Raw genomic sequence first — 54,032 nt, forward strand, 5'->3', positions numbered from 1 at the left:
GGCCGTCGACCAGCGGATAGCGCAGGGAGAAATCCTGCGCCACCCGCACCATGGCGTCATAGACGCTGGAGTCGCCGTGCGGGTGGTACTTGCCGATCACGTCGCCGACCACGCGCGCCGACTTCACGTGCTTGGAGGTGGACGACAGGCGCATCTCGTTCATCGCGTACAGGATGCGGCGCTGCACCGGCTTGAGGCCGTCCTCGACCTGCGGCAGCGCGCGCGACTTCACCACGCTCATCGCGTAGGCAAGGTAGGCGCGCTCGGCGTAGCGGTCGAGCGCCAGGGTGCCGTCGTCCTCGGGTTCGGGCTCGGGGGCGGTGGGCGGCGCGGGGGGCGGGGGCAGGTTCGCGCCGGTGGCCGTCGGTGAGTCGTTGGCGCCCGTGTCCTGCGCCGTACCTGAGGTGTTCTTCACTGCAGTGGGCGTCGAGGTCGCGAGTGTTACGGATTCGGATGCGTCAGGCGCATCGAAGAGATCGGGAGTGTCTGTACTCATGTATTCGAACTGCAGGCTGCGAGCAGTAGCGGGTGTGCGACATGCTCGAAAGGATTGATGACGGTGACGCCGCGCCAGGTGAAGCCGTGCTGCAGGTCCTCGCTCAGCAGCAGGCGGCAACGGTTTTCCGCAGCGACCGAGAGGATCAGGCCATCCCAAACCTGCATGCGGTGATCGCAGGCCAGGTCGATGGCCGCCTGAAAGCTCGGCCAGGTCGAATCGGCCACCTCGTAGGCATCGGACCAGTCGAGCAGGGCTGTGCGAACCGCTTCGGCGTCGCGCTTGAGCTTTCCGGTCAGGACCCGATACAACTCACCCAGCGTCTGGGCGGGAATCATCACCTCGCTCGCCGAGAGCGTTCCGAGCAGCACCCGGGCCGCAGCGCAACGTGCGTTGTCGCCGGCGCCTTCTGCATAGGCGAGGATGTTGGTGTCGAGGGCGATCTTCATTGGCCGCGGTCGTACAACTCGGCGCGGGTCCAGTTGCGGTTGTCCGCAACGGGCTCCCCGTCTAGCCGGGCAAGTAGGCGAGCGCGCGCCTTGGTTCGATCGTGGTCGAGTTCCGTCCCGACGACAGCGGGGCTGATGGTTGCAACAGGGCGACCGTGGGACAGGACCGTAACGGTTTCACCCTGGCTCACTTGGCGCAGCAGGCTGGAGAACTGTCGGTTTGCTTCGGCAGCGGAGACGGTATGCATATCGGGTCCTTGGCTAGGAACTAAAGTAGTGAATGTCACTACTTTAGTTCCAGTGGTCTGATCGGGCAATGTCGATGTACCCGCAGGCGCTTAGATATCCGCCTCCACGCTGTCGCCCTTCTCCTCCATCCACGCCCTTCTCCCCGAGGCCTCGCCCTTGCCCATCAGCAGGGTGAACATCCTCAGCGTGTCCTTGAGTGCGCCGCTGCGCACCTTCACCGGCAGCACGCGGCGGGTGGCGGGGTCCATGGTGGTCTCGCGCAGCTGGTCGGGGTTCATCTCGCCCAGGCCCTTGAAGCGGCCGATCTCGATCGCGTCGGGCCTGAAGCCTTCCTTCTCGAGGCGGTCGCGGATCGCGGTGAGTTCGCCCTCGTCGAGCGCGTAGAGCCGGCGCGGCGGGCGCTTCTTGCCCTGGGCCGGTACGTCGACGCGGTACAGCGGCGGTTGCGCCACGTACACATGGCCACGCTCGATCAGCTTTGGGAAGTGGCGGAAGAACAGTGTGAGCAGCAGGGTCTGGATGTGGGCACCGTCCACGTCGGCGTCAGACATGATGACGACCTTGCCGTAGCGCAGGCCGGAGAGGTCAACGTCGCTGTCGGCCTTGTGCGCATCCACGCCCAAGGCCACCGCGATGTCGTGGATTTCGGCGTTGGCGAACAGACGATCCGGGTCGATCTCCCAGGCGTTCTGCACCTTGCCGCGCAGCGGCAGGATGGCCTGGGTCTCCTTGTTGCGCGCCATCTTGGCCGAGCCGCCGGCGGAGTCGCCTTCGACCAGGAAGAGTTCATTGTCGGCGAGATCTTCGGACTCGCAGTCCGACAGCTTGCCGGGCAGCACGGCGACCCCCGAGGTTTTCTTCTTCTCGACCTTCTGCGCGCTCTTCTGGCGCGCTAGCGCCTGCTTGATCGAGAGTTCGGCGATGGCCTTGCCGGCCTCGACGTGGTTGTTGAGCCAGATCTCGAAGGGGTCGCGCAACTGGCTGGAGACGAGCTTGACCGCCTCGCGTGAGTTGAGCTTTTCCTTTACCTGGCCCTGGAACTGTGGGTCGAGCAGGCGCGCCGAGAGGACGAAGCTCATGCGCCCGCACACGTCCTCCTGCTGCAGCTTGACGCCGCGCGGCAGCAGGGTGTGGTGGTCGATGAAGGACTTCATGGCCTCGAACACGCCGGCGCGCAGGCCCGACTCATGGGTGCCACCATTCACCGTGGGGATCAGGTTGACGTAGGACTCGCTGGGCACGGCCGACTCGAACCAGGCCAGCGCCCAGGCTGCGCCTTCGCCGGGGGCGAAGCTGGCGTCGTCCTTGCCCGCGTACTTCTCGGCGGTGAAGATCGGCGCCACCGCCTCGATGTCGCCAGCGAGCTCCCTGAGGTAGCCGGCCAGGCCCTCGGGGTAGGACCAGGTCTTGGTCAGCACCGGGCCGCCGGCCTGCTCGATGTCGAGCCGCACCGCGACCCCCGACAGCAGCACGGCCTTGGAGCGCAGCAGGCGCTCGAGTTCGTTCATCGGCACGCGCGGCGACTCGAAATACTTGCCGTCCGGCCACACCCGCACCCGGGTGCCGGTCTGGCGGCCGCATTCGCCCTCGATGCGTACCGGGCTGATCGTCTCGCCGCCGTCGGCAAAGTCGATGCGGTGGATCTTGCCGTCGCGCTTCACCTCGACTTCGATGCGGGTCGACAGCGCATTGGTCACCGACACGCCGACGCCGTGCAGGCCGCCCGAGAAGGCGTAGGCCGAGTTGCCCTCGCGCTTGTCGAACTTGCCGCCAGCGTGCAGCCGGGTGTAGGCCAGCACCACTACCGGCACCCCTTCTTCGGGATGAAGGCCGACCGGAATGCCGCGGCCGTCATCGGCGACGGTGATGGAGCCGTCGAGGTGCAGGGTGACCTGGATCTTTTTCGCAAAGCCGGCGAGCGCCTCGTCGGCGGCGTTGTCGATCACTTCCTGGATGATGTGCGCCGGGCTGTCGGTACGGGTGTACATGCCGGGGCGTTCGCGCACCGGCTCCAGCCCCTTCAGGACTCGGAAGGACGATTCGTCGTACTGCTTTGGAGTGTCTTGCTTGCCAGCCATGCTGCGCGCCCGTTCGGTGTCACGAAGGGCGCAAGGATAGCAGAGAGCGCGTGGCTGATGAGACTGCAGGACTGGATAAATATTCAGGCACTACCGAGCATGCGGCCGCCGCCGGTAGGCTTGGAGAGGCCGTCGGCGTCGTACAGTTGCGGGTGGTTGGCGGCTGACAGCAGGATGGACAGGGCGGCCTGGTTGCCGGCCATGCGTTCGAGGATCAGCTTGCCGTTGAGCGCGTTGCGGTCGCGGGCCTGGCGGGCTGCGCTGACCAGTTCGTCCCAGCGCACCAGCACGCGCGGCAGGTTGCCGAAAAGCGTGCGCATGGCCGCGTCGGCGCTGGTGAGCGCGGCACGCCCCAGAAGGCGGCTGCGTTCATCGGTGAGCCGCTGCAGCTGTCGATAGCGCTCGTTCTTCTCGTTGGCGATGGCCAGCAGGGCGTCGGTGTCGCCTTTGATCAGCACGGCCTCCTCGCGGTCGAGCAGGGCGAGGAACTCACCCAGCTGGAGCAGTTCGGCCTCGACCAGGAGGGCGATGCGCTGGAGTTCTGCTGGCGGTTGGGCGGTAGTCTGCATGGGGTCGGGCCGGCGTGGGCAGGAAGTTCGCGTGCGCGAATCTTAACGCTCCTGGCTTAGCCGCGCGAACCCAGCATTTCCCTGACGCTGTCGAGGAGCCCGTCGGCAATCCGGCTGGCGTCGACCTTGAAGCGGCCCTCGGAGATGGCCTGGCGGATCTCGTCGACGCGCTGCATGTTGACCTCGGGCGTACCGGAGATCGTGCTTTCGGCCTTGCGCATGAGCGAGGCCATCGGCGAGATCTGGACGCTTTCGGCGCTGCTCTGTGCTTCGGTCTTCGCACGCGCAGTTGGCGCGCGGTTGTCCTGTGCGGGCGTGGGGACGTAGGCCTTGCCCGAGCTTTCGATCTTCATGATGGTTTCCAGGAACACTATGAGTCGAAAGGGTCTACGGCACCCCTTCGCTAAACTTTAGCGAATTATCCGCTATGTCGAAGCGTGTGCCCTCGCCGTATCAAAAACCCAGCATGACACCGCCGTCGGCACGCGCCACGCCGTGGACGATCTGTCCGCCAGGCAGGCGTACGCGGACGCGTTCTCCGGGCGCTGCGTCGTTGAGTGCCTGTCCTTCGCCGGAGACGGTGAAGCCTTCGCCCTGAGTGTACACCTGTACGGGGCGGCCGCGGCTGACCGCGTTGGCTTGCCGGAGCACGCTTGCGCGCAGCGGCATGCCTTCGGCTACCGCGAAGCGGGTGATGTGACCCACGGCCTGCTCCGGCGCCGAAAGGACGTTGTCCGGAAGGGCGCTCAGTTCACCCTCGCGGACTTCGACATCGACGGCGTCGAGGCGCTCCGATGAGCGCAAGGCCCGTGCAGCGACGAGGTAAGGGCCGAACACCTGCACCCGTGCCTGAACGTAGGCGGTCCACGGCATCGGCGCGTCGCAGCGGATACCCACGCTGATCGCACCCCACGGGCGCACCCCTGGCGGCAGGAAGGGGGCGATGCTGGCGCAGGCCGGCAGCCGGTTTGTCGGGTCGAAGCGGTTTACGCCGATACGGATGTCGCCGGGCATGCCCTGGACCTCGTGCTCCAGAAACGCCTGCACCGCGTGCTCGATCGGCTCCGAGGGCTGGTGGGCGGAGGCGGCCGTCGCCACGATCGTACTGGCGAGCAGGGCGCCGATGCAGCGGCCTGGGCCGCGTCCCGGCGTGCCCGGGCGGGCGCGAGGGAAAGAGGTCGCGGACGTGTTCATGGGTGGGATTGCAGCACGCTCAGAGGAACAGGGCAAGGCGGCAGCTTTTGCCGCGATGCGCGGGCAAGCGGCAAAGAAGGGCTGCTTTCCGCGGTCTTATCGCGAGAGTGGAGGCCCGCCATGCCTCGTAACATGGCTGGCATGAAAGCTGCGACCACGGGTTCATGGAAGCCCGCCATGCCGCATTCCCCCGTGCCGCGATGGTGCAGCCCGTTCCCGAGGCCATGCGATGAAGACCCTAGTCGACAACCAGTTCCGTTTCCACCAGACCGCGCTGAACCTGCAGGCGTACCGGCAGGAGTTGCTCGCCTCCAATATCGCCAACGCTGATACGCCGCACTTCAAGGCGCGCGACATCGACTTCAAGAGCGCCCTGCAAGGGGCGATGACAGCCGCGCGCAGCGGTGTCGCGCTCCAGACCACGCATGCCGGACACATCACGGGTGGTGCCTCCGCGAGCGCGGAGAACTACGCCAAGTACCGTACCGAGCTGCAGTCCTCGGTCGATGGCAACACGGTGAACATGGACATCGAGCGTGCCGCGTTTGCCGAGAATGCGCTGCGCTACGAGGCGAGCGTGACCTTCATCAACGGCATGCTGCGTTCGCTCAACACCGCGCTCACCGGTCAGTAAGGAGTCCAGCCATGAGCATGCTCAACGTCTTCCAGATCGCAGGTTCTGCGCTCAACGCGCAGTCGATGCGCCTCAACACCACGGCGTCCAACCTCGCCAACGCCGACAGCGTCACGACCGAGACCGGCGAACCCTATCGCGCCAAGCAGGTGGTGTTCGCCGCCCGTCCGGTCGCCGGACCCGGCGCGATCGGCGTCCAGGTCACGCAGATCGTCGACAGTGCAGCGCCGATGCGGCTCGTGTACGAGCCCAACAACCCGGCGGCAAACGCGGAGGGCTACGTCGAGATGCCCAACGTCAACGTCGCCGAGGAAATGGTGAACATGATTTCCGCGTCACGCTCGTACCAGAACAACGCCGAGATCATGAACACGGCACGGACCTTGCTCCAGAGGACACTGCAGATCGGACAGTAAGCCCGTCCGGCAAACGATGCCGCTAGCAGGAGCACACCATGACCACCGTCTCGAACAACCAGACTGCAAACAGCGTGCTGGCCAGCCTGGCCCGCAGCGAGCCCGTCCAGAAGCCCCAGGAAGACCAGCAGGGCCGTTTCCTCAAGCTGTTGACGACGCAGCTGAGGAACCAGGATCCGATGAACCCGATGGAGAACGCGGAGATGACCTCCCAGCTCGCGCAGATGAGCACGGTCGATGGCATCGAGCGGCTGAACAAGCTGGTGCAGTCCTTCTTCGATTCCCGGGCGTCGTCGGAGGGGCTCAATGCGGCGGCGCTGCTTGGTCGCGGGGTGCTGGTCGAAGGCCGCAGCCTGGCCCTCACCGAGGCCGGGGCCGTGGGCGGCTTCGAGATCGACGGCCCGGCCGACCGCGTCACGCTGACGGTGCGCGACAGCGCCGGGCTCGCGGTGAAGCAGATGGATTTCGACGCGGTTGCCGCTGGCAGTCACAATTTCGTCTGGGATGGCTCGGCCGATGACGGTTCGCGCGCTGCCGACGGCATCTACACCCTGTCGCTGTCGGCGACGCTGGGCAACGAGGCGGTCGGCGGGCGCACGCTGCAGTTCGGTCCGGTCACCAGCATCGTGCGCGGCAACAGCGGCACGGACCTCCAGGTAGGTGACCTTGGCGTGTTCAAGGTTGCGGACATCAAGCAGATCCTCTGATCCGGAGCAGCGACCATGGCATTTCAGCAGGGCCTCAGTGGCCTGAACTCCTCCTCCAAAGCGCTTGACGTCATCTCCAACAACGTCGCCAACGCCAGCACGGTGGGCTTCAAGAACTCCGGTACGGTGTTTGCCGACGCCTATGCGTCCTCGCTCACCGGTGCGGTGTCCAAGGTGCAGATCGGCATCGGCAGTGCGGTACAGGCGGTGCGGCAGACCTTCAATCAGGGCAACATCACCACCACCAGCAATCCGCTGGACATGGCGATCAACGGCAACGGCTTCTTCGAGGTCGAACTGCAGAACGGCGGCTATGCGCTGACGCGCAACGGCCAGTTCAACATCGACAAGCAGGGTTACATCATCACGGCGCTCGGTGACCGGCTGATGGGCTACCAGGTCGTGGACCCCATCTCGGGTGACGTGCGTGCTCCCGCCTCGGTCACCGCGGATTCGTTCCGCACGATGGTGATCCCGTCGACCGGCGTCGGTGCGGCTGCCACCTCAGAGGTGGGCCTGAGCCTGAACCTGAGTGCGGATGCGCCGACGATCCCCGACCCCGCCCCGCCGGCCCTGCCAGGGAGTGTTCCGCCGAACCCGAACGACGACAGCACCTACACCTATTCGACCGCGCTCAAGATCTTCGACTCGCTCGGCAAGGAGCACTCGCTATCGTTCTACTTCGTGCGCCGCACCGATGTCGTCGATGCCGCGACCGTGCCGCCGACCTACAGCGAGTGGGACCTGTACACCGTTGCCGACAACGACACGGCCTCGCTCACCTACAACTCGCGCCTTGGCTTCGATGGCCTTGGCCGCATCGCCAGCGTGACGCCCCAGGTGACGGCTCCTGGGGTCACGCCGCCCCTGAACGGCTCGGTGTTCAGCGCCACGCTCGGCAGCGATGCGATCGCGCCGAGCGTGATCGAACTGGCGATGAACTCGATCACCCAGTTCGGCGGCAAGTCGACCCCGCGTGAGCTTACCCAGAACGGCTCGGCTCCGGGCGAGATCGCCGGCCTGGCGATCAGCCGCAACGGCGTCATACAGGCGCGCTACACCAACGGCATCACCAAGGACATCGCGATCGTCAACCTGACGACCGTGCGCAACAACAACGGCTTGTCGCCCATCGGCAACAACTACTGGGTCGAAACCCCGGAGTCCGGCGGCTTTGCCCGCGGCGAGCCGGGCAACGGGCTCAATGGCGTGATCTCGGCTGGTCAGGTCGAGGAATCCAACGTCGATCTGACCCAGGAACTGGTGCAGATGATCATCCAGCAACGTAACTACCAGGCCAACGCGCAATCGATCCGCACCCAGGACCAGATCCTGCAGACGCTGGTGAATCTGCGCTGATGCCTGATCTGGCTGCCGGCCGACAGAACGAAGGGAGTCGAACATGGATCGCCTGATCTACACCGCGATGACCGGTGCCAAGGGCACGATGGACCAGCAGGCGGCGGTGTCCAACAACATCGCCAACGCGGCATCGACCGGTTTCCGCTCGCAGCTGCACAAGCTGAGAGCGGTCGAGATCCAGACCGAGGCCTTCCGCACGCGCTCGTTCGCGGTCGACGCCAGCATCGCCAACGACTTCGCTCCGGGGCCGATCCAATATACCGGACGGCCCTACGACGTTGCGCTCGAGGGCAAGGGCTGGCTGGCCGTTCAGCAGCCGGACGGCAGCGAGGCCTATACCCGCAATGGCAGTCTGGCGCTCAGCCCGGCAGGGGTGTTGCAGACGCGCGATGGCTTGCCCGTGATTGGCGACGGTGGCCCGGTGACGTTGCCGCCCGATACCGAGATCGTCATCGGCCGTGACGGCTCGATTTCGTCCATCAACCCCGACGACGGGGTCGTGAACCTCGTCGGCCAGCTCAAGCTGGTCAATCCGCCCGAAGCCGATCTCGTGCGCGGGGACGATGGCCTGTTCCGCCTCGCCGACGGTGCCGCCGCGCCGGTCGACCCCAATGTCCAGGTCGCAGGCGGCTACCTCGAGGGCAGCAATGTCAACGTGGCTGACCAGATGGTGCAGATGATCTCGCTGGCGCGTCAGTTCGAGATGCAGGTGCGCATGCTGCAGAACGCCGAGGCCAATGACCGTGCCGCCAGCCAGGTGCTGTCCTGGCGTTGATGTCCTGCCCGCGGGGCGCGGCGATTAGCACGGTTTTTGCGTTGCTTATCGTGCAATCGCCTGGCCCGTCCGAGGGCTAGACTGATCCCGTGAAATTGCGGCAAACGCCGCCACCCTGCGGCAGCCTTTGCCGCAGCGGCAAGGCAGAACAGAGGACTTCATCATGATCCGCTCGTTGTGGACCGCCCGTACCGGGCTGGATGCCCAGCAAACCTCGCTGGATGTGATCTCGAACAACCTGGCGAACGTGTCGACGAACGGCTACAAGCGCCAGCGCGCGGTGTTCGAGGACCTGTTGTACCAGACCATCCGCCAGCCCGGCGCGCAGACAACGCAGCAGACCCAGGTCTCGAGCGGGCTGCAGATCGGTACCGGCGTACGCCCGGTCGCCACCGAGCGCATCTTCACCCAGGGCAGCCTGCAACAGACCGGGGGGGCGCTCGATCTCGCCATCCAGGGCAACGGCTTCCTGCAGATCTCGATGCCCGACGGCTCCACCGCCTATACCCGCGACGGGGCGCTGCAACTGGACAACCAGGGCAACGTCGTCACCGCCAGCGGCTATCCGCTGCTCGACGCCATCCAGATCCCGGCCAATGCCCGCTCGATCACTGTCGGCAAGGACGGCACGGTCACCGTTACCGTGCCGGACCAGGTCGAGCCGCAGCCGGTGGGGCAGATCCAGGTGGCCACCTTCATCAACCCCGGTGGCTTGCAGAGCGCGGGGGAGAACCTGTTCTACGAGACCGCATCGAGCGGCGAGGCGACGCCGACCGAACCCGGGACCAATGGCGCCGGGGTGATCAACCAGGGTTACGTCGAGACCTCCAACGTCAACGTCGCCGAGGAGCTCGTCAGCATGATCGTGACCCAGCGCGCGTACGAGCTCAATTCGCGTGCGATCTCGACATCCGACCAGATGCTCGGTCGGCTGACCCAGCTTTGAGGGCGCGGCCATGTCCGTCATCCGCAGCTTCGCACTCCTGGCCCTTGCACTGCTGTCGGGGTGCGCATCCATCGACAGCGTCCCGCCCACGGCAGTGCATCAGCCGATGAGCGTGCGCCCCGGCGAGCGCATGGCCCAGCCACCGGCCAACGGTGCCATCTACCAGGCTGCGGCGGCGAGGCCCCTGTTCGAGGACAGGCGTGCCCGCCATGTCGGCGACATCATCACGATCAACCTGGTCGAGCGCAACACGGCCACCAAGAGCGCGAACGCCAGCGCAAGCCGTGGCTCCGAGATGTCGGGTGGCATCACCGCGACCTCACGCCTGCCCTTGGGCGGGCTCAACGGCCTGGGCGTCGAGGCCGGTGTGGATTCCGACTTCAGCGGCAGCGGCAGCGCGCGCGCCAACAACGCCTTCAACGGCACGGTCACGGTCACCGTGATCGACGTCTTCCCCAACGGTAACCTGCTGGTGTCAGGCGAGAAGATGCTGGCGATCAACCAGGGCAGCGAGTTCATCCGCTTCTCCGGTGTGGTCGATCCCAACACCGTGACCTCCAGCAACACCGTCCAGTCCACCCAGGTGGCCGATGCGCGCATCGAGTATCGCGGCAGCGGTTTCATCGACCAGTCCAATACCATGGGCTGGCTGCAGCGCTTCTTCCTTGCCGTGCTGCCCTTCTGATCGAGGCTCGCCATGCTCCGGATCCAGACCTTGCTGATGCGTGCCGTGGCGGTTGCCGTGGCCGCTGGCATCTTTCTCTCCTCTGCCGCCGAGGCTGCCCCCGAGCGCATCAAGGATCTCGCCTCGATCGCCGGCGTGCGTGACAACCAGCTCGTCGGCTACGGCCTCGTCGTCGGCCTCGATGGTAGCGGCGACCAGACCACGCAGACGCCCTTCACCAAGCAGAGCATCGTCAACATGCTCAGCAACATGGGTGTGACCGTGCCCCAGGGCACCAACATGCAGCTCAAGAACGTGGCCGCCGTGATGGTCACCGCGAACCTGCCCGCATTTGCACGGCCCGGCCAGGCGATCGACGTCACGGTGTCGTCGATCGGCAACGCCAAGAGCCTGCGCGGCGGCACGCTGATCATGACCCCGCTCAAGGGCGCCGACGGGCAGGTGTATGCAGTGGCGCAGGGCAACCTCGTCGTCGGTGGTGCCGGCGCCCAGGCCGGCGGTGCGGCGCAGACGGTCAATCACCTCGCTGCAGGGCGTATCCCCGCGGGGGCGACGGTCGAGCGTGCGGTCGCATCCTCGGTGGGGCAGGGCGACTATGTGATGCTCGAGCTCAATCAGACCGACTTCGGTACGGCACGCCGCGTCGTCGATGCGATCAATGCGGTGTCGCCCGGATCGGCGCGCGCGCTGGACGGCCGCAGCGTCGAGGTACGGGCACCGACCGACGTGTCGTATCGGGTCGCGTTCCTCGCCCAGATCGAGAACCTGCGGGTGACGCCCGAGCAGCAGGTGGCCAAGGTGATCGTCAACTCGCGCACCGGCTCGGTGGTGATGAACCAGCGCGTGACGCTGCAGAACGTGGCGGTGTCGCACGGCAATCTCACCGTCACCGTCAACAGCGAGACGCAGGTCAGCCAGCCCAATCCGCTGTCGCAGGGCCAGACGGTGACTGCGCAGAACCAGGGCCAGGTCGACATCCAGCAGGACAGTGGCAGCATCCACAACGTGCGCGCCGGCGGCAACCTCGCCGATGTGGTCAAGGCGCTCAATGCACTGGGTGCCAAGCCCATGGATCTGGTCAGCATCCTGCAGGCGATGAAGGCTGCGGGTGCCTTGCGCGCCGAACTCGAGATCATCTGAGGCTCGGGCCATGAACGCCGGCGTCCAGCTCAACGCCTTCGACCCCAACTCCTTGCGCGACCTGCAGCGCCTGGCGCGCACCGACGGCCAGTCGAACGAGACGCTGCGCGCGGCTGCGCGCCAGTTCGAGGCGCTGTTTCTGCAGATGGCGCTCAAGTCGATGCGCGAGGCCACGCCCTCGAGCAGCATGTTCGACAGCGAGCAGACGCGCATGTACCAGAGCCTGCTCGACCAGCAGCTTGCGCTCAATGCATCGCAGTCTCGCGGCACCGGCTTGTCCGAGGTGATCTTCCGCCAGCTCGGCGGCCGGCCCGACAGCGCGAGCGCGATCGATGCGCTGGTGCCGTCGGCTGGCGTCGCCGGCGGCTTCGATCTTGCCGGCGTGGCGCGCCGGCCGGCAATTTCTGCCGTGATGCAGCGTGCCGGCCTTGCCGCCGGCACGTCGTCCACCGGTACCGACCCGCTTGCCGGCGGGGATGCGCTTGCCGCGGCCCAGTCTGCGCTCACGCAGTCGCGCTTCGCCGATGCGATCCGCCAGGCGCGCGATGCGGCTGGCGATGTCGTGGCCAAGGTGCGCGATTTCGTCGCCGATGTCTGGCCGCATGCGCTGGAGGCCAGCAAGCAGACCGGCATCCCGGCCGCCTTCATGGTGGCGCAGGCTGCCCTGGAGACGGGCTGGGGGGAAAAGCAGCTGCGTCATGCCGATGGGCGGCCCAGCCACAACCTGTTCAACATCAAGGCCGGGTCCAACTGGCAGGGCGAGACGGTCGACCGTACCGTTACCGAATATGCGGGCGGGCAGGCGTATGCCGAACCCTCGCGTTTCCGCGCCTATTCGTCCTATGCCGAGTCCTTCGCAGACTACGCCCGGCTGATGACGCGCAGTCCGCGCTATGGCGCGGTGCTGGGCTCGACCAGCGCAGCCGGATTCGCTCGTGCGCTGCAGGACGCCGGCTATGCCACCGATCCGCACTATGCCGACAAGCTCACCCGCATCATCGGCGGCGCTACCCTGCGCAACGCGCTGGCAGGCATGGGCTGATATTGCCGCCCGCGGGCTGGCAAGGTATTTGCTGAGTACCTGCAAGGAATCACTGGAACAGGACTCGGATCATGGCTGGCATGCTCAACATCGGTGTCTCGGGCCTCAATGCAGCGCAGGCCCAGCTCAACACCACCAGTCACAACATCACCAATGCGGGGACGACCGGCTATCACCGTCAGACGGTCAGCCAGGGCGCGCGCGAGCCCCTGTTTACCGGCGCAGGCTTCTTTGGCCAGGGCACCAACGTCACCGGCATCACGCGCTCCTACAACCAGTTCCTGGAGGCGCAGGTCACGCAGGCCGACAACCGTCGTGCGCAGTATGCGGCCTACGGTAGCCAGATCGGCCAGATCAACAACCTGCTCGCCGACAGCACCACCGGCCTGTCGCCGGCCCTGGCGAACTTCTTTGCCGGCGTGCAGGAGGTGGCGTCCAACCCGACCAGCGTGGCCGCTCGCCAGTCGCTGATCTCCAACGGCCAGGCGCTGGCCTCGCGCTTCCAGGCGCTCAACACCCGCCTTGAGGAGATCCGCCAGGGCGTCGAGGGCAATCTGGTCCAGACCGTCGAGTCGATCAACACCTACGCCAAGGCCATTGCCGAGATGAACCAGCGCATCGTGGTCGCGCAGGCCGGTGGAGCGGGCACGCCCGCCAACGACCTGCTCGACCAGCGCGACCAGCTTCTGGCAGAACTCAACAAGCTGGTGCAGATCTCGGTGGTGGCCGAGACCGATGGCACCAAGGCGAATGGCGGGGTGTCGGTCTTCATCGGCTCGGGCCAGCCTCTCGTCCTGCGCGGGACCGTGTCGGAGTTCGAGGTCATCCCGAGCCAGGTCGATCCGAAGCGGGGCGCGATCTCCATGAAGGTGCCTGGCGGCAACACCATCGAGATCGCGGAGTCGCTGCTCGGCGGCGGCGAACTCGGGGGGCTGCTCGAGTTCCGCAGGAGCTCGCTTGACCGCGTCCAGAACGAGCTCGGCTTGATTGCCCTGGGCATGGCCAAGGCCTTCAATGACCAGCATGCGTTGGGGGTGACGCTGGAGGGCAGGCTGGGGGACGGCTTCTTCCAGATGCCTCCGATCGGCGTCGTGCCGCAGGGAACCGGCGTGACGGTGGCGCTCACCGATGCGGCGCGCTTGCAGGCGAGCGATTACCAGGTCGTGGGGGAGGGGGCAGGCGGTTTCAGGGTGCGGCGGCTGTCGGACGGCCAGCTCTTTCCGCCGTCGACCAACCCCGCCGCGACCGGCACCTTCCAGGTTGATGGGCTTGCGTTTGCGGGGGGCACCCTGGGCGCAGGCCAGACGGCGCTGGTCCAGGCGACGCGCAATGCCGCGCGCGACATCGCGGTGGCGATCGCGGATCCGCGCTCGGTCGCGGCCGGCAGCCCGGTGATGGCGAACCTGCCGCTCAGCAACCAGGGCACGGCCAAGGCCTCTGGCATCGAGATGCTGAGTGTGGGCGATCTACCCGGTACTGCGCCTGCATTCTCGTCGTTCGCGCTGAGCTTCGACGGCGCCAACCTGAATCTGCCGACCACGGGCGGGTACACGATCCAGCGCCTGCAGTTCCAGCCCAGCAGCGGCGATTGGGTGCCGGTGGGCGGGCCTGCGACCGCGAGTGCCGCCTTCAACCCGACCACCGATGCGTCCGGCGTCCGCTTCCGTATCGCCGAGCCGGGCGGCTACAGCTTCGATGTCGACATCAACGGTGCGCCGCAAAGCGGGGACCGCTTTGACTTTGCGCCCGCTGCCGCGGGGGTGTCGGACAGCCGCAACGCGGTTGCTCTGGGGGCACTGCAGACCAGGAAGGTACTGCTGGCAGACGCCAACGGCCGGCCGACGGCGACCTTCCAGTCCAGCTATGCGCAGACCGTCAGCACGGTCGGCAACAAGACACGCGAGGTGCAGGTCAATGAGGCTGCCCAGGATGCCTTGCTGGCCCAGGCGACCACGGCGCGCGACAGCATGTCCGGGGTCAATCTCGACGAGGAGGCTGCCAACCTCGTCCGCTTCCAGCTCGCCTACCAGGCTTCCGCGCGTGTCATGACCGTCGCGCAGCGCCTGTTCGACGAACTCATCAGCATCGGCCGCTGAGCCGGCATCAAGGAGAGCTCATCATGCGTGTTTCGACCAGCATGATCTACGACAAGGGCGTCGGCTCGATCCAGCAGCAGTGGAAGAACATCCTGCAGACCCAGCAACAGGTGTCGACCGGCCGCCGGGTGCTCACTCCGGCGGACGACCCGATTGCCTCGGCCCGGGCGCTCGAATTGGGGCAGACAAAGGCGGTCAACAGCCAGTTCTCGGTCAACATCGGCTATGCCGACGATGCCATGAAGCTGCTCGAGTCCCGCCTGCAGAGTGCCGGCAGTGTGCTGCAGTACGCGCGCGAGCGCGCGGTGCAGGCCGGCAACGGCACCCTCGCGTCGGAAGACCTTCGCTACATGGCAGCCGACATGAAGGCGCAGTTCGAGGCCATGCTGGCGCTGGCGAACAGCCAGGATGGCACGGGCGACTACATCTTCGGGGGCTACCGTTCGCAGCAGCAGCCCTACAGCGGCGGCTTGTCCGGGGTCGCCTACAACGGCGACCAGGGCGAGCGTAGCATCCAGGTCTCGGCGTCGCGCTACATGGCGGTCAGCCTGCCGGGCTCGGACGTCTTCGATCGCACGCTGGCGCTGAGCCCGGCGTCGATCAAGGTGTACTCGAGCGCGGGCGCTGCGGGTGCGGATGGTCCGGCCGTCACCGCGGTCGACGCGAGTGCCGTGCGCGAGGGCACGCGCTACCAGTTCGAATACGACGCCCTCGCGGCAAGCTACTCGGTCACCCGCATTGGCCAGGACGGCCAGCCCGTGGCACCGAGCCCGGGGAGCTTCGCGATCGGCAGCACCCCCACGATCGACGGCATCACCTTCGACCTCTCCGCGACGCCGGCCGCAAGCCCCGCTGCGTATGAGGTCTTCGTGCCCTCGACCAATCTGCTCAACAATATGGCGATGTTTGCCGCAGCCCTGGAAAAGCCGGGTGTGTCGGGCATGACCGGCGCAGTTGCGTTCGCGCTCGAGACCTTCGATGCCGGCCAGGAAAGCCTGCTCAGGACGCGCGCCCAGATCGGTTCGCAGCTCACCGAGACCGAGGCGCTGGCCAATCTCGGCAGTGATCTCGATCTCCAGTATGCGACCACGCTGTCGGGCCTGCAGGATGTCGATTACGCCGAGGCGATCTCGCGGCTGACGCAGCAGCAGACCTACCTGCAGGCGGCGCAGCAGTCGTTCATGCGGGTGTCGGGCTTGTCCTTGTTCAACTATCTCAACTGAGGCCGATCATGCGTACCGTTCTCGCCCTGAGCGTAGCGGCTTGCCTGACGGCCTGCGCGTCCGGCCAGGAGGCTCAGGTCCGCGACACCGGGCCTGCGCCCGCGCAGGTCGCCATCGAGCAGGCAGGCCCGGCTGCGGCGGTCGTGGGCGGCGCGATGATGTTGAGCGAGCTCAAGATGCTCAAGCCCGAGTACATCGCAGGCGCACTGGTCGCCTTCGCGATCTACGACCCGCTAGCGCCGACGTGGCGGATCGAGGTGCGCGAGGCCGGGCGTGACCGGGTGCGCATGACGCTGCGTATGAAGGCGCTCAATACCGGTGGTGACGGCGAGGCGCGGCAGGTCGTTGCGCGCAATGCGCGCGATATCGTAGAGGCCGGCGGCTTCGCAGGCTACGAAGTGGTTCATTACGAGGAGGGCGTGGAATCGACCCGGCCTTTTGCCCGCCGCTACGCAAATGCCGAGATCCGATTCGTGCGCTCGCACATGTTCCCGACGCTCTGAAGCGCACTGACGCGCCAGCGGTTCAGCGCGTCGGTGCGGGAAGGGGGGCGAGGGCGTCGAGCAGCATCGATATGCTGTCGAAGCCGCGTTCGAACAGGCTTTGCAGTACCGGTGCGAAGTTGGTCATGAGCCACAGCAGGCCGACGAAGCCGGCGGTGAGCGTGACCGGGAAACCGACCGCGAACAGGTTCAGCTGCGGTGCCGCGCGTGTGAGCACGCCGAGCGAGATGTTGGCCACGAGCAGCATGCCGATGATCGGCATGGCCAGCAGCAGGCCGGCAGTGAATACCGTGACGCCGGTGCGCGCGATGAAGGCCCAGCCGTCCGCACGGATCAGCTCGACGCTCACCGGCAGCCATTCGAAGCTGCGCACCATGATCTCCAGCAGCACCAGGTGGCCGTTGGCGGCGAGGAAGAGCAGGGTGGCGAGCAGGTTGAGGAAGTCGGACAGCACCGCCGTCTGGCCGCCGGCATCGGGGTCGAAGAAGATCGCGAACGACAGCCCCATCTGCATGCCGATGAGCGCGCCTGCCATGTCCACCGCTGCAAACACGATGCGCATCATGAAGCCCATGGCGATGCCGATGAAGACCTGCTGACCGAAGATCACCAGCCCCAGGCCGGAATTGGGCGGCACCTCCGGCATCGGCGGCATGACCGGCAGCACGGCGAGCGCTACGGCGATCCCGGTGGCAAGGCGGATGCGCATTGGCACGCCGCGGTTGGCGAAGATCGGCGCGGACGTGAACAGACCCAGCAGGCGCCCGAGCGGGAACATCAGCGCCGCGAGCCAGGCGTCGAGCTGGGCAGCTGTTACGCTGAGCATCGGGGGACTGCAGTGCGGGGGCGGTCGGCGCGGCGCGCGGGCGCTAGCCGATCATCACCGGGATCGAGCTGATCAGCCGGCGCATGAAGTCGGTCAGCAGGGTGATCATCCACGGGCCGGCAAGCACGAGGGTGACGAAGATCGCAACCAGCTTGGGCACGAAGGAGAGCGTCATCTCGTTGATCTGGGTCGCTGCCTGGAAGATGCTGATGATCAGACCGGTTGCAAGCGCGGCGATGAACAGCGGCGCCGACACCATGAGGGTGACTTCGACGGCCTGGCGCCCGAGTTCGATGACGGCGGTGGGGGTCATGGTGATTCTCCTGAGGGCAGCCGTCAGACGGCAAAGCTCTGTACCAGAGAGCCAATGAGCAATGTCCAGCCGTCGACGAGCACGAACAGCATGATCTTGAACGGCAGCGAAACGATCACCGGCGACATCATCATCATGCCCATGGACATCAGCACCGAGGCGACCACCATGTCGATGATGATGAAGGGGATGAAGATGATGAAGCCGATCTGAAAGGCGGTCTTGAGCTCGGAGGTCACGAAGGCCGGGATCACCACGCGCATCGGCAGGTCCTCCGCCTTGTCCACCGCCGGAACTTCGGCAAGCCTGGCGAACAGGTCGAGATCCGGCTCGCGCACCTGCTTGAGCATGAAGGCCTTGACCGGTACGGAGGCGCGCTCGAGTGCCTCGTCAAACTGGATGACCCCCTCCGACATGGGCAGGTAGGCATCGGTGTAGACGCGCTCGGCAACCGGGGACATGATGAAGAAGGTCAGGAACAGCGCCAGCCCGAGCAGCACCTGGTTTGGCGGCGCGGTCTGCGTGCCCATGGCCTGACGCAGCAGCGAGAACACGATGATGATGCGGGTGAAGCTGGTCATCATCAGCACCATTGCCGGGATGAAGCTCAGCAGCGTCATCAGCAACAGCGTCTGGATGGTGAGGCTGTAGGTGGTGCCGCCGCCAGGGGCGTCGGTGGTTGTCAGCGCGGGCAAGGCCTGGGCGGCGGCCAGCAGCGGCAGCCCTGCGAGCAGGCAGCCCAGGACCAGCTGGCGGCCGACCGCCGGGCAAGGCTTGCGGCCCGGTTCAGCTCGCATTGCGGTGCTCCGATGCCTGCTTGAGCCAGCTGGCGAAGCTGCGCCCGGGCGGTGTTGCCTGTCCGGACGCATCGTGTCCCTGCGGCAGTTCGCTGCGCTTGAGTTCATGAAGCTTGGTCACCGAGCCGGGCGCGACGCCGAGGACCAGCACCTGCTCGCCGAGTTCGACCAGGACCACGCGCTCGCGCGGGCCGACGGCAGCGGCGCCCAGCACCTTCATCGCGGCGGCGCTGCCACGCGGTGCGCCCAGGCGGCGGATCGCCCACAGGCTGGCGAGCAGCACGGCGATCACGGCAGCCAGGCCAAGTGCCATCTGCACCAGGCTGGCGCCCAGTTCGGGCACGGGTGCGCCCTGCGCGAGCGTCGCGCCCGGGCTCGCAGCGAGCAGGGCCATCACAGCATGTCGAGCGCGCAAGGTGGGGTGTCGGGCAGGCATCGGGTGCTCAGTTGCGGATCTTCCGCATGCGTTCGGCAGGCGTGATGATGTCGGTCAGGCGAATACCGAACTTGTCGTTTACGACGACGACTTCACCCTGCGCGATCAGGGTGCCGTTGACGAGGACGTCCATCGGCTCGCCGGCCAGGCCGTCGAGCTCGACCACCGAGCCGTGGGCCAGTTGCAGCAGGTTGCGGATCGACAGCTTCGTGCGTCCCAGCTCCACGGTGATCTGCACCGGGATGTCCAGGATCATGTCGAAGTCGTTGAGCGAGTTCTGCTTGTCGCCGCTGCCACCGAACTCCTCGAACAGCTGGCTTGCCGGCTTGGCCTGGTAGGGCGAGCTGTCCATCGCCGCCGCCGCGAGTTCGGCCGCGACACGCTCTGCCTCGCCGTCTCCGCCCGATTCGGCGGACGCCTGTTCCATCATTGCTGCCGCCCAGTCGTCCTCGCTGATCGGCGTGTCATTCGAATTGTCATCAGCCATCTTGTTCTCCGGGTTGGCTGGGGATGTCGCCTTCGTCTGCACGGACAAACTGCGTGAGCTTGACCGCGTAGCGTCCGTTCTTGGTGCCGTGGTGGCACTTGAAGACGGGCACGCCGTCCACTTCGGTGACCAGCTCGGCAGGGACGTTGAGCGGGATGACATCGCCGACCCGCATCTCGACGATGTCGCGCAGCCTCAGGCCGGCGGTACCGAAATTGCAGGTCAGGGCCACGTCGACGGTCTGCAGCTGACGTGTCAGCAGCTTGATCCATCGGCGGTCCGACGTCAGCTGGTCGCTCTGCATGGTCGAGTAGAGCAGATCGCGAATCGGCTCGAGCATGGAGTAGGGGAAGCAGATGTGCATTTCTGCTGGTGAGCCGCCGAGCTCGATCGTGAAACTGGTCGCGACCACCACCTCCGATGGGGTGGCGATGTTGGCGAACTGCGAGTTCATCTCCGAGCGCACGTATTCCAGATTGAACTTGAATACCGGCGCCCAGGCGCGGGCATATTCGGTGAACACCACATTGAGCATGCCCTGGATGATGCGCTGCTCGGTCGGGGTGAAGTCGCGCCCCTCGACGCGGGTGTGGAAGCGCCCGTCGCCGCCGAACATGTTGTCCACCACCAGGAAGACAAGGTTCGGGTCGAAGATCATCAAGCCCGTGCCGCGCAGTGGGCGGGCCGTCACCAGGTTGAGGTTGGTGGGGACGACCAGGTTGCGGATGAACTCGGCGTACTTCTGTACCTTGATCGGGCCGACCGAAACCTCGACGTTGCGGTGCATGTAGTTGAACAGGCCGATGCGCAGATAGCGTGCGAAGCGCTCGTTGATGAGCTCGAGCGTGGGCATGCGCCCACGCACGATGCGCTCCTGCGTCGCCATGTTGTAGGGCCGGGTGCCCTTGGTGTCGCTCTCGTCCTGAGGCTGCTCGTCCGACTCCCCGGTGACGCCCCGCAGCAGGGCATCAACTTCTTCCTGGGAGAGAAAGTCCGAGGACATGGTTCAGCGTCCTACTGGATGATGAAGGAGGTGAAGAGCACCGCCTGGACGGGGCCATTGGGGATGGGGCGTCCGCTGGCGTCGCGTACCGGCTGGAAACCCAGCGCCTCGTTGACCTGCTGGGTGATCTCCAGCGACAGCGATTCACGCCCTTCGACGGTGGCGACCTCCGAAGGCAGCTTGGAAGACAGCAGCAGGTTGATGCGGTGGCGGATCTCCGGCATGAAGGCCTTGAGCGTGGCCTCCATGGTGGCATCGGCAATGCGCATCACGGCCACGACCTGGAGGTAGTGATCGCCCTCGTCCCGGCGCAGGTTGACGGTGAAGGCGTCGAGCGGGACGAAGGTCGGCGGCTTGGTAAGGTCGACCGTGCCCGCAGTCTGCAACTGCGCCTGCGCTTGCGGGGCGGCAGTCGGAGCCGCTGCGGCCTCGTCTGCGCCCTTGTCCTTGCCGCCCTTGAGCAGCACCAAGGCACCGACGCCGAGCGCGATGAGGATGAGTACCACGAGCAGCAAGATGACGATGATCAGCCCGAGTTTGCCCTTCTTCTTGGGGACCTCATCGCCATCGTCCGTCTTTGCCGGTGCCTTCGCCATGCCTTTCTCCTTGTATACGAATCAAATTATCAGGGAGGGGCACGCAAGCCAAAGCGCCGATAAGTGGGGCAGAGCAGCCCCAATTCGCGCGCTTCAGGCGAAGGTGTCCACCATCCCCGTCTGCTCTTTCACCCAGGCGCTGCCGCCGCCTGGCGTTGTGCCCGCGGCGAGGCCTTCGCCCTCGCCAGCCTCACGACCCTGTTCGCGGCCCGCGGTCTCGCCGTCTCCGCCCTGCTGGCCGGAGGTGCTGACGTCCGCATTGCCCAGCATGATGCCAGCCTGCTCGAGGATTTCGCGCAGTTGCGGCATGGCACGCTCGAGTGCGTCGCGTGCTGCCTGGCTCGAGGCGACAAACTGCGCAGTCGTCAGGTCGCCGTTGAGGCTGATCGACACCTCGAGCTTGCCCAGGTTCGGCGGTGTCAGCACGAGTTCCGCCTTGCTCTCGGCGCGGCCGAGCATCCAGCGCACCTGGTTGCCGACGTCCTCGGCCCAGGCCTGCTGGCCCACCGGGGTGGGGACGTGCAGCTGCGTGGCAGCCTGCATGCCCTGGGTTGGACGCAGCACCTGCGTTGATGCGTGCAGGTGCATGGCGCTGCCCTGCAGCTGGGTGTGGGCATCGGCGCCGTCCCTGGCCAGGGCCGGATTTGCGTCCGCCGTGCGCAGCGCGGCCATGGTCGCCGACACGGCATTGGTCACGACTGCCTTGGCCTGGAGCTCGGGGGTGGTCTGTGCCTCGGCGGCATTCTTGCCCAGCCCTGCCAGCGCGGACGCATTATGCGGTGATTTCTTGCCGCCGTTGGCGTTCGCGAGCAGGCTGTCCGTGCCGTCTTCCACGACCTTGTTGTCCCGCTGTCCGGCGAGCAGGGCGGCAATGGCTGCCGGCAATCCGGCAAGCGAGGCCGGTACGGACGTATCGGCGTTGCTGCCGGACTCGGCCTGCTGAGTTTCGGTCTGCGAGCCCGTCTGCTCACGTGCCGCTTCGGTACTGCCGGCACTGTCTGCTGACTGCGTTGCAGGCCGCGCATCTGCCGGCTGGGTTGAGTCAGCCTGGCGCTCTCCGGTGGAGGAGGCTGGGCGCTCGCCCGCGGCGGCCTCCCGGCTGGGGCTTGTGGCCTTGCGTTCCGGGCCGGGGCTGTCGGGCGTGCGCGGGCCATCGTTGCGGGGACGCTCGGGCATGCGGCTTTGCAGGGTCTGGGAGAAGACGTCTGCGCGGACACCGCCACGGTTGTCGTTGCGCGCGCTGCGGGCAGAGGTCGAGGCGGTTTCGGACTGGCCGGTGAGCAGGCTCACGGCCGAGGCCTGGGTGCGCGCGGGGGCGTATGCGGAAGGCAGTGCAGACATATCATGGTCCCTTACTGGCAGGCGGTGATCGAAGGATCCGCTGAACAGCCTGAAGCAAGGCTCATGCCATCAAGGGTGAGCGGCTTCACGCCAGCTCGTCATCGTCGTTGCCGTCGCTGTGGTACCGGCGCGCAGCATGCTCGTCGGCCTGCTTTTGCTCTCGCCTGGCCTCGGCCCGGTTCAGTGCGGACTGATGCCGTTGCGAGAGCGTGTCGAAGGCCTTCAGACGCGAATGCTGGGCGATCCAGCTCTGCTGGCCCTGTGCCGTGCGCACCTGCGATTGCTCGACGAGCTTGCGCTGGGCCGTGATGGCCTCGTCGAGCTTGCCCATGAAGGCACTGAAGTTGCGCCAGGCGTCGGGGCTCATGCCGTCGCGCGCGGCCTGCATGAAACGCTCGTTGTATTCCGCACGGTAGGCCTCGAGCATCTCGAGCTTCTGGGCCTGGTCGCGTTCTGCGGCGACGAGTTCGCCCAGCTTGCGGGCGGCTTCGTCTGTCCGGGTGGCGGCAAGGTCAAGCAAGGGCTGGAGATGGAAACGCGAAGTCATCGGTTGCCGGTCGGTGGGCTGCGGTCGGGAATCCCGATTGTATATCGTCATTGCCCGGTTACCGAACCGGCGCTGTCGCGTATCGTCGGGTGTGGCGCGGCCGGCCGGCCTCAGCCGAATACTCCGGCCAGTTTCTGGAGCGCGCCGTCATGTGTCTCGCGCTCGTTGATGCCCTGCTGCAGGAAGGCTTCTAGCTTGGGGTACAGGCGCACTGCGGCGTCGAGCACCGCGTCCCCGCCGGCCTGGTAGGCACCTACGGCAATGAGGTCGCGTGAGCGCTGGTAGCGCGAGAACAGCTGCTTGAACTGACGTACCACGGCGAAGTGATCGTCGCCAACAAGGTTGTGCATCGCGCGTGAGATCGACTGCTCGATGTCGATGGCAGGGTAATGGCCTTGGTCGGCGAGGTTGCGCGAGAGCACGAAGTGCCCGTCGAGGATTGCCCTGGCCGAGTCGGCGATCGGGTCTTGCTGGTCGTCACCCTCGGCAAGTACGGTGTAGAACGCGGTGATCGAACCGCCGCCTTCGGGGCCGTTGCCCGCGCGCTCGACCAGCGCGGGCAGCTTGGCGAACACACTGGGAGGATAGCCGCGCGTCACCGGGGGCTCGCCGATCGCCAGCGCGATCTCGCGCTGGGCCATCGCGTAGCGGGTCAGCGAGTCCATGATCAGCAGCACCTGCTTGCCACGGTCGCGAAAGTGCTCGGCCACGGTCGTTGCATAGGCGGCGCCCTGCAGACGCATCAGCGGGCTGGTGTCGGCTGGTGCCGCAACCACTACGGAGCGTGCGAGGCCTTCGGCGCCAAGGCTCTGGTCAATGAACTCCTTCACTTCGCGGCCCCGTTCGCCGATCAGGCCAACGACGATCACGTCCGCTTCGGTGTAGCGCGCCATCATCCCGATCAGGACCGATTTGCCGACGCCGGAGCCGGCGAACAGGCCCAGGCGTTGTCCGCGCCCGACGGTCAGCAGCGCATTGATGGCGCGGATGCCGACGTCGAGCGGCTGGGTGATCGGTGCCCGCGACAGCGGGTTGATGGCGCGGCCTTGCAGCGAGCGCGTCTCCTGGGTGCCGAGTGGGCCGCGGCCGTCGAGCGGGCGGCCGGCGCCGTCCACTACCCGGCCGAGCAACGCGTCGCCGACTGGCAGGTGCTTGGCGCGGTCGGCGGCGCGCCGGCGCGGCCCGATGCGCCGCCCGGGCACGAGGCGCGGTACGCCGACCTCGATCGGCAGTACCCTCGCCCCCGGAGCGAGACCGAAGACGTCGTCGGTCGGCATCATGTACAACTTGTCGCCGTTGAACCCCACGACCTCTGCGTCGACCGAACCGCCTCCCGGTACCAGGATGCGGCAACCGGCGCCCAGCGGCAGCTTGATGCCGGCGGCCTCCATGACCAGGCCGTTGATGCGCGTGAGGCGGCCGGATGTCTCGAGCGGGCTGCAGTCTTCCACCAGGCGACGACCGTCGGCGAGGAAGCTGCGCCACAGGGCTGTGTGCGGGTTCATGCGCCGGGTGACTCCGTGCCAGTTGCGCGCGGTCGTTGCACCCCGTCGTCGTCATCCGGCGGGGGAAGGGCGGTCGAGTTGCCGTCGTCGGGCTCGGGCTGAAGGGGGGGCTGCGGTGCCCCGTCCGCGTCGTCTGCTGCCAGCCCGGCGGTGTCTGTCGTTGCCCACGCCGCTTTCTCGTGGCCTATCGACTCGAGCACACGCCGCCAGCGTGTCTGCAGGGTCGCGTCCACCAGCGTGCCCTGGCCTTCGACACGACATTCTCCGCGCTGAAGGCGCAGGTCCTCGTGCAGGCGGTGTCCGCCGTGCGCGAACTGGTCGCCTGCATTCCTGCGCACGAGATCCAGGTCCTCGGGGTGGAGATGGATCTGCGCATGTCCCTGGGGCAGTTGGAGCAAGGCTTCGCGGACGGTGTCGAGTATGCTTTCGGGGTGGTGTTCGAGGGTGACCCGGACGATACGCCGCGCCATTTCGATGGCGAGCGCCATGACCTCTTCGGCGACCTCGGCATCGAGCGTCTGCATGGCGTCCTCGAGCCCGGCCACCAGCTGTGCGACCCGGGCCGCTTCCGCCGCTGCCAGTGCGTGGCCTTCCTCGTAGCCCTGCCTGCGTCCGGCCTCCAGGCCTTCGGCCAAACCTTCTCGCCGGCCCTCCTCGAAGCCGGCCCGGCGTACTTCCTCGTGCATGCGCTCGATCTCCTCCGCCGTGGGCAGGCGGAAGTCCGGCGGCAGTTGCGGCACTTCTGGTGCGGCGGCCGGCGACGGGGGAGGCGGCGGGGGCGCAGGGGCGTCGAGTGCGTTGGCGGCCTGCGCCTCGGCGTCATCGCCCCTGGCGCCATCGGCCTTGGCGTCGAAGTCGGCGGGCGTCCAGCGCCTGTAGGCGCCAACGGCCTGGTGGCGGGAGATGCTCATGCCGCTTCCCGGGGCTCAGCGCTCGTGCGCGGATCAGACGAAGCCATCGTCTCCGCCCTTGCCGCCGAGCATGATCTGGCCTTCCTCGGCCAGGCGGCGGACGATCTTGAGGATCTCCTTCTGCTCGGCCTCGACCTCGGACAAGCGCACCGGGCCGCGGGTTTCGAGGTCTTCGCGCAGCATCTCGGCCGCTCGGCTCGACATGTTCTTGAAGACCTTTTCGCGCAGGTCAGGCTGTGCCCCCTTGAGCGCGATGATGAGCGAGTCGGACTGGACTTCGCGCAGCAGGGTCTGGATGCCGCGGTCGTCGATGTCGAGCAGGTTCTCGAATACGAACATCTCGTCGAGAATCTTCTGTGCCAGGTCCGGGTCGTATTCGCGGACGTTGTCGATGACCGCCGTCTCGTGCGTCGATCCGACGAAGTTGAGGATCTCGGCCGCATGGCGTATGCCGCCCATTGCCGCCTTCTTGACGCTGGACGCGCCCGAAAGCATTCGCGTCAGCGCATCGTTGAGCTCCTTGAGCGCCGAGGGTTGCACACCGTCGAGGGTGGCGATGCGCAGCACAACGTCGTTGCGCAGGCGGTCGTTGAAGTGCTTGAGGATCTCACCCGCCTGGTCGTACTCCAGGTGAACGAGGATGGTGGCGATGATCTGCGGGTGCTCGTTCTTGATCAGGTCGGCGGCTGTCGCTGCGTCCATCCATTTCAGGCTTTCGATGCCCGCCGTGTCCGAGCCGCTCATCATGCGTGCGAGGAGATGTCCGGCGCGTTCGTCGCCGAGCGCCTTGGTAAGCATCTCGCGCAACTGGGCTTCGTCGGGCTGGATCATCGCGCCCTTGCCGAAGTGCGCGTCGACCTCGTCGAGCAGGGGGAGCACGCGTTCGCGCGTGTGGCCGGGCATTTCGGCCATCTTCAGGCTGAGCTTCTGCACCTCGCGCGGGCCGAGCTGGCGCAGCACTTCTGCGGCTGCATCAGGGCCGAGGGTGAGCAGCAGCATGGCGGCCTTCTCTAGGCCTTCTTCAGGCGTGGTCACTTGCGCGCCTCCTCATTCGTGCCCATCCAGCTCTTGAGCAGATTGGCCATGGTCTTCGGGTCGTCGCGGGCGAGCTGGCGGATGCGCTCGAGACGCTCCTCGAAGGTCTCTTCGGCTTCGCCCGACAGCGTGACCCGCACGCCTTCCTCGTCCTCGCCGAGGGCCGCCTCTCCTTCCTCGCCTGCGGCGGACTCGGGTGCGGGCGGTGGCGGCAGCACGGTGCGCAGCAGGGGGCGGATCACGCCGAAGTAGGCGAGCAGCACCACCAGCAGCACGAGCAGCCAGTTCAGGCCTTCCTTGCCGAGCTCGATGATCTCCGGATCCTTCCACAGCGGCAAGGCGGGCTCGGCCCCATCGTCGGCAAAGGGGCTGTTGGCCACGTTGATGCTGTCGCCGCGATCGGCGTTGTAGCCGACCGCCTCGCGCACCAGGTTGGTGATGCGGGCGATCTCTTCATCGGTGAGCGGGACGCTCGTCGGCGTACCGTCTGTGCCCGGGACGTTGCGGTTGTTGACGACGACGGCCACCGACAGGCGTTTGACCTGTCCTACCGCCTGCCTGATGTGCTGGATGTTGCGGTCGAGTTCGTAGTTGAGCACCGCGCTGCGGTTGCTGCTGACGTTTGCCGCGCCGATGCCGCCCGGGCCACCCGCGACCGGCGGGGCGGTGAGGGGCGCCGTGGCCGGCACCGGGGGCTGGTTGGTGAGCGCGCCGGGCACGCCTTGCGGCCCCTGCAGCGGGTTGATCGACTCGCTCGTCTGCTGGCTGCGGATGGCCTGGTCGGGGGAGGGGTTGGGCTTGAAGGTCTCTGCAGTCTGTTCGACCTGGTTGAAGTCGACGTCGGCGGCGACCTGGGCGCGGAAGTTGTCCTTGCCCACCATGGGAATCAGGATGTTCTCGATGCGCTCGATGAAGGCCTTCTCCATCGCCCGCACGTATTCGAGCTGGCGCGCATTGAGCCCGGCATTCATGAGCGGATCGGCCTGCTCGGTGAGCAGGCTGCCATTCTGGTCGATGATCTTGACGCCATCGGCGGTCATGCGCGGCACGCTCGACGACACCAGATGCACGATGCCGGCGACCTGGTTCTGGCTCAGAACCCGGCCCGGACGCATGTTGACCATCACCGAGGCGGTCGGGCGCTGTTCGTCGCGCAGGAAGGAGGTCTGCTTGGGCATTGCCAGGTGGACCCGGGCACCCGCGACCGCATCGATCGACTGCACGGTGCGCGACAACTCGCCTTCGAGCGCGCGCTGGAAATTGACCTGCTCATTGAACTGCGAGATGCCCAGCTTCTGGCCGTCCATCAGTTCGAAGCCTGCCAGCCCGCCCTTGGGCAAGCCTTCGGCTGCCAGGCGCAGCCGTGTCTCGTGAACCTGCGCCTGCGGAACGAGGATCGCGCTGCCGTTGGCCGACATGCGGTAGGGCACGTTCTGCTGCTGCAGGGCGGTGATGATCTGGCCGCCGTCGCGCTCATCGAGGTTGGAGAAAAGTACGGCGTAGTCGGGCGCCCGGTTCCATAGCAGCACGCCCACCACGAGCGCGATTGCAAGCGCGATCGCAGCGGCGGCGGCCAGCTTCTGCCGTTGCGACAGCGCGTTGATGTTCTGCATTGCCTGCTGCAGCCGGGAATCCGCTGCTGCGGGTGCGGTGCCTGGTGGGAGCTCTGCGGTATTGTCTGCTGCGGCCATGGTGGCTGTCCTGTCGCGTGCGCTTCTTCCGATGGCGGCATTGTCCGCCTGCCGCTGCAAGTCCCGTGATTCGATAAGCGGCATTTTTTGCCGCCTGTTTGCCGGCTAAGATAGCGCTCTTCCCCGCTACAGTGCATCTCGTGAAAACGGATTCCGCGCACACTCCCGCCCAGATCGCACCATCCGATGCCGCAGCAAGTACTGCGCCGGCAGGCGGCATGGCGGCGCCTGCACCTGCACTCGACGCCGCCCAGCTTGCCGAAGCCTTCGCGCTCTTCAGTCGCGCATCGGAGGAGCTGTCCTCGGCCTATGCGGCGCTGCAGGAGCAGGTGGGGCAGCTCACGGAGCGCCTCTCCGTATTGATGGGGGCGCTGCCAGCGGGCGTTCTCGTGCTCGATCGGATGGGGCGCATCGTTCAGGCCAACCGTGCGGCTGGTGAGCTGTTTGGTCGTGATCTTGCCGGTAGCGGGCGGGATGAGGCCTTGCGAGCGCTGGAGGAAACCGAGACGCCCGGCGAGTACCTGCTGCGCGGGGCGCGCATCGACCCCGGAGCCGAAGCGCGCCGCGTCGCGATGACCGAGGCCGAGCTCGAGTCGGGCGAGGAGCGCATCGTGTTGCTACATGACATCACCGATACCTTCCGCATGCGCCTGACCGCCGAGCGTAACGAACGTCTCGCGGCGATGGGCGAGATGGTCGCCGGCCTGGCGCACCAACTGCGCACACCGCTGGCCGCCGCCTTGCTCTACACGGGTAATCTGCGCCAGACCGAGCTCGATCCGGTGCAGCGCATCAATGTGGCGGATCGCGCGCTCGAGCGACTGCGTTACCTTGAGCGCCTGATTCGCGACATGCTGCTGTTCGCCCGTGGCGACAGCACGGGGCGCCACCGCTTCGAAGTGTGCGAACTGGTGACCGAGCTCACGCATACGCTCGAACCACTGGCGCGCGCACGCCAGCTTCGCTTCGAAAGCGCGTGTGCCTGCCCTCAGGCCCGTGTGCTGGGCGACCGCAAGGCCTTGGGTGGGGCGCTCACCAATCTGCTGGAGAATGGCATCCAGGCTTGCCCGCAGGGGGGGCAGCTTGCTTTCGCTGCGGTCGAGGTCGATGCGGCAGAGTCCGGCATCGGCTGCGCCGCAGTGCGCTTCACCGTACGCGACGGCGGCGCAGGCGTCGCACCCGAGCTCCAGGAGCGTCTCTTCGAGCCCTTCTTCACGACACGCGCCGAGGGCACGGGCCTTGGGCTGGCGATCGCGCGCGGTGTTGCGCGCGCCCATGGCGGCGACATCACGCTGCGGTCCAGCCCTGGGCAGGGCGCCGAATTCACGCTGACCGTGCCACTGGTCACGGCCTCCGCTTCGAATGGGGACGAACCCACATGATCGACACCCTGAACATCCTTGTCGTCGAGGACGACGCTGCGCTGCGCGATGCGGTCTGTTTCACCCTGGAGATGGCCCACCACGGCGTCGTCGGCGCCGACGGTGGGCCCGCTGCTCTGGCCGCACTGGAAGAGGGGCATTTCAACCTCGTGGTCACCGATCTGCGCATGCAGCCCATGGACGGCCTGCAGCTCCTGCACGAGATCCGCGCGCGCTGGCCGCAACTGCCAGTGCTGCTGATGACCGCCTACGGCGACGTGGACAAAGCGGTGGCTGCGATGCGCGGCGGCGCCTGCGATTTCCTCATGAAGCCTTTCGAGCCCGAGGTGCTGCTCGAGAACGTGCGCCGCTATGCCGCCGTGCAGCCGGATGCGGAGGATACCGTCGCCGAGGATCCGCACACGCGCAACCTGCTCGCGCTCGCCGCGCGTGTCGCCGAGACCGACGCTACGGTCATGCTCTCGGGCGAATCGGGGACCGGCAAGGAGGTGTTTGCGCGCTACATCCATGAGCATTCGCCGCGCGCCGGCAAGGCCTTCATCGCCATCAACTGCGCGGCCATTCCCGAGAACCTGCTGGAGGCGACGCTGTTCGGCTACGAGAAGGGCGCGTTCACCGGTGCGCAGTCCGCCCAGCCGGGCAAGTTCGAGCAGGCACAGGGTGGCACCATCCTGCTCGATGAGATCTCCGAGATGCCACTGGGCTTGCAGGCCAAGCTGTTGCGCGTGCTGCAGGAGCGCGAGGTCGAGCGCGTGGGCGGCAAGAAACCGGTGGAACTCGACATCCGCGTGCTGGCCACCAGCAACCGCAACATGCCTGCGGAGGTCGCTGCCGGGCGTTTCCGCGAAGACCTCTATTACCGTCTCAACGTATTCCCGATTGCGATTCCTGCGCTGCGCGAGCGCCCGGGCGACATCGTTCCGCTCGCACGCCACTTCCTTGCACGCCATGCGGCCCGTCTGAAGCGCCTGGTGCGGTTCTCGCCCGAGGCCGAGGCCTTGCTGCCGCGATACGGCTGGCCCGGTAATGTCCGCGAGCTCGAGAATACGATGCACCGCGTGCTCATCCTCACCACAGGGGATGAGGTGAGCGCGGAAACGGTGAGGCTATGCCTGCCGCACTGGAACCCGGGGGCGGCAGATGTTGCCGCTGTGTCGGCAATATCTGCCGCTTCGATGTCGGCAATTGCGCCCATCTTCCCGACGCCGCCGGCCCAGGCGCCCTTGCAGGCCGCGCCGGCAGCTGCAGATGCTGGCCTGCTTCCTGCATCTGCAGCTGCCGGGGCCGGGCCCCAGCGTCCTGCCAACATGAAGGATCTGGAGCGCGAACATATCCTCTCGACCTTGCGCGAATTGGGTGGCTCGCGCAAGAAAACCGTTGAAAAACTTGGCATTTCGGAGCGCACCCTGCGCTACAAGCTGCAGCAGTACCGTACCGAAGGGTATGACTGCTGAGCCTGATTGTCGGGTGTCGGCAGGATGACCAAGGGGCTTGCAGGGCCTGAAGCGAGCCGAGGCGACTCCGTGGCCGCTGCCATCGTAGCCGGTGGCATGCCGTTTGCTCTGCTACACTGACGTCACCGAACACCCTGAGGCTGGGGAACGCACATGGATACCCGTGGAATCGACCAGATGCTGAGCGAACTGCGCTCGGTGTCGCAGGCTGCACAAGGCAAGGCCGTATCGCCCGCCGATGCGCCGGCCGGTGGCGTGAACTTTGCCGACGTGCTGGGAAACGCGCTCAAGGACGTCAGTGCGGCCCAGGGCGAGGCCAGGGCAATGGCGCAGAACTTTTCAGCCGGCGACCCGAACGTCAATCTCCAGGACGTCATGGTCAACCTGCAGAAGGCGAGTCTGTCCTTCCAGCAGATGGTGCAGGTGCGCAACCGCTTGGTCACGGCTTACCAGGACATCATGAACATGCCGGTGTGAGATCTGCTCCGCCGCATACGTTCAGTGGACTCAAAGAAGTCTGAGGCCTCGCGCTCGGCACCAGCCTGAACAAGCTTCGAACCCGGTTCGTGCGCTCACCCCGCGCGCAGCGCGGGTGAAAAATGTCTTCTGCTCGTGTGGGAAAGGCGCAGGGTGTCCGTCGGAGTCAGCGCTGAGCCTTGGGTATCGCACTTGGGCGTTCGACGAGAAGACATGGCTTGCCGGTGCGCCGGCAATGGTCGCGCACACGCCAGTAGGCGTTCTGGCTGATGCAGCCAGCCTGGCAGATCACCAGGTCGGCCGCACGCACGCTGTGCTCGATGCGTGCAATGTCATCCGCATCGCCAGCCGGATCATGGGTGAAGTGTCCGCCGGCCATCTCGACCAGCCGCATCATGAACCGCGCCGCTGCTTCGTCCTGGCCGAGGCACAGGACCGAGCGGTTATCCAGGCGGCTCAACACGGTGGCCTTCTCCAGGTTCAGTGGGCGGCCCTCCTCGGGGTGACCGTGGCGGGCGTAGCGATCACGCATCAGCTCCTGGATGCGCTCCATCAGCACGCGGACCTTCCTCGTGAGCGTGAGCCGGGTAGGCAGGCCGGGGATGGTCTGCTCGATCTCGGCACGCTCGTCACGAAGAAGCGCGATCTGCGTGTCACGGCGGATCACTTCCGCCCGCAAGCGCATGATCTCGGCCTGCAGTGCCTGGATCTCGACGGACTGACGGGCGATGAGGTCGGTGCAGCGCGCCTGGGCTCGGCCGTGGGTCGTTATGAGCGCACGGTGCTCGCCGGCGAGTTGGTCGAAAGCCTGTTCGTTCATGGTCAAGCCTCCATCCGGTCCCTTGGGCTTATCTGATTGACGAGGGGACGGTTCGAGATGTTCTAGAAACTGGTGCAGCATGGCCGGTGTTTCGTCCCGGCACGCGTCACTTCTGCCGGGACGGTCAATTGCCAGGCGGGCACGCTCAGTGGCGCATCGACGGGTGGGCGTGTGCCGCCGGCAGTGGTGCGCTGCCGGCGTTGTGCTCGACCATGCCGCACCACTGGGCACGGGCTTGCGCCATGACTTGCGCGAAATGCGACGGGAGTTCGGGGTGATGCTGGAGGAACAGAAGGTTGGCTGCGATCTTCTTCGCCAGAAGTGGATGCACGTCACACGGACCTGAGGCGGTTTGTCCGGGGGCGGGGTCGGCGTAGCGCGTCATCAGCGCAACAGTGGCCGCGATGAGCCCCAGCGGGCAGGGGGTCTGGCGCTCCTCGGCATCGAATTCCATCATCGGGCTCCTGAGTCAGGGACGATTGAAGCGCCTGCACTTCAACCTTATGTGCCATGTTATAGTTAATGAGAAGTATTCGCAATAGCATGTTAATACATGGCAGAGCCCAACGGCGTTGGCTGGGCACTGGGCATGGGATTTGGCCGCCATCTGCTGGCAGCACATGTTCGGCCTGCCGTGCGGCATCTCACCGTTGATAGCGCCCGGCTCTGCGGAGCAGGGCGAGGATAAGCTCGCCGAATTTCCCCCGCTTTTACCCCCGCTTGCGCGCGGTAGACGATGGCTCCGCGCTGCTCGTGAGCCGGCAGTCAAATCGGATCGGTGCCATGGTTGAGACCGCCAGACACCGACTTCGGCGTGCGCCCGAAATACCGCGCAAATGCCGCGCTGAAACTGGCGGGGTGCTCGTAACCGACCGCGTAGGCAGCCTGTGCCACTCGCGATCCGGACTCCAGTAGCGTCCACGCACGTCGCATGCGCAACTCCAGCAGGAATCGATGGGGTGGGGCGCCGAACAGTTCGCGAAAGCCCTGTTTGAACTTGCACTCGTTCATGCCCACGGTGGTGCTGAGATACGCGATCGTCAATGCACGGTCCATGTGGCTTCGCATCAGGTCGCGGGCGCGCTGGAGCTTGTCGATGTCGTCGGCGCCGAGATGCGTGGATGACGGCGCGGCGGACGCGCCGGTCGGCATGAGCGGGCGCAGATACTCGGCCGCGAGGGTCAGCGCGGCGATGTGCCGATCCAGCGGCGTCGCTTCGGAGGCGAGCAGGGGGCGCAGCATGGCGCGACACCAGGGCGGGCTTTCCGGCGTGGTTTTCGATTTCCCCGAAGCCGTGGCTGTCGCGGCTGAGAACATCGCCGCCGCAGGCCTCGCAGACCGGCTCTCCGTGCTCGGCGGAGATGTGGCGGTCGACGCGATCGGCAGTGTGGGCGGTAGCGACTACGACCTCGTCTGGTGTTCCTCGGTGCTGCACTTCGTGCCGGATACCGAGGCGGTCCTGCGCAAGATCCTGGCCGCGCTGCGGCCGGGCGGCGCATTGATCTGCGCGCACGCAGAGATCGGCGACACGCCGGCCGCTGCCGTCGAGGTGTTGCAGTACTACCTGCCGATGCTGATGCAGGGGCGCCACGTCGGGCGCCGGGGCGACATGGCTGGGGCGCTGCGGCGCATCGGTTTCTGCCGCATCGAGACCTTTGTCTCGTGCCTGTTTCCGATGGCGCCGCTGCAGGTCGTCGCTGCGAGGAAGGCGGCATGAGCGCGACCCTTTCCCACGTGCGCGTGCGCCACGTGCTGTTCGGCTGGATCAACTTCGCGCTGACGGCGCCGGCCATCTATCTCTGGCTGGGGTTGCCGCTCGTCATGCGGCAGCAAGGCTGGTCGGGCGCGGAGATCGGGCTCTTCCAACTGGCCGGCCTGCCGGCCGTGTTCAAGCTGTTCCTGGCCTTGCCAATCGAACGTTGGCGGGCGGGACGCCGTCCCTACCGGCGCTGGGCGTGGCTCACCGGCGGCGGCTACCTCCTGGCCCTGCTGTCCCTGGCCGCGCTGGGGGCGGATGCCCACAAAGGCATCCTCTTCGCGCTGACGCTGTTGGCCGCCCTGTGCGCCACCTGGGTGGACATCCCGGTCAATGCGCTGGCGATCAAGCTGTTTCCCGCCGAGGAGCGCCCCCGCGCCGGCGGGGTGCGCTCGGCCGCCACGTTCGCGGGCGCGGTCGTCGGCGGTGGCGCGATGCTGCTGTTGCAGCAGGCGCTTGGCTGGGCGGCGCCCTTCCTGCTGCTGGGGGGCTGCCTGCTCGTGGCCTTGTGGTTGCTTGGATGTATCGAGGACGATGGCAGTGGTTCCGGCATCCACCGCTCGACGCCGCTCGCCGTGTGGCGCGGCTTCTTCCGACAGGCCGGGGCGGGGATCTGGACGGTCGTGCTGCTCGGCTACTTTCCCTTCGTTGCCGCCGCATGGGTCTATCTCAAGCCGCTGCTGCTCGATCGTGGCTTTCCGGCCAGCGAGGTCGCCTGGATTGCCGGTGTCGGCGGCGGCGCCCTCGGGGCGCTGGCGAGCTTCGCTGCCGGACTTGTGCCGCGCGTGCTCATCCTCCGGGCACTGCCGCTCTACGCTGGCGCCAATGTCCTTGCGCTTGCACTGATGGCCGCCGCTGCCGGGTACGGGACGCAAGCCGGGCTGGTCGCCGCCGCCGCAGTCCTCGCGGTCGCCATGGGCGTGGCTTCCGCACTCGCCTTCGCGCTGATGATGGAATTCGCGCGCGATGACTGGCGGGCCGCCGACTACGGCCTGCAGGCCAGCCTGTTTACGTTCGGCCGGATCGCTGTCGCGCCGCCAGCCGGGCTGTTGCTCGACCGCCTCGGCTACCCCGGCATGCTGGCGGCGCTTGCCGTTGCGGCGCTGGCGGTTGCGTTGCTGATATCCGCCAACAGGCAATTTGAATAGCATATAATCCGGCGGTCATGGGATGCATCGGTGCGCCATAAATTGAGAGTTTCGGGGAACATGCGAATTACCTTGTTGCGCCATGGCAAGCCCGCTTATGAACTCAAGGATACAAGGGCGCGCGCGAGGCGAGCGGCGACGGGGGACTCGCCATTACGTTGCTTGGCGCTCCGTGGAGGAGGTCGAGGCGTTCCGTGAGCGCATTCGGAGACGTCTTGCGAAGTGATCGTGAATGGATCTGTTTGTCGAGACTACGGACGAACCTAGCCTCCGGATATCGACTGGAACGTGCGCAATGGCCGCGCCCGTACAGTGCACCGCAGCATTCTCCCCTTGAACCTTGCCTGCCATGACCATCGACCGCATTCCACAACTTCTCGAAGACATCCGCCTGCTTGATCAGGAGCGCTTCGAACTCGTGCAGGTACTGCGTGAGATCATTCTCGCCTTGGGGCCGTCAGTGTCCGAAGAGGTGAAGTACGGCGGCATCCTATTCTCCGTCGGCAAGCCGTTCTGCGGGATCTTCTCTTACGCAAAGCACGTCTCGCTTGAATTCGGCGCGGGTGCGTCGCTTGAAGACTCGTTCGGGGTGCTTGAGGGCACGGGCAAGCTGCGGCGCCACATCAAGCTGTCGTCGGCTCGGGATATCGTGGCAAAGCATGTGCGCGACTATCTCCTGCTGGCGTTCAGCGCAGCCTCGGAACCGTGAGACGCCAAGTCGTGATCCAGATTGTGCCGGGGGCGACCGGCAGGTGGAGGAGGAGGTGCACAGTCTGGTCAGCCCTGTCCGCAAGTCATGACCACGACGCTGCCTTGCTTGTGTCCGGTATCGACTCGTGCATGCGCTTCGGGCAACGCTTCGAAGGCGAAAACGCTGTCGAGTAGCGGGGCGAACTGCCCACCGGCCCCGCCGCACCGATCACGAGGATGTGTTCGTCCGCGGACAGCCTGGCCCGGCAGCGGAAGCTGCGTGCTGCCGTGCCGCCGAAGCTGAGCGCAGCGGCGGTCTCGATCGGCATGGGCGCAGGTCGAACCGCGATCGCAGCCCGCTCGGGAATGACCACATACTCGGCATGCCCGCCCATGCGCAGGCCGCTCAGTGCGATGACCGGGTCACCGATCTTGAAGCGTGTCGTTCGGCTGCCCAGCGCGACTACGATGCCGGTCAACTCCGCTCCCAGCACCGGGCGCCGTGGGCGGCTAAGCCCGAACGCGAGGCGACCGGCCAGCCGCAAACCGGAAGGAAAGTCCATCGCCCGGATCCGCCGGTCCACGGAGGAGACGGTAGTCGCCTGCACCCGGATCAGCACCTCGTTTGCGCCGGGCGTCGGCACCGGTACGCCTTTCATAGTGAGCACATCTGTACCACCACAGGCCTTTAGCGAGCGTCTGTCGTGTGCGCCGAGGGTGAGCTCGGCCCTCATTCGCTTACCTGCACGGGAAGGCGGTGCCAGGTGGTGCCGGCTGCGCCGTCCTCGATGCCCACGCCGAGCGCGATCAATTCATGGCGCAGGGCGTCGGCCCGCGTGAAGTCGCGCGCTGCCCGGGCTTCGCTTCGGGTGGCAATCAGGGCTTCGATGCGCTCCACGCTGGGCGCATCGTCCGTTTCTACAGAGTGCTGTCGCCATTGGCCAGGGGGCTGCTGGAGCAGGCCGAGCAGGTCCGCACCATCGCGCAGCGTCTCCAGCAGCTGGTCCTGTTCCGCGAGGTCGGTGCATTTGCGCAGGGCCGCAGCCGTTTCGTGCAGGCGGGCAAGTGCGAGCGGGGTGTTGAGGTCATCGGCCAGTGCAGCCTCGATGTCCTGGGCGTCCGCGCCGCGGGCTCGTCGCGGCCGATCACCGTAAGGCAACAGGCTGCCATAGAGGCGGTCGAGCGCAGCGCGGGCCTGGTCCAGCGCGCCCAGGGAGAAGTCGAGCGGCTTGCGGTAGTGCCCTGCCAGCAGGGCGTAGCGGATGACTTCGCCCGGATAGTGCTGCAGCAGGTCGCGCACGGTGCGGAAGTTGCCCAAGGACTTCGACATCTTCTCGCCGTCGACGGTGACGTAGCCGTTGTGGACCCAGTAGCGGCAGTACTCGCCGCCATAGGCGCCTTCGCCCTGCGCGATCTCGTTCTCGTGATGCGGGAAGATCAGATCCTGGCCGCCGCCGTGGATGTCGATCGAGCGCCCGAGGTGGGTGTGGATCATCGCGGTGCATTCGATATGCCAGCCGGGACGACCAAACCCCCAGGGGCTGTCCCAACCCGGTTGCGAGTCCGTCGAAGGCTTCCACAGGACGAAGTCCGCCGGGTCGCGCTTGTAGGGTGCGACTTCCACGCGGGCCCCGGCAATCATCTCGTCGCGCCGGCGGCCGGAGAGCTTGCCGTAGCCGGCAAGCGATGGCACATGGAAGAGCACATGCCCATCGGCCACATACGCATGACCGCGCTCGATCAGTTGCTGCGCCAGCATGATCATCTGCGGCACGTGATCCGTGGCCCAGGGCTCGACGCCGGGCGGCAGCGCATTGAGGCCGGCCATGTCCTCGCGATAGGCGGCGGCAAAGCGCTCGGCCAGCACGCGGATCGGCTCGCCCGCGGCCTGCGCAGCAGCGTTGATCTTGTCGTCGATATCGGTGATGTTGCGGGCGTATACGACCTGCGGGTAATGCCGCGAGAGCAAGCGGTAGAGCACGTCGAACACCACCACCGGCCGGGCATTGCCGATGTGGACGAAGTTGTAGACCGTGGGGCCGCACACGTACATCGTGACGCGTTGCGGATCGTGCGGCGCGAAGATTTCCTTCTGTCCGCGCAAGGTGTTGTGCAGACGAATCGTCGCCGGCCGGTTCCGGCCAGATCCCGGTGCCGCTGCGGTCTGCGAGCCGATGCTTGCACTGTGCGTGCTGTCCTCGGGATTCCCGGTCATTGGACGCCTCCGTCTCGATGGGGCGGAGCGCTCAGGACGACGAGGCGCTCGTTGTCGATCCGGTGGTAGAAGCAACTGCGGCGGCCGGTATGACAGGCTCCGTCAAGCTGGTCGACTAGAAGCAGGACGGCGTCGCCGTCGCAGTCCAGGCGGACCTCCTTGACTGTCTGCGAGCACCCCGAGGTTTCGCCCTTTCTCCACAGCGCCTTGCGCGAGCGCGACCAGTAACAGGCGCGTCCCGTCGCCAGGGTCTCTTCCAGTGCTGCGCGATTCATCCAGGCCAGCATCAACACGTCGCCGGTGTCGAACTGCTGCGTGACGGCGGCAATGAGACCGTCCCGATCGAATGGCAGGGTGGCAAGCGCGGCATCGGTGGCGACTGTCGTCCCGGCCGGCGCGGATTCTAGGTTCTTGAACATATGCCAAAGAGGGAATGTACAAATGCAATGTTATAACATTGCATTTGTACATTCCAGCCCGCCCCCCTAGAATTGCGCGCATGAACATCATGTGTCACGGCGCAGCCAACAAGAGCGAGGATCCTCTGGACCGCGCCGCAGCCCACTGCGCGGCGCGCGGCGCGCGGTTGACACCGATACGGCGCGACGTCCTGGATCTACTCCTGCGGCACGAGAATGGCCTGAAGGCCTATGACCTGCTCGCCCAGATCAAGCAGCTGCGCAGCAACGCAACCCCGCCGACGGTTTATCGGGCACTGGATTTTCTGATCGAACAGGGGTTGGTCCACAAGATCGGACGTATCAACCAGTTCGTGGCCTGCCGTCACGAATCGCATGATCTACCCGGTCTGTTTCTGGTCTGCCCGCACTGCGGGAAAGTGAGCGAGCTTCACGATTCGGCCCTCATGCAATCCTTGCTGCTCAGCATTGCCCGAGCCGGACACGCGCTCGACTGCCAGGAGGTCGAGGTTTCCTCGACCTGCCCGGATTGCCGTGCCACTGGTCCAAGTACCCAGGGCAGTGATTTCAATGTGAAGTGAAGGTGCGAATGTTTGGAGGCTCGTGGCTGAGGACGAGCGATGGCAGCTGTGCGCATACCGATTGGCGCGATCCAGCAGCGCCTACCGATAGACGGGATGGCGACGACACAAGGCTACCACCTGCTCCCGAATCCTCCCTGCCACCTGCTCGCTGCTGCCAGCCTCCAGCGCATCGAGCACGTCGCACAGCCAGCCGGCCAGGTCCTCGCATTCCGCCGCACCGAATCCGCGCGTGGTCACGGCGGGTGTGCCGATGCGCAGCCCTGAGGTCACGAAGGGCGAGCGCGGGTCGTTGGGGACCGAGTTCTTGTTGGCGGTGACGTACGCGGCGCTGAGTGCGGCGTCCGCTTCCTTGCCGGTATAGGGTTTGTCTGAGAGGTCGATCAGCATCAGATGGTTGTCGGTGCCGCCGGACACGATGCGGTAGCCGCGGCGCTGGAGTACGGCGGCCATGGCGCGGGCATTGACGACCACCTGCTGCTGGTAGGACTTGAACGCCGGAGACAGGGCTTCCTTGAAGGCGACCGCCTTGGCGGCGATCACGTGCATCAGCGGGCCGCCCTGGATGCCGGGGAACACGGCGGTGTCGAGCTTCCTGTAAAAACCATCATCCTGGCCCTTGGCCAGGATGATGCCGCCGCGCGGACCGCGCAGCGTCTTGTGGGTCGTGCTGGTGACCACGTGGGCATGTGGCAGCGGATTCGGGTATTCGCCGGCGGCCACCAGACCGGCCACGTGCGCCATGTCCACCCAGAAGATGGCGCCCACCTTGTCGGCGATGGCGCGCATGCGCGCCCAGTCCTTGTAACGGGAGTAGGCGGAGAAGCCGCCGATGAGCATCCTGGGCCGGGTTTCCAGTGCAATGCGCTCCATCTCGTCGTAGTCGATCAGCCCCGTTTCCGGATCGAGGCCATAGGGCACGATCCTGTAGTGCCGGCCGGAGAAATTGGACGGATTGCCGTGGGTCAGGTGGCCACCCTGGGCCAGGTTCATGCCCATCACGGTGTCGCCGGGATGGGTCAGCGCCAGGAAGACCGCGGCATTGGCCTGCGCGCCGGCATGAGGCTGGACGTTGGCGTAGTCGCAGTCGAACAGCGCCTTGGCCCGCTCGATGGCCAGGCGCTCGGCCACATCCACGTGCTCGCAACCGCTGTAGTAGCGCTTGCCCGGATAGCCCTCGGCATACTTGTTGGTGAACACCGTGTTCTGGATGGCCATCACCAGCGGACTGGCGTAGTTCTCGGAGGCGATCAGCTCAGCGTGGTCTTCCTGCCGGCGTGCCTCGCGCAGCACGGCTGCGGCCAACTCGGGATCAAAATCGGCGAGCGTCAGGGATGGGTCATACATGGGTGGGTCGTCCTGTGGTCTGAATTGTTCGGATCCGGAACTCGATGCGGTCGGGGGCGTTGATGCCCAGCTTCATGCCGCTGCTTCCTGCGGCGTCGTTTCGACGGGCGCTGCAGGGCCGTCCGATGCGGTCGGCGACAGCAGGTGGGCGAGGCGCGCCACGATGTCGTCGATCTGCGCTTCGTCGCAGACCAGCGGGGGCAGCAGCCGGATGGTGTTGCCGCGGGTCACCGTGATGAGCAAGCGCTGTTCGGCCAGGGCGCGCCCGACCAGCTCAGTGCAGGGCCTGTTCAGTTCGATCCCCGCCATCAGGCCCTGGCCACGGATGGCGACCACGTCGGGGTGGCTGCCCAGTGCCCGCTGCAGGCCGTCGAGCAGGCGCACACCGAGCAGGGCGGCCCGCTCAGGAAGATTCTCGCGCGTCATGATGTCGAGCACCGAGCACGCGACCCGGCAAGCGAGCGGGTTGCCGCCAAATGTCGAGCCGTGCTGCCCGGGTGAGAACAGGTCGGCGGCTTGCCCCCGCGCCAGGCAGGCGCCGATCGGAAAACCGTTGCCCAGCGCCTTCGCCAGCGTGACGACATCGGGCGTGATGCCCGCATGCTGGTGGCCGAACCAGGCGCCGGTCCGGCCCATGCCGGCCTGGATTTCGTCGACCATCAGCAGCCAGTCGTGTTGGTCGCACAGGGCACGCAGTCCGCGCAGGTAATCGGCTGTGGCAACCCGGATTCCCCCTTCGCCCTGCACCGGCTCGACGAGCACCGCCACGATGTCGTGCCACTGCGCGGCAGCCTGGCGCACCGCGTCGAGATCGTTGTAGGGCACGCGCAGGAAGCCCGGCATCAGTGGCTCGAAGCCGCGTTGTTTCGCGGGGTTGCCGGTTGCCGAGAGCGTTGCGAGGGTGCGACCGTGAAAGCCGTTCTCCATCACGAGGATCTGGGGCTGCGCCACCTGCTTGCGATGTCCATGCAGGCGCGCCAGCTTGAGCGCCGCTTCGTTGGCTTCTGCCCCCGAGTTGCAGAAGAAAGCCTTCTGCATGCCGGTCAATGCGCACAGGCGCGCGCCCAGCCGCTCCTGCCCGTCGATGCGAAAGACGTTGGAGGTGTGCAGCAGCAGCCCGGCCTGCTCGCTGATGGCGGCGGCGATCTCGGGGTGGGCGTGGCCCAGGCTGGTGACCGCGATGCCGGCAATGGCATCCAGGTACTCGACGCCTTGTGCATCCCACAGGCGTGCGCCGGAGCCGCGGACGAAGGAAACGGGTTGACGGGCATAGGCCCGCATCAGGTGCGACGCGTGGTATTGCATGATTGCTGCCTCAGGTAGGTGTCTTGGGAAACGTGGGATGGGCTGGAGCAAGTCGAACCGAAGTGGCACGGAGAGCGTTTCGCCGTCATGGCTGGCTGCAGGGCGGTTCCGATTCGACGCCGTCGAGCCAGCGGGAGAACGCCGCCCGCGCAGCCTGCGGTAGCCGTGTGTGCAGGGCGCATGCCTGGGTGCGCAGTGCGCGCGGGTCGATTCCCGCCTGGGCCAGTTCGCAGGCGTGTCCGACCAGCCAGCGTTCGATCTGGCGCGGGTCTGCCTCCAGGTGGCATTGCAGCCCGAGCACATGGCGCCCGACCGAGAAGGCCTGGTTGGGGCACATATCCGTCCCTGCCAGTCGCAGCGCGCCGGGTGGAATGTCGAACTGATCGCCATGCCAGTGCAGGACCGGCACGTTGCCCAGCGCGACCAGCGGCGAGGCTTGACCTTCCTTTGTCAGCGTCAGCGGCGCAAAGCCGATCTCCTTGACACCCATGGGGGCCACCCTGGCGCCAAGCGCGCGCGCGATGAGTTGCGCGCCCAGGCAGATCCCCAGCAGTGGGCGATGGCCGTCCAGCCGCCGACGCACCAAGGCCAACTCATCCACGATGAATGGATAGGCCTCGTCGTCAAAGGCGCCGATGGGGCCACCGAGCACCACCAGCAGGTCAGCAGCATCGACAGCGCGGGTGTTCAACGCATCTCGAGTCGCATCGACATACTCGATCGTGTAGCCGCGCGCTTGCAGCAGGGGTTCCAGCGTTCCCAGGTCTTCGAAATCCAGATGGCGAATGGCGATGGCGGTCTTCATGATCGGGGTTCCTTTGTTTGGGGGTCCGTCGGCCAATAGTGGCTGTCGGGCAAGGGGCGGGCGCCGAAGAGGGCCTGGCCGACACGCACCACGGTGGCACCTTCCTCGATGGCGATCTCGAAGTCGCCGGACATGCCCATGGACAGCTCATCCAGGCCAATACCTGCGGCGGCGCTCTGGCGCAGTCGGTCCCGCAGGGTGCGAAGCAGGATGAAGCACTGCCGTACCCGTTCGGCCTCACTGGAGAACAGCGCGAGCGTCATCAGGCCGCGCACGCGAAGGGCAGAGAAGGCCGGCAGGGCGCGCACGAAGCCTGGGACATCCTCGGGTGCCAGGCCATACTTGCTGGCCTCGCCCGAGGTGTTGACCTGCACGAACACGTCCAGTGAGCGTCCCTCGACCTGCAGGCGGCGTTCCAGTGCCTCGGCCACGCGCAGGCTGTCCAGCGCCTGGAACTCGTCGGCGAAGCGCGCCACCATCCGCGCCTTGTTGGTCTGCAGGTGGCCGATGATCGACCAGTGCAGCCCGCCGAGATCCTGCGTGGCTTCCCATTTGCGATGGGCCTCCTGCACCTTGTTCTCGCCCAGCATCCGGCAACCGGCCGCGTAGGCCATGCGAATACTGGCTGCGGGCTTGGTCTTGCTCACCGGGAGCAGGCGCACGTCCGCCGGATCGCGACCCGCGCGACGGCAGGCGGCGTCGATGCGTGCCCGCACGGCGGCCAGCTTGTGGCGGAAGTCCTCCACGGTGAGGGCCTCGGGATAGCGTCCATGCGGGTCGTGGTGAAGCACGGCATCGACAGAGGGGCGCATCAGCTCACCCCCTTGTTCGCGGGGGCGGGCGCCATCACCTGCCTTGGCGCTCGTTGGGGCAGGCGGCCGTTGAGCACCGCATGCGCCACCAGCCCGATCACCAGGCCCCAGAACGCACCGCCGATGCCCAGCAAGCTGATGTTGGCGGCTGCGGCCAGAAAGGTGATCAGCGAGGCCTCGCGCGCCTGTGCGTCGGCCATGGCGCCGGCCAGGCTGCCGCCGATGGCGCCCAGCAGCGCCAGGCCGGCCAGCGTGGTGATGAAGGTCGTCGGGAAGGCCATGAAGAGGGCGGCCAAGGTCACGCCGAACACCCCGACGAGGATGTAGAAGACCCCCGCGGCGATGCCGGCGATCCAGCGTCTGGACGGGTCTTCGTGCGCTTCCCGGCCGGTGCAGATCGCGGCCGTGATGGCGGCGATGTTGAACGCATGGGAACCGAACGGTGCCATGAGCAGCGAACCGAGCCCGGTGACGGTCACAATCGGGTTCGCACTTGTCTTGAAGCCGTCGTTGCGCAGCACCAGCATGCCTGGCATGTATTGGCCGGTCAGCGTGATCAGGAACAGCGGCAGTGCCACGCTCAAGGTGGCGTTGAGCGAGAACGCCGGCATCGTGAAAACCGGCGCGGCGAGTTGCAATGCCAGCCCCGACAGATCGACGCGATCCTCGATGAGCAGGAAGGCCAGCCCCAGAACCAGGATGCCCACCACGGCATAGCGTGCGGTGAAGCGCTTGAGTACCAGATACGCCGTGATCAACAAGCCCGCGAGAACGGGGTCGATGCTCATGCCACCGAAGGCACCGATGCCGAACTGCAGCAGGATGCCGGCCAGCAATCCGGCGGCAATGCCCGGTGGGATCAGCCGGATGGCTTTCTCGAAGTACCCGGACAACCCCAATGCCACGAAGGCCGCCGCCGAGAGCAGGTAGGCACCGATCGCTTCGGCATAGGGCGTGGTCGCAAGTGCGGTGATGAGGAACGCGGCGGCCGGCGTGGACCACGCGGTAATGATCGGCTCGCGTGCCGTCCAGCTCAGGACTATCCCGGTGACGCCCACGCCGATCGAGATCGACCACACCCAGGAGGCTGTCAGCTCCGGGCTGAGGCCGGCCACTTTCGCGGCCTGGAAGACGAGGATGAAGGTGCCACCGTAGTTGACGATGACCGAGACCAGCCCGGCCACCAGGGGATGGGCGAGATCGCTCGGACAGATGGGTGAAGGCGAGGTGGATGACGACATGGCGGGCTTGGGGCTCCAGGAGAGTGGGGGATCGATCTGCTCCGAAAGCAGCTTTTTAAGCCTAAAATGGCCCGTTGTTCCCCACCACTTTCGTTAAGCGATACCAGCCAATTGTTCAAGCACGCCCAACTCGAATCGGTCAAAGCCTGGATTGGAGACCCCGCCCACGGCGCCTTGCCGCTGCATGCCCGCATTCAGCGTGCGCTCCGGCAGTTGATCCTCGACGGCGCACTCGACGTCGGCAAACCGCTGCCAGCGTCGCGGGCACTGGCCCGGTCGCTCGGCGTCTCGCGCGATACGGTCGAGTCGGCATACAGCCAGCTGCATGCGGAAGGCTTCATCGAACGGCGCGTGGGGAGCGGCAGCTTCGTGTCCGAGCGGGCGCAGGCCTCGTCAAGGCGTGGCACCGCGCCGCGCACCGGGCCCCAGCGCGAGTCGGTGCGTCTGAGTCAGCGTGGTACGTCGATACTCCAGGGCGGCGGCGTGCGCGACTTTGTTGCGCCAAGGCCGTTCGCCCCCGGGGTGCCGGAGACGCGCAGCTTTCCGCTGCGAACCTGGGAGCGCCTGGAACGACAGGTGTTGAAGGACTATGGCACCCAGGCCTTGCGGCATAGCCCACCCCAGGGCGTGGAGCCGTTGCGCCGCGCCATCGCGGACTACGTCAATCTTGAGCGGGGCGCGCGCGCCACGCCCGAGCGTGTGCTGGTACTGACCAGCTCGCAACAGGCGTTGGCCCTGTGCGCAACCGTACTGCTCGACGCGGGCGACCGGATCTTCATCGAAGACCCCGTCTACCACGGTGCCCGCAAGGCGTTCGATGCCGCCGGGCTAGCGTGTGTCCCCGTGCCGCTCGACGACCAGGGCATGCAGGTGGCGCGCCTGCACGATGCGGCGAGCCCGGCCAGGGCGGTCTTCCTGACGCCCTCGCATCAGTTCCCGACCGGTGCGACACTGGCGCTGGATCGGCGGCTCGCGGTGATCGAATGGGCGCGGCAGAACCAGGCCTGGATCATCGAGGACGACTATGACAGCGAGTTCCACTACGCGGGCAAGCCCACGGCCTGCGTGCAGGGGCTCGACCCGTACGATCGGACGATCTACATCGGCACCTTCACCAAGTCGCTGTTTCCTGGCCTGCGCATCGGTTACGTGGTCTTGCCGCCCCAGCTCGTGGCGCCCATGACGGTGGCGCGGACCTTGCTGGACGGGCACAGCGCATCCATCCCCCAGCTGACGCTGGCACGCTTCATCGAAGGGGGGCATTTCGGCGCCTATGTGCGCGCGATGCGTGGCGTCTATGCCGACCGGCTCGACGTGCTGGCAGGGCTCGTACGCGCGCATCTGGCCGACTTCGTCGAACCGAGGGTGCCGGCAGGCGGAATGCAGATGCCCTGTGTCTTCACCCGCGACATCTCCGAGCGCGCGGTCATCGATGGCGCGGCGCGGGTGGGAATCGATCTCCTGGGGCTGACGGCGCTGCATGCTTCGACCACGCACAAGGCCGGTTTCCTGATGGGGTTCGCGGCTTACACGCCGGACGAGATGGACATCGCCGTCAATGCACTTGCCGGGGTGCTCCGCGCGTTGGCGTGCCGATAGCGGCATTTGTCGTCGCATTGCGCGCGTCGTTCTGCCGGCGGTGATCCCTGCTCAGCCGATCATTCTGGTCGGGTCGACCCAACGGTCGAAGTCGTCCGCGGAGAGGTAGCCCAGCGCCAGCGCCGCTTCGCGCAGGCTGCTGCCCTCCTTGTGGGCTTTCTTGGCGATCTGGGCGGCCTTGTCGTAGCCGATGTGGGGATTGAGTGCGGTGACCAGCATCAGCGAGCGCTCCACCAGTTCGGTGATGCGCGCACGGTTCGCTTCGATGCCGACGGCGCAGTGGTCATTGAAGCTGTTCATGCCGTCGGCGAGCAGGCGCACGCTTTGCAGAAAGTTGTGGATGACCATCGGACGGAAGACATTCAACTCGAAGTTGCCCGAGGCGCCGCCGATGTTGATGGCGACGTCGTTGCCCATGACTTGCGCAGCGAGCATCGTGACGGCTTCGCTCTGCGTCGGGTTGACCTTGCCTGGCATGATCGACGAGCCGGGCTCGTTCTCTGGGATGGCGATCTCGCCAAGGCCGCTGCGCGGGCCGCTGGCCAACCAGCGCACATCGTTGGCGATCTTCATGAGGCTGGCGGCGAGGGTCTTGAGGGCGCCGTGGGCGTGCACCAGCGCATCGCAGCTTGCCAGAGCCTCGAACTTGCTGGGTGCGGTGACGAAGGCATGGCCGGACAGGCGGGTGATTTCTCTGGCAACGGCCTCGGCGTAGCCTTTCGGCGCGTTCAGCCCGGTTCCCACCGCAGTCCCGCCCAGGGCGAGTTCGCTCAGGTGCGGAAGCGCTGCGCGCAGGTGGCGTTCTCCATGCGCCAGTTGAGCGGCCCAGCCGGAGATCTCCTGGCCAAGGGTGAGTGGGGTGGCGTCCTGGAGATGGGTGCGACCGATCTTGACGACGTCGGCGAAGGCACGGGACTTCGCCTCCAGTGTGGTGTGCAGCCTGGACAACGCGGGCAGCAGCTTCAGGCTGATGGCAAGGGTAGCGGCGACGTGCATGGCGGTCGGAAAGACATCGTTGCTCGACTGGCTGCGGTTGACATCGTCGTTAGGGTGGACGAGGCGCTTCTCGCCGCGCTCGCCCCCCAGCAGTTCGCTGGCGCGGTTGGCGAGGACTTCGTTGACGTTCATGTTGGTCTGCGTGCCGGAGCCGGTCTGCCAGACCGCCAACGGGAACTCGTCCGGATGCAGGCCGGCGAGCACCTCGTCCGCTGCAGCGATGATGGCCTGCGTCTTGTCGGCCGGCAGCAGGCCGAGGCTGTGGTTGACGTGTGCGGCGGCACGCTTGACCAGGACGAGGGCGTGGATGAGCTCGACTGACTGGCGCTCCGTGGAGATGGCGAAGTTGCGCAGCGAGCGCTGGGTTTGCGCGCCCCAGAGGCGGGCGGCAGGGACGTCAATCGGGCCGAAGCTGTCGTATTCCCGACGTGTGGTCATGGAAGGGTGCTCCTCCTGGTGGGGACAACAGGCCATTCGCAAGTGCTGCACTGCTGTACCTCAATGATCGGATGGTGAATGTCCTTGAGGTCTAGCAGGCGGGCCCGGTAGTCTGCTGGCGAGGCTGGAGCGTGGCTGACGACGCTGGCCACCAGTGTCCACGCGCCTTGCCCAACGGACCAGAGATGCAGGTCGACCACGCGCGTGCCGGCGACTGCCTCCAGCCTGTCGCGTACCTGCTCGCGGAGTCCGTTCGGGCCTTCCGCGTCGAGCAGCACTGCGCCCGTCTGGCGAAGCAGGCCATATGCCCAGCGCAGGATCACCAGCGAGGCCACGAGTGCGATCAACGGATCCAGCCACTGCCAGCCCCACATCCAGGCTGCAAGCAGACCTACGATCGCAGCCACCGATGTCACCGCATCGGCGATAACGTGCACCAGCGCAGCCCGGAGGTTGTTGTCCTGGCGGGGGACATGCTCCGACGCGGCATGGTCTGGACCGTGGGCGTGGGTGTGCCGGTGCGAGTCGCACGGGTCGTCGTCATGATGATGGTGCGGGTGTCCATGCGCATGTCCATGTCCATCGGCCAGCAGCCATGCTGAAAGCAGATTGACGGCCAGGCCGGCGACGGCCACCGTCATTGCCTCGACCGCCAACAGCGGCTGCGGATGCAGCAGGCGCTGAATGGACTCCATCACCAGCCACAGGGTGCTTGCACCGAGGAAGAGCGCGCTGGTGTAGGCCGCCAGGTCGCCGATCTTGCCGCTGCCCAGGCTTAGCCGGCGATCGTTGGCATGGCGACGGGCAAGATAGTAGGCGGCTGTTGCCAACCCCAGGGCGAGCGCATGGCCGCCCATGTGGATGCCGTCGGCCAGCAGCGCCATCGATCCGGTGATCCAGCCCCCGATGACCTCGGCCACCATGGTTGCCAGAGTGAGCAGCGTGACCCACAGGGCTCGTGTCTCCGCACGTTGCTTTTCCCCCTGGCCGAAATCGTGCGGATGCCGGGTGCGTTGTTCGGTTTCACAGGCGGAGGGGCGGATCGGCAGGGGTTCGGTCCTCATGTCACGTTCCTTTGCGCGCCGGCCGGCGCAAGCGCGTCACTGCGTCGCTGTTCCGCGGATACTTCGCGCCAGCCTAAAGCCCGCCGAGCGTGCGGGCGTTGATCTCACGTTCGGTGTTGAAGATGTAGCGCTGGATGCGCGTCTCCGCGCTTCGGGGCATGGACTCGAAGCGCAGTCCGATGCGCAGCTGTTCCGTTCCGTTGGGTTTTGTCTGGCGGTTGATGTTGCGCACTTCGAGGGCCAGGGAGAGCGGCTCCTGGTCGATCAGGCGCAGCGTACAGCCGGGCACGACTTCGCCGATCGTCAGCGTACGTACGCCGGGTGGCACTAGCACTGCGGCACCGTTGCAGCTCAGGTCGATGACGCGTGCCTCGCACGCTGGGCCCTCGCTGCCCGCCGCGGGCGGGAGCGTGATTGCGATGCCGTGCGCAATCGGCACCTGCAGGCGGAAGAACTCCCTGCGTTGCAGGCGCAGGATTTCGGTGGGGATGCTGGCGCGCAGCGCCGGGCGGCCGTCGATCGATACCTGTCTGATCCCCTCGACCGAGAACTGCACGCGGATGCGGTTGAGTTGCGAGGTGCACAACAGTTGTGTGGCCTCGAGTGCCCGTGCATGGGTGCTCGGGTTGGGGCTTGCGTCGAGCAGGATGGCGTTCTGCTCGGGCTCGACTGCAAGCACGGTACTGACATACGAGAGACCGCCCCGGATGTGCGCGGACATGAGGCAGCGGTCGTCGATCATCTCCTGCAGGATCTGGATGATCTGCCGGCGTCCGCGCAGAATGTAGCGGTCGAGGCCAGCCGTATCCTGGACGGGTTGGTCCGGGGGGACCTCCTGGTGCTCGGGGCTGTGATCGATGTTCAAATCAGCCCCCGTTCGCGCGCGTTGCGCTCTCTTTCCATGCGCAGGACGTAGCGCTGGATCGCGTCTCCGGCGCTGGCCGACAGGTCGGCGAAGGCGCAGCCGATGCGCAACAACTCGACACCGTTTGGCCGTGTGATACGGAACAGGTTGCGAATGGTCAGCCTGGTGCTTACCGGCGGCGTGTCGGGCAGCAACAGGGTGCAGTCTTCGAATACTGCGCCTTGCTCGAGCGCAACGCCCCCGGGGGGCACGGCGATCGCAACGCCCCCGCGGCTGATGTCCAGGATGCTCAGCTCGACCTCGTGCGTGCGCCCGTTTCCCAGCGGCAGCGGAAACCTGCATACCACCTTGCGTGCGGATGTCGACGGCGTCTGCAGTCGGAAGAATTCGCGCCGTTGCAGGCGCAGGACGGTATGCGGGAAGGGCGCCCGAAACCCCGCCTTGCCGTCCTCGACCACCAGTGCATGGTTCTCGAGCAGGAACTGGATGCGCACGCGGTCGAGCTGGGTGACGCAGTCCAGCGCATTGGACTGCGCGATGCGCTCGTTCTGCAGGGGGTCGGTGCTGGCGTCGAGGAGGATGCCGCGCTGCTCGTCGGCTTCGATCAGTGCGGTGATGAAGTTGTGCCCGCCGGGGATCGAGCGTGCCCCGAGCAGGCCGCGATGGCCGAGCAGGGCGCGGAAGAGCGCCTTGATCTCGGCGGCGTCGCGGAGCAGGTACTTGGCTTCGTCTTCCCCGTACACCAACTCGACGCGGGTGTCTTGTTGTTCGATCTGCATCTTGTGTGGCGCTGTGCCAGTGTGCCCAGTCTGTTTGCTGGAGTTCCGCATCCTTATATCACGACAGTGGAGACCATGGCCGGCGGCCGCGCGAACGGCTTCAGGCGCCTGTCTCGGCGTCGGCGCTGCGTGGCCGCAGGCTCTCGGGCAGGTCAAGGTTGTGCGGCGGTGGGCCGGCGTCGGCCCCCTGTTCGATCCGGTACAGCCACGCCAGCAGCTCGGCTACGGCAATGTAGAGCTGGGGCGGGATGCGCGCGTCAAGGTCCACCTGCATGAGCAGGCTCACCAGCTCGGGGGATTCATGCACGAATACCCCGGCCTCGCGTGCGCGGTCGATGATCTCCTGCGCCAGCACGCCCTTGCCCTTGGCGACCACGCGCGGCGCCGTCTCGCCGGCCGTGTAGGCAAGGGCGACGGCTTCGTTGCGGGTGGCGGGGCGGGCGTCAGTCATGGCTTGGCTCGACGATCAGGCCCGACAACCTCAGGTCCACCGCTTCCAGCGCCGAAGCCAGGGCTGCGGCACCGGCGTCGAGTGCCACGAGGGTGTCGGCCTCGTCTGCGCGCAGGCGCAGGGCCACCTGCTTCCCGCTCAGGTGCAACTGGGCCTCCACTCCGCCGAGCCGGGGCAGGGTCAGCCGCAAGGTGCTGTCCCAGCCGTGGGCGGTCTCCTCTTCGGCGCTGCCGTCATCCCGCTCGGGGTCCTCGATTCGCCATTCCACCGCCTGGCCCGGCCATGCCTGGCCATGCCAGACATACTGCTGGGTGGCCAGGGCGTCGAGCTGCTGATGGACGATGGGGATCAGACGATCCGGTATGGGCGCGGTGCGCACGGGCGCGGCCTCATCGGCCAGGGCAGCGCCGCGAGCTTGGGCTGCGCGTTCACTGCCTTCGGCAGCAGCGGGCTGACCGGACTGCGCACCACTCTTCGGGCTGGCGACGCCCTGATGCACCGCTTGCCCGGTCGCGGCCTGGGACGCACCCTGCGCGGTGGAACGCGTCTGTGCCTGCCCCTGCGGCTCGCTCGTCAGGCTGGCCGTGTCGCGTCTGCCGAGCACCCAGTCGGCCTGGTGGGATTCGTAGAACAGCCCGCTCTGTCCCAAGGCCTGGCGCAGCAGCGGCGCCAGTTGGGCGCCGTTGGCGGGCGGGGCGGCAAGCAGGGGCTGGTTGGCGGCAAGGCTTGCCGGCTGCGCTGCCGGTTGGCCGGTGAGCAGGAAGCTGATCAGGCGCCCGGTCTGGCTCAGTGCCGGTTGGGCCGATGCCGTGACGGTTGCCGCCGCCTCCTGGCCGACGATGCGTGCGAACACCGCACGCGGCGTCACTTGCGATACCTCGAGTTCCAGTGTGTCGCCCGACTTGGCTGCGGTGTTGAGCGCCAGCGTCATCTGCTGGCCGGCGACCAGCGCACGGAAGGTACCGTCCGGCAGCGTGCGCTGAAGGGTTGCGAAAAAACGCTGCCCCGGCACCAGCTCGGGCAACTGCGACTGGATCTCGCGTGCGCGCTGCAGGCCCGGTACGGGCGGCTCGGAGTTGAAGAAGCTCGCTTCGTTGAGCAACCGCAGGCGGGCGGCGAGGTCAGCGGGGATCATGGCGGGAGGGGCCTGGTTCGAGTGCTCTGCGCCCTTCAGCCACCATAGGCATTGCGTACCGCACGGCCTTTGACCGAACTGGACAGCAGCTTGCGCGTGCTCTCGAGTGCCGGTTCGGCATGCAGGCGAATGCCGTGGTCGAGTTCCAGAATCTGCTTGATCACGATCTCGATCTCAGCCGCCTGGTCCGGGGAAGGCGGCTGCAGGGCCGGCGCCGCCGCCACACGCAGCGCCCCAGACTGGCGCACGAGCTCGGCCAACTCATCCCATTCGCCTGCCTCGGCGGCAAGCGCCATGCGCCGATAGAGTTCAAGCAGGGTGCGAGCGTTCTCCAGCGTAAGCATGGCTGTGATCCGCTCCTATCCCTGAACCTGCGACTCGATCGCCGCCCACGCTTCGCGCAGGCTGCCAAGCAGCCCGATGACCTCTTCGATCGCCGCCTGGTTGTTGTGCAGGTTACCGTGCAGCAGGCGATCGGCCATGTACTCATAAAGGGCGTCGAGACGCTCCGCCAACTCGCCGCCAGCCTCGATGTCGAGACTGACCTTGAGGCCATTCATGATGATGTCGATGGCTTTGGAAATGGACTTGCCCTTGGTCGGGATGTCCTTGTTCTGCATCGCCACCGTCGCGGTGCCCAGTGCCAGAAGGGCGCCGTCGTACAGCATCAGGATGAGCTTGTGCGGGGAAGCAGACTCGACGCTGGTCTGATTGCCGACGCGGGCATAGGCCGAGGCGCGATTGGGGTAGGAAGTACCAAACATGGAGATCTTGCTCCGATTGCTAGGATCGCCCGATGGACGGCAGGTTGGCCAGTTGCTGCATGAGGTAGGTGCTGGTCTGGGTCAGGCCATTGAGTAGTGTGTCGAGGGTGGAATACTGCTTACGATAACGCTCTTCCATCTTCGCCAGGCGAGCCTCCATCGTGTCGTACTGCGTCGTCAGCGACTTGATGGTGGAGTTGATGCCCTCGGTGCGGCTGTTGATCAGCCCGTCGCGGGCAATGAGTCCGTCGAGCTGGGCACTGAAGCTTGAGGCAAAACCCTTTACGCCGTCCTTGCCAGTGAAAAAGGCCGCAACGTCCTTGCTCGTATCGTTGAGTGCGGCGGTGAACTTGGTGCTGTCGAGCGCGAGCTTGCCGTCCTTGTCGAAGCTGATGCCGACCTGAGACAGCGAATTCGCACCCGTCAGGCCAGTGATCGAGGCGCCCAGTGCGTTGCGCAACTGACTCTGGATGTTGCGTGCAGTGGAGTCGCCCGTGAGTGTGGCGCCGGTCTTGTTATCGGGGTTGTAAGCGGTCAGGCTGGCCAGGGTGCTCGCTACATCGTTGTAGGCCTTGACGAAAGCTTCGACGGCAGTTTTTGCCGCGCTTTGGTCCTCGCTCACCGAGAGGGTCCCGCTCAGGCTTGCGGCCGGCGCGACGGGCTCCTTGGTGAGTGTGAGCGTCACGTTGTCGATGACGTCGGTGATCGTGTTCTTGCCACGCGTGACTTCGATGCCATCGACGCGGATGCGCGCATCCTGCGCCGCTTGTACCGAGTACATCTTGTCGGCTGGCAGGGGTGTTGCGGCCGGGTCAAAGCTCAGATCCTCGAGCCCGTCCTCGCCCGTCAGCTTGAACGCCATGTTGGCGCCCGTGGCGGTACCGCTCAAGACAAGCTGCTTGGCCGTGCCGTTGTTGATGATATTGGCCTTGATGCCGAGCGCCGCGTTGCCGTTGATGGCATCGCGCAGTTCTTCCAGTGTGCTGCCTTCGAAGTCCAGGCTGGCAGTGCGAGGGGGACTGTCGCTCGTGAAGGACTTGCCCGAGCCAGCGTCCGTGACGGTACCGAACTCGATGGTGAGTTTGCCTGCCGCGGGGGTGAAGCTGCCGCCCACGGGGGTCGAAACGCGCTGGATCTTGGCCATCTGCAGCACGTCCACCGCATAGCTCGCGTTTGCGGCGCCCGCACCGGAACTGGCAGTGAAGCCGGCGTCGCCGGCCACACTGGCCTTGGTGGCAGAGAACTTGGTTGCGGTCTTGAGCCCGTCGGTGGCGGTCTGCAGGGACGACAATGCGCCCTTGATCTGGCCGAAGGCGGACAACTTGGCCTGCTGGCTCGCCTCGCGCTGTGCCAGCAGGGTCAGGGGGCGGCTTTCCACCGACATCAAGCCGCGCACGATCGAGTTGATGTCGATGATCGAACCACCGCTCGTGATCG

60 protein-coding genes (2 of these 60 cut by a window edge) are annotated in these 54,032 nt (G+C 66.4%); 20 read left to right on the forward strand and 40 right to left on the reverse strand.

The genetic code is table 11. The features are described from left to right. The 7 genes from parC to flgA form a co-directional block, all read right to left on the reverse strand. A protein-coding gene (parC, locus tag P7F68_RS04200) for a DNA topoisomerase IV subunit A (protein WP_277830942.1) crosses the window boundary here: on the reverse strand, positions 1-496 show its 5' portion. 1,961 nt of this gene lie to the left of the window's left edge; only the first 496 of its 2,457 coding nucleotides appear in the window; it begins with the start codon at positions 494-496; its stop codon lies beyond the left edge, outside the window. Then, complete coding sequence (locus P7F68_RS04205; RefSeq protein WP_002924020.1) at positions 493-945, reverse strand: PIN domain-containing protein; 453 nt, start codon at positions 943-945, stop codon at positions 493-495. The genes parC and P7F68_RS04205 overlap by 4 nt, the downstream gene beginning before the upstream one ends. Further along, a complete protein-coding gene (locus P7F68_RS04210) occupies positions 942-1,193 on the reverse strand; it encodes a type II toxin-antitoxin system Phd/YefM family antitoxin (protein ID WP_002924022.1) in 252 nt (83 codons plus the stop codon). Before P7F68_RS04210 ends, P7F68_RS04205 begins: the two co-directional genes overlap by 4 nt. A 90-nt stretch (positions 1,194-1,283) precedes the next feature. Then, entirely contained in the window at positions 1,284-3,272 is a 1,989-nt protein-coding gene (locus P7F68_RS04215) for a DNA topoisomerase IV subunit B (RefSeq protein ID WP_270069619.1), read from the reverse strand. A gap of 83 nt (positions 3,273-3,355) precedes the next feature. After that, positions 3,356-3,841 (reverse strand): flagella synthesis protein FlgN, encoded by a 486-nt coding sequence (locus P7F68_RS04220; protein ID WP_002924024.1) that lies wholly within the window; start codon positions 3,839-3,841, stop codon positions 3,356-3,358. A gap of 56 nt (positions 3,842-3,897) precedes the next feature. Next, entirely contained in the window at positions 3,898-4,194 is a 297-nt protein-coding gene (flgM, locus tag P7F68_RS04225; RefSeq protein ID WP_277830946.1) for a flagellar biosynthesis anti-sigma factor FlgM, read from the reverse strand. Positions 4,195-4,294: 100 nt separating this feature from the next. Beyond that, on the reverse strand, positions 4,295-5,035 hold the full coding sequence (flgA, locus tag P7F68_RS04230) for a flagellar basal body P-ring formation chaperone FlgA (RefSeq protein WP_277830948.1): 741 nt from the start codon (positions 5,033-5,035) through the stop codon (positions 4,295-4,297). A 229-nt stretch (positions 5,036-5,264) separates the two neighbouring features. On the opposite strand from flgA, the gene flgB reads away from it, so the two are divergent. The 12 genes from flgB to P7F68_RS04290 all read left to right on the forward strand — a co-directional run bounded on the left by flgB (position 5,265) and on the right by P7F68_RS04290 (position 16,564). Further along, positions 5,265-5,669, forward strand: a complete 405-nt coding sequence (gene flgB / locus P7F68_RS04235) for a flagellar basal body rod protein FlgB (protein WP_002924027.1) — start codon at positions 5,265-5,267, stop codon at positions 5,667-5,669. Between the two features lie 11 nt (positions 5,670-5,680). Further along, positions 5,681-6,085, forward strand: a complete 405-nt coding sequence (gene flgC, locus P7F68_RS04240) for a flagellar basal body rod protein FlgC (RefSeq protein WP_002924029.1) — start codon at positions 5,681-5,683, stop codon at positions 6,083-6,085. 38 nt (positions 6,086-6,123) lie between these two features. After that, positions 6,124-6,792 carry a flagellar hook assembly protein FlgD gene (locus tag P7F68_RS04245; RefSeq protein WP_002944013.1) on the forward strand — a complete coding sequence of 223 codons (669 nt, stop codon included), beginning with the start codon at positions 6,124-6,126 and terminating at the stop codon, positions 6,790-6,792. 15 nt (positions 6,793-6,807) lie between these two features. Next, positions 6,808-8,151: a flagellar hook protein FlgE gene (gene flgE / locus P7F68_RS04250; RefSeq protein WP_277830952.1), complete on the forward strand. Its 1,344-nt coding sequence runs from the start codon at positions 6,808-6,810 to the stop codon at positions 8,149-8,151. A gap of 43 nt (positions 8,152-8,194) precedes the next feature. Further along, positions 8,195-8,929, forward strand: a complete 735-nt coding sequence (gene flgF, locus P7F68_RS04255; RefSeq protein WP_002924032.1) for a flagellar basal-body rod protein FlgF — start codon at positions 8,195-8,197, stop codon at positions 8,927-8,929. Between the two features lie 163 nt (positions 8,930-9,092). Continuing rightward, positions 9,093-9,875, forward strand: a complete 783-nt coding sequence (flgG, locus tag P7F68_RS04260) for a flagellar basal-body rod protein FlgG (protein ID WP_002924033.1) — start codon at positions 9,093-9,095, stop codon at positions 9,873-9,875. Positions 9,876-9,885: 10 nt separating this feature from the next. Continuing rightward, positions 9,886-10,560 carry a flagellar basal body L-ring protein FlgH gene (locus P7F68_RS04265; protein WP_002924034.1) on the forward strand — a complete coding sequence of 225 codons (675 nt, stop codon included), beginning with the start codon at positions 9,886-9,888 and terminating at the stop codon, positions 10,558-10,560. Between the two features lie 12 nt (positions 10,561-10,572). Then, complete coding sequence (locus P7F68_RS04270; RefSeq protein WP_002944008.1) at positions 10,573-11,700, forward strand: flagellar basal body P-ring protein FlgI; 1,128 nt, start codon at positions 10,573-10,575, stop codon at positions 11,698-11,700. A gap of 10 nt (positions 11,701-11,710) precedes the next feature. Beyond that, a complete protein-coding gene (gene flgJ, locus P7F68_RS04275; RefSeq protein WP_277830959.1) occupies positions 11,711-12,742 on the forward strand; it encodes a flagellar assembly peptidoglycan hydrolase FlgJ in 1,032 nt (343 codons plus the stop codon). Between the two features lie 71 nt (positions 12,743-12,813). Next, positions 12,814-14,838 carry a flagellar hook-associated protein FlgK gene (gene flgK, locus P7F68_RS04280; RefSeq protein WP_277830961.1) on the forward strand — a complete coding sequence of 675 codons (2,025 nt, stop codon included), beginning with the start codon at positions 12,814-12,816 and terminating at the stop codon, positions 14,836-14,838. Between the two features lie 23 nt (positions 14,839-14,861). Next, on the forward strand, positions 14,862-16,061 hold the full coding sequence (gene flgL, locus P7F68_RS04285) for a flagellar hook-associated protein FlgL (RefSeq protein WP_002944005.1): 1,200 nt from the start codon (positions 14,862-14,864) through the stop codon (positions 16,059-16,061). 8 nt (positions 16,062-16,069) lie between these two features. After that, the gene (locus tag P7F68_RS04290; protein ID WP_002924046.1) at positions 16,070-16,564 is read left to right on the forward strand and encodes a hypothetical protein; all 495 of its coding nucleotides are present in this window, start codon (positions 16,070-16,072) and stop codon (positions 16,562-16,564) included. Between the two features lie 22 nt (positions 16,565-16,586). Here the strand turns inward: P7F68_RS04290 and fliR are convergent, their stop codons facing one another. The 13 genes from fliR to fliF all read right to left on the reverse strand — a co-directional run bounded on the left by fliR (position 16,587) and on the right by fliF (position 28,052). Next, complete coding sequence (gene fliR / locus P7F68_RS04295; RefSeq protein ID WP_002924049.1) at positions 16,587-17,390, reverse strand: flagellar biosynthetic protein FliR; 804 nt, start codon at positions 17,388-17,390, stop codon at positions 16,587-16,589. A gap of 43 nt (positions 17,391-17,433) precedes the next feature. After that, positions 17,434-17,703, reverse strand: coding sequence for a flagellar biosynthesis protein FliQ (gene fliQ / locus P7F68_RS04300; RefSeq protein WP_002924051.1), 270 nt, complete (start codon positions 17,701-17,703; stop codon positions 17,434-17,436). Positions 17,704-17,726: 23 nt separating this feature from the next. After that, positions 17,727-18,500 carry a flagellar type III secretion system pore protein FliP gene (fliP, locus tag P7F68_RS04305; RefSeq protein ID WP_002944004.1) on the reverse strand — a complete coding sequence of 258 codons (774 nt, stop codon included), beginning with the start codon at positions 18,498-18,500 and terminating at the stop codon, positions 17,727-17,729. Then, entirely contained in the window at positions 18,490-18,894 is a 405-nt protein-coding gene (fliO, locus tag P7F68_RS04310) for a flagellar biosynthetic protein FliO (protein ID WP_002944003.1), read from the reverse strand. Before fliO ends, fliP begins: the two co-directional genes overlap by 11 nt. Before the next feature lie 49 nt (positions 18,895-18,943). After that, positions 18,944-19,423, reverse strand: coding sequence for a flagellar motor switch protein FliN (gene fliN, locus P7F68_RS04315; RefSeq protein WP_002944001.1), 480 nt, complete (start codon positions 19,421-19,423; stop codon positions 18,944-18,946). Beyond that, the gene (gene fliM, locus P7F68_RS04320; protein ID WP_002924061.1) at positions 19,416-20,426 is read right to left on the reverse strand and encodes a flagellar motor switch protein FliM; all 1,011 of its coding nucleotides are present in this window, start codon (positions 20,424-20,426) and stop codon (positions 19,416-19,418) included. The genes fliN and fliM overlap by 8 nt, the downstream gene beginning before the upstream one ends. An 11-nt stretch (positions 20,427-20,437) precedes the next feature. After that, positions 20,438-21,022 carry a flagellar basal body-associated FliL family protein gene (locus P7F68_RS04325; protein WP_002924063.1) on the reverse strand — a complete coding sequence of 195 codons (585 nt, stop codon included), beginning with the start codon at positions 21,020-21,022 and terminating at the stop codon, positions 20,438-20,440. 93 nt (positions 21,023-21,115) lie between these two features. After that, positions 21,116-22,363, reverse strand: a complete 1,248-nt coding sequence (locus P7F68_RS04330) for a flagellar hook-length control protein FliK (RefSeq protein ID WP_277830970.1) — start codon at positions 22,361-22,363, stop codon at positions 21,116-21,118. Positions 22,364-22,448: 85 nt separating this feature from the next. Continuing rightward, positions 22,449-22,910, reverse strand: coding sequence for a flagellar export protein FliJ (gene fliJ, locus P7F68_RS04335; protein ID WP_002924072.1), 462 nt, complete (start codon positions 22,908-22,910; stop codon positions 22,449-22,451). Positions 22,911-23,020: 110 nt separating this feature from the next. Continuing rightward, entirely contained in the window at positions 23,021-24,415 is a 1,395-nt protein-coding gene (gene fliI / locus P7F68_RS04340; protein ID WP_002924080.1) for a flagellar protein export ATPase FliI, read from the reverse strand. Further along, positions 24,412-25,326 carry a flagellar assembly protein FliH gene (locus P7F68_RS04345; RefSeq protein ID WP_277830972.1) on the reverse strand — a complete coding sequence of 305 codons (915 nt, stop codon included), beginning with the start codon at positions 25,324-25,326 and terminating at the stop codon, positions 24,412-24,414. The genes fliI and P7F68_RS04345 overlap by 4 nt, the downstream gene beginning before the upstream one ends. A gap of 33 nt (positions 25,327-25,359) precedes the next feature. Then, positions 25,360-26,361: a flagellar motor switch protein FliG gene (fliG, locus tag P7F68_RS04350; protein WP_002924085.1), complete on the reverse strand. Its 1,002-nt coding sequence runs from the start codon at positions 26,359-26,361 to the stop codon at positions 25,360-25,362. Further along, complete coding sequence (gene fliF / locus P7F68_RS04355; protein WP_002924086.1) at positions 26,358-28,052, reverse strand: flagellar basal-body MS-ring/collar protein FliF; 1,695 nt, start codon at positions 28,050-28,052, stop codon at positions 26,358-26,360. The genes fliG and fliF overlap by 4 nt, the downstream gene beginning before the upstream one ends. Positions 28,053-28,270: 218 nt before the next feature. On the opposite strand from fliF, the gene P7F68_RS04360 reads away from it, so the two are divergent. The 3 genes from P7F68_RS04360 to fliE all read left to right on the forward strand — a co-directional run bounded on the left by P7F68_RS04360 (position 28,271) and on the right by fliE (position 31,365). Further along, the gene (locus tag P7F68_RS04360) at positions 28,271-29,434 is read left to right on the forward strand and encodes a sensor histidine kinase (protein WP_002924087.1); all 1,164 of its coding nucleotides are present in this window, start codon (positions 28,271-28,273) and stop codon (positions 29,432-29,434) included. Beyond that, a complete protein-coding gene (locus P7F68_RS04365; RefSeq protein WP_277830977.1) occupies positions 29,431-30,888 on the forward strand; it encodes a sigma-54-dependent transcriptional regulator in 1,458 nt (485 codons plus the stop codon). Before P7F68_RS04360 ends, P7F68_RS04365 begins: the two co-directional genes overlap by 4 nt. Before the next feature lie 153 nt (positions 30,889-31,041). Beyond that, positions 31,042-31,365: a flagellar hook-basal body complex protein FliE gene (gene fliE / locus P7F68_RS04370; RefSeq protein WP_002924091.1), complete on the forward strand. Its 324-nt coding sequence runs from the start codon at positions 31,042-31,044 to the stop codon at positions 31,363-31,365. Positions 31,366-31,531: 166 nt separating this feature from the next. On the opposite strand, the gene P7F68_RS04375 is transcribed toward fliE, so the two are convergent. The 3 genes from P7F68_RS04375 to P7F68_RS04385 form a co-directional block, all read right to left on the reverse strand. Beyond that, on the reverse strand, positions 31,532-32,185 hold the full coding sequence (locus P7F68_RS04375) for a DUF2325 domain-containing protein (RefSeq protein WP_277830980.1): 654 nt from the start codon (positions 32,183-32,185) through the stop codon (positions 31,532-31,534). Between the two features lie 145 nt (positions 32,186-32,330). Then, entirely contained in the window at positions 32,331-32,639 is a 309-nt protein-coding gene (locus P7F68_RS04380) for a hypothetical protein (RefSeq protein ID WP_277830982.1), read from the reverse strand. 311 nt (positions 32,640-32,950) lie between these two features. After that, the gene (locus tag P7F68_RS04385; protein ID WP_277830984.1) at positions 32,951-33,427 is read right to left on the reverse strand and encodes a helix-turn-helix domain-containing protein; all 477 of its coding nucleotides are present in this window, start codon (positions 33,425-33,427) and stop codon (positions 32,951-32,953) included. On the opposite strand from P7F68_RS04385, the gene P7F68_RS04390 reads away from it, so the two are divergent. From P7F68_RS04390 to P7F68_RS04400, 3 genes are all read left to right on the forward strand, one after another. Further along, positions 33,426-33,902: a class I SAM-dependent methyltransferase gene (locus tag P7F68_RS04390; RefSeq protein ID WP_277830986.1), complete on the forward strand. Its 477-nt coding sequence runs from the start codon at positions 33,426-33,428 to the stop codon at positions 33,900-33,902. The two genes, P7F68_RS04385 and P7F68_RS04390, sit on opposite strands and share 2 nt — an antisense overlap. Further along, on the forward strand, positions 33,899-35,089 hold the full coding sequence (locus tag P7F68_RS04395; RefSeq protein WP_277830988.1) for an MFS transporter: 1,191 nt from the start codon (positions 33,899-33,901) through the stop codon (positions 35,087-35,089). Before P7F68_RS04390 ends, P7F68_RS04395 begins: the two co-directional genes overlap by 4 nt. Before the next feature lie 349 nt (positions 35,090-35,438). Beyond that, a complete protein-coding gene (locus tag P7F68_RS04400; protein WP_277830991.1) occupies positions 35,439-35,798 on the forward strand; it encodes a DUF1801 domain-containing protein in 360 nt (119 codons plus the stop codon). Positions 35,799-35,883: 85 nt separating this feature from the next. On the opposite strand, the gene P7F68_RS04405 is transcribed toward P7F68_RS04400, so the two are convergent. From P7F68_RS04405 to hisI, 3 genes are read right to left on the reverse strand one after another with little or no spacing between them, the layout of a single operon-like run. Beyond that, positions 35,884-36,513: an alcohol dehydrogenase catalytic domain-containing protein gene (locus tag P7F68_RS04405; protein WP_277830993.1), complete on the reverse strand. Its 630-nt coding sequence runs from the start codon at positions 36,511-36,513 to the stop codon at positions 35,884-35,886. Beyond that, positions 36,510-37,994, reverse strand: coding sequence for a cysteine--tRNA ligase (gene cysS / locus P7F68_RS04410; protein ID WP_277830995.1), 1,485 nt, complete (start codon positions 37,992-37,994; stop codon positions 36,510-36,512). Before cysS ends, P7F68_RS04405 begins: the two co-directional genes overlap by 4 nt. Beyond that, positions 37,991-38,413 carry a phosphoribosyl-AMP cyclohydrolase gene (hisI, locus tag P7F68_RS04415; RefSeq protein ID WP_277830997.1) on the reverse strand — a complete coding sequence of 141 codons (423 nt, stop codon included), beginning with the start codon at positions 38,411-38,413 and terminating at the stop codon, positions 37,991-37,993. Before hisI ends, cysS begins: the two co-directional genes overlap by 4 nt. Positions 38,414-38,493: 80 nt before the next feature. Here hisI and P7F68_RS04420 point away from each other — a divergent pair, with 80 nt between their 5' ends. Further along, on the forward strand, positions 38,494-38,994 hold the full coding sequence (locus P7F68_RS04420) for a Fur family transcriptional regulator (RefSeq protein ID WP_002939375.1): 501 nt from the start codon (positions 38,494-38,496) through the stop codon (positions 38,992-38,994). An 81-nt stretch (positions 38,995-39,075) separates the two neighbouring features. Here P7F68_RS04420 and glyA read toward each other — a convergent pair whose 3' ends face one another. The 5 genes from glyA to P7F68_RS04445 form a co-directional block, all read right to left on the reverse strand. After that, positions 39,076-40,341, reverse strand: coding sequence for a serine hydroxymethyltransferase (gene glyA, locus P7F68_RS04425; protein WP_277831000.1), 1,266 nt, complete (start codon positions 40,339-40,341; stop codon positions 39,076-39,078). Between the two features lie 72 nt (positions 40,342-40,413). Next, a complete protein-coding gene (locus tag P7F68_RS04430) occupies positions 40,414-41,646 on the reverse strand; it encodes an aspartate aminotransferase family protein (RefSeq protein ID WP_277831002.1) in 1,233 nt (410 codons plus the stop codon). An 85-nt stretch (positions 41,647-41,731) separates the two neighbouring features. Then, positions 41,732-42,451 (reverse strand): glutamine amidotransferase, encoded by a 720-nt coding sequence (locus P7F68_RS04435; RefSeq protein WP_277831004.1) that lies wholly within the window; start codon positions 42,449-42,451, stop codon positions 41,732-41,734. Next, complete coding sequence (locus P7F68_RS04440; protein ID WP_277831006.1) at positions 42,448-43,263, reverse strand: YggS family pyridoxal phosphate-dependent enzyme; 816 nt, start codon at positions 43,261-43,263, stop codon at positions 42,448-42,450. The genes P7F68_RS04435 and P7F68_RS04440 overlap by 4 nt, the downstream gene beginning before the upstream one ends. Further along, the gene (locus P7F68_RS04445; protein WP_277831007.1) at positions 43,263-44,504 is read right to left on the reverse strand and encodes a benzoate/H(+) symporter BenE family transporter; all 1,242 of its coding nucleotides are present in this window, start codon (positions 44,502-44,504) and stop codon (positions 43,263-43,265) included. Before P7F68_RS04445 ends, P7F68_RS04440 begins: the two co-directional genes overlap by 1 nt. 111 nt (positions 44,505-44,615) lie before the next feature. On the opposite strand from P7F68_RS04445, the gene pdxR reads away from it, so the two are divergent. Then, a complete protein-coding gene (gene pdxR / locus P7F68_RS04450; protein ID WP_277831009.1) occupies positions 44,616-46,103 on the forward strand; it encodes a MocR-like pyridoxine biosynthesis transcription factor PdxR in 1,488 nt (495 codons plus the stop codon). 51 nt (positions 46,104-46,154) lie between these two features. On the opposite strand, the gene fumC is transcribed toward pdxR, so the two are convergent. The 9 genes from fumC to fliD all read right to left on the reverse strand — a co-directional run. Further along, positions 46,155-47,537, reverse strand: a complete 1,383-nt coding sequence (gene fumC / locus P7F68_RS04455; protein ID WP_002939389.1) for a class II fumarate hydratase — start codon at positions 47,535-47,537, stop codon at positions 46,155-46,157. Beyond that, on the reverse strand, positions 47,534-48,601 hold the full coding sequence (dmeF, locus tag P7F68_RS04460) for a CDF family Co(II)/Ni(II) efflux transporter DmeF (RefSeq protein WP_277831012.1): 1,068 nt from the start codon (positions 48,599-48,601) through the stop codon (positions 47,534-47,536). Before dmeF ends, fumC begins: the two co-directional genes overlap by 4 nt. Before the next feature lie 73 nt (positions 48,602-48,674). Continuing rightward, the gene (locus P7F68_RS04465; RefSeq protein ID WP_002939395.1) at positions 48,675-49,466 is read right to left on the reverse strand and encodes a flagellar brake protein; all 792 of its coding nucleotides are present in this window, start codon (positions 49,464-49,466) and stop codon (positions 48,675-48,677) included. Further along, positions 49,463-50,245 (reverse strand): flagellar brake protein, encoded by a 783-nt coding sequence (locus P7F68_RS04470; protein ID WP_002924131.1) that lies wholly within the window; start codon positions 50,243-50,245, stop codon positions 49,463-49,465. The genes P7F68_RS04465 and P7F68_RS04470 overlap by 4 nt, the downstream gene beginning before the upstream one ends. A gap of 100 nt (positions 50,246-50,345) precedes the next feature. After that, a complete protein-coding gene (locus tag P7F68_RS04475; RefSeq protein ID WP_002924132.1) occupies positions 50,346-50,696 on the reverse strand; it encodes an EscU/YscU/HrcU family type III secretion system export apparatus switch protein in 351 nt (116 codons plus the stop codon). Then, positions 50,689-51,831, reverse strand: coding sequence for a flagellar hook-length control protein FliK (locus P7F68_RS04480; protein WP_277831017.1), 1,143 nt, complete (start codon positions 51,829-51,831; stop codon positions 50,689-50,691). The genes P7F68_RS04475 and P7F68_RS04480 overlap by 8 nt, the downstream gene beginning before the upstream one ends. A gap of 35 nt (positions 51,832-51,866) precedes the next feature. Beyond that, positions 51,867-52,175: a flagellar protein FliT gene (locus P7F68_RS04485; RefSeq protein ID WP_002924134.1), complete on the reverse strand. Its 309-nt coding sequence runs from the start codon at positions 52,173-52,175 to the stop codon at positions 51,867-51,869. Positions 52,176-52,190: 15 nt separating this feature from the next. Then, positions 52,191-52,595, reverse strand: coding sequence for a flagellar export chaperone FliS (gene fliS, locus P7F68_RS04490; RefSeq protein ID WP_002924137.1), 405 nt, complete (start codon positions 52,593-52,595; stop codon positions 52,191-52,193). 19 nt (positions 52,596-52,614) lie between these two features. Then, positions 52,615-54,032 carry the 3' portion of a flagellar filament capping protein FliD gene (fliD, locus tag P7F68_RS04495; RefSeq protein ID WP_277831020.1) on the reverse strand. The gene runs 7 nt beyond the window's last position, so 1,418 of the gene's 1,425 nt are visible here — the last part of the coding sequence; the start codon falls outside the window, past its right edge; its stop codon occupies positions 52,615-52,617.

This window comes from Thauera mechernichensis, assembly GCF_029588855.1.
Taxonomy (GTDB): domain Bacteria; phylum Pseudomonadota; class Gammaproteobacteria; order Burkholderiales; family Rhodocyclaceae; genus Thauera; species Thauera mechernichensis.

What these genes read in the sequence shown, in the direction of transcription:
- P7F68_RS04205 (WP_002924020.1), bottom strand. Translation starts at nt 945, where the DNA reads ATGAAGATCGCCCTCGACACCAACATCCTCGCCTATGCAGAAGGCGCC.
- P7F68_RS04210 (WP_002924022.1), bottom strand. Translation starts at nt 1,193, where the DNA reads ATGCATACCGTCTCCGCTGCCGAAGCAAACCGACAGTTCTCCAGCCTG.
- P7F68_RS04215 (WP_270069619.1), bottom strand. Translation starts at nt 3,272, where the DNA reads ATGGCTGGCAAGCAAGACACTCCAAAGCAGTACGACGAATCGTCCTTC.
- P7F68_RS04220 (WP_002924024.1), bottom strand. Translation starts at nt 3,841, where the DNA reads ATGCAGACTACCGCCCAACCGCCAGCAGAACTCCAGCGCATCGCCCTC.
- flgM (WP_277830946.1), bottom strand. Translation starts at nt 4,194, where the DNA reads ATGAAGATCGAAAGCTCGGGCAAGGCCTACGTCCCCACGCCCGCACAG.
- flgA (WP_277830948.1), bottom strand. Translation starts at nt 5,035, where the DNA reads ATGAACACGTCCGCGACCTCTTTCCCTCGCGCCCGCCCGGGCACGCCG.
- flgB (WP_002924027.1), top strand. Translation starts at nt 5,265, where the DNA reads ATGAAGACCCTAGTCGACAACCAGTTCCGTTTCCACCAGACCGCGCTG.
- flgC (WP_002924029.1), top strand. Translation starts at nt 5,681, where the DNA reads ATGAGCATGCTCAACGTCTTCCAGATCGCAGGTTCTGCGCTCAACGCG.
- P7F68_RS04245 (WP_002944013.1), top strand. Translation starts at nt 6,124, where the DNA reads ATGACCACCGTCTCGAACAACCAGACTGCAAACAGCGTGCTGGCCAGC.
- flgE (WP_277830952.1), top strand. Translation starts at nt 6,808, where the DNA reads ATGGCATTTCAGCAGGGCCTCAGTGGCCTGAACTCCTCCTCCAAAGCG.
- flgF (WP_002924032.1), top strand. Translation starts at nt 8,195, where the DNA reads ATGGATCGCCTGATCTACACCGCGATGACCGGTGCCAAGGGCACGATG.
- flgG (WP_002924033.1), top strand. Translation starts at nt 9,093, where the DNA reads ATGATCCGCTCGTTGTGGACCGCCCGTACCGGGCTGGATGCCCAGCAA.
- P7F68_RS04265 (WP_002924034.1), top strand. Translation starts at nt 9,886, where the DNA reads ATGTCCGTCATCCGCAGCTTCGCACTCCTGGCCCTTGCACTGCTGTCG.
- P7F68_RS04270 (WP_002944008.1), top strand. Translation starts at nt 10,573, where the DNA reads ATGCTCCGGATCCAGACCTTGCTGATGCGTGCCGTGGCGGTTGCCGTG.
- flgJ (WP_277830959.1), top strand. Translation starts at nt 11,711, where the DNA reads ATGAACGCCGGCGTCCAGCTCAACGCCTTCGACCCCAACTCCTTGCGC.
- flgK (WP_277830961.1), top strand. Translation starts at nt 12,814, where the DNA reads ATGGCTGGCATGCTCAACATCGGTGTCTCGGGCCTCAATGCAGCGCAG.
- flgL (WP_002944005.1), top strand. Translation starts at nt 14,862, where the DNA reads ATGCGTGTTTCGACCAGCATGATCTACGACAAGGGCGTCGGCTCGATC.
- P7F68_RS04290 (WP_002924046.1), top strand. Translation starts at nt 16,070, where the DNA reads ATGCGTACCGTTCTCGCCCTGAGCGTAGCGGCTTGCCTGACGGCCTGC.
- fliR (WP_002924049.1), bottom strand. Translation starts at nt 17,390, where the DNA reads ATGCTCAGCGTAACAGCTGCCCAGCTCGACGCCTGGCTCGCGGCGCTG.
- fliQ (WP_002924051.1), bottom strand. Translation starts at nt 17,703, where the DNA reads ATGACCCCCACCGCCGTCATCGAACTCGGGCGCCAGGCCGTCGAAGTC.
- fliP (WP_002944004.1), bottom strand. Translation starts at nt 18,500, where the DNA reads ATGCGAGCTGAACCGGGCCGCAAGCCTTGCCCGGCGGTCGGCCGCCAG.
- fliO (WP_002944003.1), bottom strand. Translation starts at nt 18,894, where the DNA reads ATGGCCCTGCTCGCTGCGAGCCCGGGCGCGACGCTCGCGCAGGGCGCA.
- fliN (WP_002944001.1), bottom strand. Translation starts at nt 19,423, where the DNA reads ATGGCTGATGACAATTCGAATGACACGCCGATCAGCGAGGACGACTGG.
- fliM (WP_002924061.1), bottom strand. Translation starts at nt 20,426, where the DNA reads ATGTCCTCGGACTTTCTCTCCCAGGAAGAAGTTGATGCCCTGCTGCGG.
- P7F68_RS04325 (WP_002924063.1), bottom strand. Translation starts at nt 21,022, where the DNA reads ATGGCGAAGGCACCGGCAAAGACGGACGATGGCGATGAGGTCCCCAAG.
- P7F68_RS04330 (WP_277830970.1), bottom strand. Translation starts at nt 22,363, where the DNA reads ATGTCTGCACTGCCTTCCGCATACGCCCCCGCGCGCACCCAGGCCTCG.
- fliJ (WP_002924072.1), bottom strand. Translation starts at nt 22,910, where the DNA reads ATGACTTCGCGTTTCCATCTCCAGCCCTTGCTTGACCTTGCCGCCACC.
- fliI (WP_002924080.1), bottom strand. Translation starts at nt 24,415, where the DNA reads ATGAACCCGCACACAGCCCTGTGGCGCAGCTTCCTCGCCGACGGTCGT.
- P7F68_RS04345 (WP_277830972.1), bottom strand. Translation starts at nt 25,326, where the DNA reads ATGAGCATCTCCCGCCACCAGGCCGTTGGCGCCTACAGGCGCTGGACG.
- fliF (WP_002924086.1), bottom strand. Translation starts at nt 28,052, where the DNA reads ATGGCCGCAGCAGACAATACCGCAGAGCTCCCACCAGGCACCGCACCC.
- P7F68_RS04360 (WP_002924087.1), top strand. Translation starts at nt 28,271, where the DNA reads ATGGCGGCGCCTGCACCTGCACTCGACGCCGCCCAGCTTGCCGAAGCC.
- P7F68_RS04365 (WP_277830977.1), top strand. Translation starts at nt 29,431, where the DNA reads ATGATCGACACCCTGAACATCCTTGTCGTCGAGGACGACGCTGCGCTG.
- fliE (WP_002924091.1), top strand. Translation starts at nt 31,042, where the DNA reads ATGGATACCCGTGGAATCGACCAGATGCTGAGCGAACTGCGCTCGGTG.
- P7F68_RS04375 (WP_277830980.1), bottom strand. Translation starts at nt 32,185, where the DNA reads ATGAACGAACAGGCTTTCGACCAACTCGCCGGCGAGCACCGTGCGCTC.
- P7F68_RS04380 (WP_277830982.1), bottom strand. Translation starts at nt 32,639, where the DNA reads ATGGAATTCGATGCCGAGGAGCGCCAGACCCCCTGCCCGCTGGGGCTC.
- P7F68_RS04390 (WP_277830986.1), top strand. Translation starts at nt 33,426, where the DNA reads ATGGCGCGACACCAGGGCGGGCTTTCCGGCGTGGTTTTCGATTTCCCC.
- P7F68_RS04385 (WP_277830984.1), bottom strand. Translation starts at nt 33,427, where the DNA reads ATGCTGCGCCCCCTGCTCGCCTCCGAAGCGACGCCGCTGGATCGGCAC.
- P7F68_RS04395 (WP_277830988.1), top strand. Translation starts at nt 33,899, where the DNA reads ATGAGCGCGACCCTTTCCCACGTGCGCGTGCGCCACGTGCTGTTCGGC.
- P7F68_RS04400 (WP_277830991.1), top strand. Translation starts at nt 35,439, where the DNA reads ATGACCATCGACCGCATTCCACAACTTCTCGAAGACATCCGCCTGCTT.
- P7F68_RS04405 (WP_277830993.1), bottom strand. Translation starts at nt 36,513, where the DNA reads ATGAGGGCCGAGCTCACCCTCGGCGCACACGACAGACGCTCGCTAAAG.
- cysS (WP_277830995.1), bottom strand. Translation starts at nt 37,994, where the DNA reads ATGACCGGGAATCCCGAGGACAGCACGCACAGTGCAAGCATCGGCTCG.
- hisI (WP_277830997.1), bottom strand. Translation starts at nt 38,413, where the DNA reads ATGTTCAAGAACCTAGAATCCGCGCCGGCCGGGACGACAGTCGCCACC.
- P7F68_RS04420 (WP_002939375.1), top strand. Translation starts at nt 38,494, where the DNA reads ATGAACATCATGTGTCACGGCGCAGCCAACAAGAGCGAGGATCCTCTG.
- glyA (WP_277831000.1), bottom strand. Translation starts at nt 40,341, where the DNA reads ATGTATGACCCATCCCTGACGCTCGCCGATTTTGATCCCGAGTTGGCC.
- P7F68_RS04430 (WP_277831002.1), bottom strand. Translation starts at nt 41,646, where the DNA reads ATGCAATACCACGCGTCGCACCTGATGCGGGCCTATGCCCGTCAACCC.
- P7F68_RS04435 (WP_277831004.1), bottom strand. Translation starts at nt 42,451, where the DNA reads ATGAAGACCGCCATCGCCATTCGCCATCTGGATTTCGAAGACCTGGGA.
- P7F68_RS04440 (WP_277831006.1), bottom strand. Translation starts at nt 43,263, where the DNA reads ATGCGCCCCTCTGTCGATGCCGTGCTTCACCACGACCCGCATGGACGC.
- P7F68_RS04445 (WP_277831007.1), bottom strand. Translation starts at nt 44,504, where the DNA reads ATGTCGTCATCCACCTCGCCTTCACCCATCTGTCCGAGCGATCTCGCC.
- fumC (WP_002939389.1), bottom strand. Translation starts at nt 47,537, where the DNA reads ATGACCACACGTCGGGAATACGACAGCTTCGGCCCGATTGACGTCCCT.
- dmeF (WP_277831012.1), bottom strand. Translation starts at nt 48,601, where the DNA reads ATGAGGACCGAACCCCTGCCGATCCGCCCCTCCGCCTGTGAAACCGAA.
- P7F68_RS04470 (WP_002924131.1), bottom strand. Translation starts at nt 50,245, where the DNA reads ATGCAGATCGAACAACAAGACACCCGCGTCGAGTTGGTGTACGGGGAA.
- P7F68_RS04475 (WP_002924132.1), bottom strand. Translation starts at nt 50,696, where the DNA reads ATGACTGACGCCCGCCCCGCCACCCGCAACGAAGCCGTCGCCCTTGCC.
- P7F68_RS04480 (WP_277831017.1), bottom strand. Translation starts at nt 51,831, where the DNA reads ATGATCCCCGCTGACCTCGCCGCCCGCCTGCGGTTGCTCAACGAAGCG.
- P7F68_RS04485 (WP_002924134.1), bottom strand. Translation starts at nt 52,175, where the DNA reads ATGCTTACGCTGGAGAACGCTCGCACCCTGCTTGAACTCTATCGGCGC.
- fliS (WP_002924137.1), bottom strand. Translation starts at nt 52,595, where the DNA reads ATGTTTGGTACTTCCTACCCCAATCGCGCCTCGGCCTATGCCCGCGTC.